Source organism: Alteribacter natronophilus, from assembly GCF_006007885.1.
GTDB lineage: Bacteria > Bacillota > Bacilli > Bacillales > Salisediminibacteriaceae > Alteribacter > Alteribacter natronophilus.
The window spans coordinates 172628-230298 of the sequence record NZ_VCRO01000005.1; the positions used below are offsets into that span (position 1 = coordinate 172628).

The following is a 57671-nucleotide window of genomic DNA, read 5'->3' on the forward strand; positions in this document are numbered from 1 at the left end:
AATCAGAAGCCTGTTCAGTATCAGGACCAGGGTAATTACGTTCTGACTCCTGGTTTCTGTTCCCCGTCTCCCCATTTCCTTCCTGAGAACCCGGAGAACCGTTTACGCCCTCACCAGTTGCATCAGTCCCGTCAGAACCGGGATTGCTTCCTTCCGCATCAGGGTTTCCTGTTCCAGGATCAGGATCGCCTCCCCCTGTCTCAGGATTTCCTCCACCGGAACCTGGATTGCCTCCTTCCGTATCAGGGTTTCCTGTCCCAGGGTCAGGGCTGCCTCCCCCTGTCTCAGGATTTCCTCCATCGGAACCGGGATTGCCTCCTTCCGCATCAGGGTTTCCTGTTCCAGGATCGGGGCTGCCTCCCCCTGTCTCAGGGTCTCCTCCATCAGAATTGGGATTGCTTCCTTCCGCATCAGGGTTTCCTGTTCCAGGATCAGGGTTTCCACCCTCTGTGTCAGGATCTCCTCCCTGGGGATTGGATCTGTTTCCTTCGGTATTGGGGCTGCCTCCTTCAGGATCGGCGCTGCCTCCATTCCCAAACTGCGGAAGTCCTGAACCATTGCCTCCGCTACCCGGATTTGTGCCACTGCCGCCGGAATTGCCGCTGCGGTCATCGGCACCGGAAACGCCTGGTCTCGGGCTGGAGCGTTCCTCATCCTCCTCTTCTGCCGCCAAAGTCTTAGCGGGCGGATCCACCAGGACCGATACACTCATGGCGAACGGCTGAAGCAGAAGAATCAGCACGAGCATTAAGGCAAATTTCCGTCTGTGTTTAAATCTCACTTGAATTATCCCTCCCTTCTCTCTAAAGTGATCTATCCTCTGATAAAGTCCAGTACGTTCATGGCGACCGGACCGAGGATGAAAATAGCAAGGGCCGGAAAGGCAAGGAGTACAAGGGGGAAAAAGAGTTTCAGAGATGCCTGTTCACCGAGCTGCTGTGCTTTCTTTTTCCTGGACTCCCATACTTCGGCGGCCTGGTGTCTCAGTACAGCGGTCAGTCCTGCGCTTCCCCGCTCAATCGTCTGGGTGACGGCGGAAACAAACCGGCTGACTTCATCGACCTGGCAGCGGAGGGACATATTCTCAAGCGCCTGGGCCTGAGAGACGCCCATCCCCACCTGTTTGATGACCCGTTCGAGCTCCTTTGGAAGCTCTCCGTCTTTTGTCTGGGCCACTTCCCGGATGGAGGCAAAAAGGTTCATACCTGCATCACATAAAATCGAAATGGAATTCAGTATATAGGGAAGCTCTCTGCGAATCCGGTCCTGTCTCGATTTCATCCGCTGTTTCAGCCAGAAATCAGGAAGTCCGAATGCCAGCAAAGGCGTAACCAGTGCAAGAAAAAACATCGCCGGGTTGTTCAGCCCGAGAATGGCGAAGTACCCGCCCCCTGCCAGGGCACAGAGGACTTTGAACGTATAGAAGTGATCCACGCTCATTTTTTCCTCGTAGCCGGCCCGCTGCAGCCGCCCTGCGATTTCTTCACGCCGTTCGTGACTGATGCGGACGTTTAACAGCGTCATGCCGGCTGTAACAGCAGGTGTGGCGGATTCGAGAATGCCTTTTCGTTTCACACGCTCTCCTTCTGCCGGGGCGAGGAGCCTTTTGCGCATCATCATGGCTCTCACTGCCCTGGAAGGAAAGAGCAGAGCCGAGATCAGAATAAATACCAGAAAGGCGATTAGGATTTCCACTGTTCTCACCTACAAATCTATATTTGTGACTTTCCTTCCGATTACGTAGTTGGCTACGAGCATGAGCCCTGCCAGGAAGAGAAAGAAGTTTCCGATAAACGATTCGTACATGGGCTGCATGTACGTTGGGTTTGTCAGCATCAGGAGAAGCGCCATAACAACCGGGAAAATGGTGAGCACCTTCGCTTCCGCCCGCTTCTGGGCTGTTCCGAGCTGAATTTCCTGCTGAATGGCGATCTTATCCGAAATCCGCTCTGCGGTGTTCCGGGTGACCTGGGTCAGGTTTCCCCCTTTTGCCCGCGTCACAAGGATTGCATCCACGAACTGATCCACGTCCTCAAGCTGCATTTTTTCCTTGAACTGCCGAAGCGCCTGGTCGATGGACATTCCGAATTCGATGTCGTGGTTGATGCCCGTAATTTCCTCGAGTACCGGCTTATCCTTCTGGGTGATGAGCTCTTTTGTAAGATCACTTTCACACCGTTTCAGGGCCACCTGAAGAGAGGCGCCTGCCCGCAGGGAGTTTGAAATCGAATTCATCGCGTCCCGGAACTGAGTAATAAAAATCTTTTTCCGCTTGTCGCTCAGTGCTTTCCTGCGAAAGCGGGGATAGAAGAGAGCCAGAAGCGAGAACAGTAGCGCAAAGAGTGCGCTTCGGAAAAAGACAAGTCCTCCAAGGAAAAGGGCGAATCCGAGAACGACTGTGCCGATCACTTCGACCGCTGTCCGTTTTTCCCTGGTTATTTTTCCCTCCGACGGAACTGCAGCCTCATTTGCCCCAACCCCTCGTTTCCGCCAGCGTTCTGCGATTCCCCGCTTTACAGGAAGGCGACGCTTTACTGTCAGGGAGAGAAGGTCCACAAACGCTGCGATCAGGATGAAAAAGGAGGCCCCGAGTCCGATCAGTGTCCACGTACCGGTCATGGGTATTCCTCCAAAATCGGCACACCACGGATTTCGGGAGACTTAAATCCCGCAGCTTCCCACTTCCCCGGCTGGCTCATCGTCCGGCCGGTCGCTTCAAGGCGTCCCACCAGCTGGTCGTTCGTACTTGCTTCTGCATCCATTTTCCATGTGAACAGATCAGCTGTTTCAATTTCACCATTCTGAAGTTCCCGAACCTCGGTGATCTGGAGCACCTTTCTCGACCCATCCCGCATCCGCCCGAGATGGACAATGAACTCCACCGCCGAAGCGATCTGGCGCCGTATTGCCGGAATCGGAAGCTCCAGTCCCGACATGAGCACCATCGTTTCCAGACGTGAAAGCATATCCGAAGCGGAGTTGGCGTGCCCCGTTGTCAGGGAGCCATCGTGACCGGTGTTCATCGCCTGAAGCATATCCAGCGCCTCTCCGCCACGGACCTCACCGACAACGATTCTGTCGGGACGCATCCTTAGTGCGGTTCTCACAAGTTCACGCATGGGGATTTCCCCTTTTCCTTCGATGTTGGCGGGCCTTGTTTCGAGGCGGACCAGGTTTGCGACCTGGGTAAGCTTGAGCTCCGCAGAGTCCTCGACCGTGATGATCCGCTCACTGCCGGGGATGTACATGCTGAGTGCATTGAGAAACGTTGTTTTACCGGAGCCTGTCCCCCCGCTGATGACGACGTTGTATTTCGCCTGGACAAGGTGGTAGAGAAAATCGGCAATTTCCTCGTCCAGCGCCCCGAACTCGATGAGCTTCTCCATCGGATAGGGGTTTTCGGGGAACTTCCGGATCGTGACGATCGGACCTTCCAGAGATACAGGGCGGATTACGACGTTAACCCGTGAACCGTCCGGAAGACGGGCATCCACGATTGGATCGCTTTCGTCGACTTTCCGGTTGATCGGGGCTACGATCTTTTCAATCAGGTTGAGCAGTTCGTCCTCGGATCCGAAACGGAGAGGATCCCCGTCCTCGTCATAGGCAAGCTGTATCTGCCCGTTTTTTTCAATGAACACCTGATCGGTGCCGTTGATCATGATTTCTGTAATGTCCGCCCGTTTTACGAGAGGGTCGATAATTCCGAAACCGACCATCTGCTGGCGGATTTCCTCCGCTATGTTGCGTTTTTCCTCATTCGTGAGAAGCAGTTCACGGAACTTTGTTTCCGACTCTTTTTCAAGGTAGTGCCAGATTGCCGAGTGAAGCGCCTGTTTCTGGAGCAGCAGCTGCTTGTTCCGGCTCGTCTCCTTCATGATGTGCTCACGGACGGTTTTCTTTAACTCTTCGACTCTCTCATCCTGGTGTACGGACCGGGCGTAGGGATTGTCTTCGTCTTCAGCGGTATAGAGTTTTCGTTTGATCGCTTCTTCGATACTCATTTACGCTTCTTCCCCTTCCCTGAAAAGAGTTTTTTCCGGATTCCAAGCTCCTTGTCGGTGAAAACCGGATCGATGAGGTTTGCTGCCCGCCGGTAAAACCGGTTCAGTCTTAGACCGGGCTTTTCGGCGAGAAGAACCCCTCTGTTTGTGTAACCCTGTATCTGTTCGTATTTATCCGGGATCACCACTGAGACTTCCATGGAAAGGATCGACTCGAGCTCTGAAATGGGAAAACCGAGTGAATCGTTGTAGTGGTTGATCACGAGATGCCGGTTCTGCAGGGGCCGGTTCAGCGTGTCCACCAGTTCGATGGTGGAGAGAAGCGACGAACTTGCCGCAATATCGGTTGTGCTGACAAACAGCAGATCGGTCGCCCCGCTCATAAGGGAAATGTTTTTCTCCGACAGGTCCGAAGATGTATCGACCACCACCGTGTCGTAATCGAGGCGCTGAATGGCTGCGAGCAGATCATCGGTTTTTTCCAGGTTCAGGCTTGTCATCCGCATGGCGGAGGCGGCCGCCAGCACGTCCAGCTTTTTCCCCTGAAATGACAGTGTATAGACTGCCTCCCCCAGGCGCCGCTCAAGCTCTTCGTTTTCCCGTCCCGGCTGATCGAGCAGTCCGACTGCTTCGGACATTCCCCGGACGCTGCGGGGTAGATTTAAGGAAACCGCCACATTGCCGAAAGTGGCAAAGTCAACGAGAAGCACCTTTTTATCCTTCTTCGCCAGCTGCAGCCCAAGGTTGATCGCCACTGTCGTTTTTCCCACGCCGCCTTTGGCCGAATAGACGAGCACCGTTTTCTTCTGGCCTTTTTTATGGGATTCGGGATGTACCTGGGTGTAGAGACGCAGGTTCTTCTTTGTTTCAAACGTAAGCATCCGCTCTGTTACGACCCTGACCGGCGTACGGTGATATACAAGCTCCGCAAAAGGCTCCAGCAGCTCCGGAGCTGCCCTGAACGGTTCCAGCTTGTCTGTCACAACCATCAGCTTGGCAAGAGCCGTCTCGGACAATGCCTGCTGCTCTTCCTCAAAGCTCGTAAACTCTGAAATGTGGACAAAGGCAATTTCCGCATGTTGCGTATTAAGATGAGCGGTCAGCTCTTTAAGAGAGGAGAAGTCCCGATCCATCCGGATGAAATCGAGGTTTTCCTCTGTATAGTCGCGCAGCTGGGATAAAAATGTCCCGTCCAGCCCGCATGTGACGACGCTGATCCGCTCCTGTATCTGTTCTTTCGATGCAAGCTCTGTACTCATGGCCATTCTCCTTCATGCGCAGTGTTTACCGGTTATTGTTCACCCGGTTCGTCTCTTCCTGTTCTCCGTTCCACGGGTTCAGTGTCAGATCGATGTTGCCGTTACGTTTGGCGTGGGTCAGTTCCACAGCCTGCTGGGGCGTAACGAGAAGGGTCACATGCTGCGAGATCCCTTCCTTGCCCATATCCGAATCCAGGCTGAGCCTTTCCACTTTGAACACCTCGATCTGCTGAAGAATCGTTTCCGTATGCACCATGGATGTTTCCGCCGGGTCGTTCCATGTGTAGATCACGTCCACCCAGTCGTTCGGTTTAAGAGAGTTGTCCACCACCGCTTCCGGCGGCAGGGCAACCGTCACAAGGCGCATATCCATAGGCACAAAAGCTGAAAGGTCCAAACCGCCCGAAGCCTGGAGATACATCTGACGTTCTTCCGGGAACACCATGTCCCGTTCATCGAGGCGGACGATCGTCCCCGCATCGATTTCCCTTAAAGCGATGGCGCCTGCCACCTGCGCAGGGGAGGAGATGTTTCCACCGGCGAGTGCTTCTGCCGCCTGCATCTGCACCTCCACTTCCTCAATGTGGTCCTCGGTAATTTCACCCCGGACCGGGATGTCCTGGGAGTATACGTATACGGTGGCTGTGTCCTGTAAACTGTTTAAATAGGAATATGTGAAAAAGGCAATCATGGCGGCACTTGCCAGAATGATGACAACCCGCCAGCTGATTTTTCCGATCATGTCCGTCTCCTCCTGATTTCCTGCAATTCGGTTACTTGTCTGTTCTGAACAGCCTTTTGGCCTCGTAGTTCAGGACAGCTGCATCAAACGCCTCATGGTCAGCTCTTGTGTCCATATAGAGCATTGTCATCACTGCCGCCTGAAACGGGACGATCAGCAGATGGACGGCGGCTCCTGCCAGGGCACTGATATAAAAATCGGTTAACGGCAGATACATGGCGATCATGACCGCCGCAATCGCCTGAGCAGCAAGGAAGATAAGATACAGCCCGGCTGCCTTGAAAAAAGAGCCTTTAATGAGAACTGCGCTCCGCTTCAGCGATGCAAACGGGGTTTTGCTTTCAATCGCGATCACCTGCGGGAACAGCAGGAAAAAGATAAACGCGATCAGTCCCGGGATGATAAAGAGCATCGTTCCTCCTGCAAAGAGGACAAAAAACAGGACCGCCGCCCCCAGGATCGGGGCGGTAAGTTTCAGCATCGGCCTGCGCACCATCCGCCGCCGGTCTTTATTTGCCGTATCTTCCGGGACAAGCACCAGGAGAGCAACATAGGCAAAAAGGATAAAAGAATAAAAAATATTGCCAAAACTCATAACAATCGTTGCGTAAAGCGTCCCGTCACCGAGCGCAGCCGCAGTGAAATGCAGCCCCATAAAGTAGAGAATGGTCAGAAGGTAAAACAGCGGGGAGTACCACCGGTAAGTAGCTGCCCCGAGCCTGACACCTTCCGAGAGGACGTCTCCAGCCGGTCTCGGCTGAAGGGCGTGCGAATGAATCATCATGCCGGCTTAACCTCCTCCCGTTTCTGCCTCAGTTTTTTGTAAAGAAAATAGAATAATAGCGCTTCAAACGGGAGAACGACTGCGCCTCCGATGACATCCCCGAATCTTTCACCGTATTCCGGAACAAGCATCGCAACAGTCACTGCCGCAAACAGGAAGGCCGCGTAGAACACGAGAATCCAGGCTGTGACCCTGAAAAAACCGTGTCTGACAAGCCGGGCACTTTCCTTTAGAGCTTCAAAGTTTCTTTTCTTCTGCTCCACTACTGTGTAGGGAAACAGGTAGAAGAAAATAACTGCCAGAATTCCCGGTATAAACAGAAAGGTCATTCCGATTACCGTGAGTAAAAGGAAAAGAACCGACGTGGACAGAAGGGCACCGAAATTGTCCTTTACTGCGGCAATGCCATCCTTCATTTTTCCCATGATTCCTTCCCTGCTCCGGTCAGCCCCGTACACGAAGGCAAACAGAAAGCCATTCAGTGCCAGAAATACGAAGGATGCAATCGTCAGAATCAGTGACTCCGCCACCTCTCCTATTCCGGGCGTGAGAAAGCTGCTGTACGCAAGAGTGTAAAGAGCGTAAATAACGAGCATGAGCGGCAGCGCAGCAGGGAGCACCGAGAATGCTCTTTTCCAGTAGGAACTCTCTGTCTTATTCGTTGGAACGTCTTTTGAATCAAGTGTCTGTGCGGTATCTGTCATATAGAGCCCTCCCTGTTAATTTTAGTTATATTTTGGAATTCCGTAACAGTAATCCGGTCACCTGGACTGACAATGTCATCGGAGAAAGATCCCGCCTCTGCCTCGATTACACTGGAGGCTCCCCTTATTTTCGGCGATACTCTCCATGGTTGAAGGCAGGATGTTTTTCCTACTACCGTCTGTTTCTGGTCCAGGAAAAGGACATCGATAGGAAAGCGCATGAAAAAGGTGTGAACCTGATTGCAGTTTTCAATGATCAGAGCTCTGCCGCTGAACGATCTCTGTCCAATCAGTCCTGCATGCCTGGATAAAAAGGAATCGGCCTTTTCCATTTTCTGTACAATAACTTTGTGAGTGTTACTGTTAACGAGCATCGTGCACATCCTCCCGCCGAATGATCTTCACTTCCCACAAACATTGTCATGCCAGTGGTTTTGCCTTATTTAATGTCTCACAGTGTAGTACCATTGGAAAGTTTGTTCAAATCCAAAAAAGGGGACTTATGTCACAGTTCCCTTACCCACTTTCTGTTCACAATATGTTCACATGTAATCTCCAAACGACAAACAGGAAATTAGTCCCATTCAGGTTTTAATAAGTTTCTTTCCGGGAAAATGACGGTACATTGCGCTTTTCTTCCAGTGACAGCAGTTCTTTCTAATGACATGAAAATTGATTTTCTCACTTTTTTCTTCATGTTTTAGGTCTCATGAAATGAATTGCAAACATCATTCGACATGAGCAGGGATTATTGACCTGGTCACATACTCACTAAAAATAACCATACTTAAAACTGTAGTCAGAAAGACACTAAAAAAATATTGAGTTTAGAAAACTCCGCCTCGTTGAAAAAACCTATACATATAAAGACGTTAATCAGTTGGTTTTATTGTAAAATTGTGTATACAAAAGGTTTATACACGCGATTCTCTCATGTACAAATACCTATATGAAAATGTCGAATAATATTGACCACTTCCGGGCATTGTTTTTTTCATATGAAACGCCTGTTTCCCCAAAACCATCCATTTACACCTCTCGCTTCAGATTTCCCTGAGATAGAAGTCCTGCATTTTTTGTTAAAAAAAAGCGAATTCAAGTCTGTTTACTGTGACTGAAACCGGACTTCTTCCAAATGGACTATAATAACTGCATACTCTATTTGCTGACGGAGCTGATATTCATGGTTACGGTACTTTTGGTGGTTTTCGCTTTATTCACTGGCATGTCTATTTATCTCGCATTCTCCGCTGCCGGAAAGAAAGACTGGAAGGAATTCAGGAAGGACTTTTTATACAGCAGCTATTTGCTTGCCTCCACCCTGGGGATTGCTGCCTGGCGATTCTATGACTTCGAATCAGGAGTACTTGTGCTCGGTTTTCTGATCTTTTTTATCTCCTGGGTCTGCTGGATTTATTTCAGTGTACGGCAGCATCCAAAGAAGAAAACGTACAGTCAGGGTATGCTGATGGGGGCTGCTGTTCTTTATTTTTCCATCTGGCTGTCCACACCAAATGCCTCCTATGTGGTGATTATCTTTACAGTTCTTGTATTTGCTTCCACTATGCCCTTCATCGCTATCGGCAGGCGTTTTGTTAAGCCTCTGGAATCAGACGGAGATGAAATAACAGCAGCAGAACCGGTTAATTTTGCAGAGATCCTGAATAAAACTGATTCCCAGGCTGCTGCAGCAGAAGCCGGGAAAGACGATCAGCCAGTGACAGCAGATGAATCGAAAGAAGAGGAGCAGACTGTGAACCGTGAACGAGAGACAAATCCTGCTGAACACTATCATTCTTCTGCTCAGGAAACGGACCGCGCTGGAGAGAATGCAGCCTCCCCCCGGGAACAGGACAGTGCCAAAAAAGAAGGTGTCTCGTCAGGCAATAAACCCGAACCTTCATCATCAGTCCTCGATTACACCGGAGATTCGTATTTTGACCGGAATGAGAACCGGTTGTCGTTCTTTGACAGACTGGATAATGACGAGAAAAAAGAGGAAGTCGAGCGGGACGAAGAAAGCGGGACCGGTACTCACCTGGCAGCTTCTCCTGCCACCGGGAAAGACAAGCGAGCTCCGGCCTTAGACAGGAAGGCTGATGAAGAAGAGGATAACAATTCAGCCGACGCTGCCGGCCTGCAGGAGGCTTTCAACGGGCTGTATAAAATCCTTTATCAGTTTCCGGATGAAAAAATGAAAAGCCGGTGGAAACGCTACAGAGCTCCCGAGTTTTCTCCAGTCGTTTCCATGCCGGTTGAGTGGAACGAAACCTGGTATTATGTGCTCGGTGACCGTGAGCCGGACAGTCACCTTGTGAGATTCAGCATTCTTGATTCCGAAAAAGAACCAGTAATAGAAGAAGCGCCTGCAAAGGAAATCTATCGGCGATTCACTTATCTTTCCATCGCCCGATCGCTTATGTACTCGCTGGAAGACGCTTCGGCCGTTAAGCCGGCCGGCACTGTAACCACTTACGATGCCGAGGATCCGGATAGCCGGGGCGAATGGAAGTGGGCGGAAGATCCGGAACGAATGTCCCGTCTCGTTTTGGAACTGAACAGGCTTGCCGGTAAAAACGACCGCTTTCACAGTCTTACCAAAGCCCTTAAAGGAACTATCTCCTCTGTAACTGAAAAGAAGAAGCTTGAAGAAACAGACTACGGTGCTTTCCTGACGGTCTTTCAGGACTGCCTGTCCCTGTACCAGGAACGCATTTCGTTTTTACTCGAACACGAGAAAACACTCAACCGGCTTCAGCGTGAACCGGTCCCCGATCCTGAAGTACGAACCCTGTTTGAGTCCGCTGCAAAGGAACTGACAGATTATCACAGGGCGATGAACCAGTACACCGAATACGGCCGAAAACTACATAACCGGCTTACTGTTAAGGATCTGCCTGATGTTCACTTTGAGAATCACTGGCTTGATCACCGGGAAATGGAGGCGCCCCGCTTTTCATCGAAGGATAAAAAACAGCGAAGCCTGTTTGGGTGGGGAGGAACATTATGCTGGATCGTTCTGATGCCTGCCCTGTTCTGGATCACGCTCATCCAGAATACCCAGCCCCTCCTGTTTTTTGCCGGATTTATTCTTACAGCAGAAGCCGCTTCCCTCTGTTTTGCCGCAAAAAAAAGGCAGATCAGCGGGAACAGGGACAGACTTTATCGCTCCATCAACAGGGGAGAATGGAAAGAAGACATTTACTTTGAAAAAGACCGGGTGTACAGATACAGCTCCGGGATCAGCTGTTTTTTTCTCGGCACCGGAGTTGCAGGCGTGATGCTTATAAGTTATTTGTTTACGGGCAGTCTCCCTGAATATGCCCTGACTCTTCTCACCGCTTCAATAGGCCTGTTTCTTTACCTGACTTTTATCCGTCCCTGGATTCATGCGTGGAAACTGCGCATTACCGCCAGTTCCATCTATTTTGGCGGCAGGGAAACGAAAGCTTCAGAGATTAAAAGCTTTGAGCTGAAGGGCAAAGGCAAGATCGAGATCGTCCACACTGCAGGCGCACATTACCTTAGACTCAGAGACGAAGAGTCGTATACAAAGGCCGGTGACGCTCTTAAAAAGCTTGCTGCCGATTACCGGATCCACCAGCGCCAGCAGGGGACAAACAGCCATGGGGCCCGGACACAAACAGGATAGCCGGCAGGCACACAAAGGTTAATGGGCGTTTGGAGAAACGAATGCGAGTAAGTTTAAGGAATATAAAAAAGCAGACCTCATCCATGACGGTCTGCTTTTTCCCTTCTGCCCCGGCTCGAAAGAATACGTTCAAAGTCTTCCAGAAAAGCCGCTTCATTCGCCTCAATAGCGACCAGGTGCTGGGGGGCGGGCGGGAGGTCCACAAGCTCTCTTAAATCGGGAAAAGTGGCCCCTGCTGTTTCTGTGTCTGCCGATTCCACATACACCCGGTATGTGAGGAAAGTAAAGAACTCCGGGTTCATAAGCACACTGAATGCAACCACATCATGAAGAGGGGTCCCAAGCAGCGGATCAATGGTGGCCGCTTCATAGAAATCATAATAGTAGTGAATGAGCGCGTGCAGCATTTCATACCCGTTTTCAAAGGTAATCCTTTCAATCATCTCCATCGGCACGAGGAGGCGATCCGTAACGTTAAGGGGGACTATGGTCAGCATCGGCGCATGTTCGATGACGAGCTTTGCTGCTATGGGGTCTTCGTACACATTTGCCTCTGCAAGAGCGGTTACATTTCCCGGGACGAAGAAAGCTCCGGCCATGGAGACAATTTCCTGAACTTTTTCACATAGGAGATCGTGGTAATAGAGACAGAGGACTGCCAGGGAGGTCAGGCGCCCTGTGGTCACAATCGTAAGTTTCCCCGTGTAGGCTCGGATAAGATCAATAACTTCAAAAAAGTTTTCCGGAATTTCCACATCAACTTTTTCTGGTGTATTGATTGTTCCCAGGCCATACTCTCCGTGTATTTCCGGGTGAAGCTCCACTTCCTTCCCCGTCATTGGCCCTTGGGCTCCGCGGAACAGGGGCACATGGATACCCAGTGTCTCCTGTAGATAAAGAGCGTTGCGAAAAGCATTTTCCGTACTGGTGTTTCCGTATTCCGCCACCATTCCCACAAGCTCAATTTCAGGATGAAAGTGTGCATAATATATGGCTACAGCATCATCAATACCGGGATCGCAGAAAAGCAGCACTTTTTTCCTCTGCCGTCGTCGTACGCCTTTTTTCCCGGACCCATTATGATTCATTTACATATCATCCTGGATTCTCGGCGCTGCAGGATCGCATTCGGGCATTTCAAGACCGCCTGATTCGGCTATTTTCATAAGATAGTAGCATTCCTCCCTGGCCATATGATCAGCCATCAGAGGGGAAAATGTGCTGAGAAGCTCATCTGTCAGTTCCATCTCCTCAATTTCATCGAGGAACGCTTTAAACAGCTCGATTTCGAGCTTCACGTCCTCATTCATCCTCCTGAGCGCCGGAAATGACTCCACATTTGCCCGGAGATAACCTGTAAGTTCAACTGCTTTAATGTAAAAATCCTCGAACGTGCCGGCAAAATCCTGTCCTTTTTCCTGCATCTTTTTCTCCACCATGTCAAGACTTCCGGCAATCGCTGATGCATGCCCTGCTGCGTCCAGAAGCCAGACAAGGTGATGGTGCAGTTCATGAAAGACAGGCGGTTCCTCTCCCCGTTCCAGATAATTCAGGACGCGCTGGTATTCTTCTAGCTCGTTTACCATATGATTAAGAAATGTAGGGGGGAGGTGTGTCCGGATTTCCCCCTCCAGATGACGCCTGATAATGGACAGTTTGAAATCACGGAACTGGTCTGTCAATCTGCCCGCTTCCCTTGAAAACCGCCTGAAGTCCGTTACATTCTCTGTTCTGTGAAGAAGCTGATCGTAGTTTTCCCGGTACTCTCTTGCAATTGCCGCATCCTCACTTTCAGAAGCCGGAAACGAATCTTCAATGAACCTCGCATGATCGCCCATCACCTGCAGCCAGAAGTCATGCTCGAAGCGCGCTGTCTTTTCGAACAACCCCATCCTCCCCCTTCTGCGTAAATGTCCCCGATTTACTTTATTCAGGAAGGAGAATGATTAGAAGGACCAATCAGTCGCCACTGCCCGTATACCGGGCGGCATACATCGCCGCCTCTTCTGCTGCACTTTCATTTCCGAAGGCTTCTGTCACTCCAAAATGCTGGCCTTCCGATTCGTTAACATGAATATCAAGGTCGTGGAGAACCCGGTGCAGAAGCAGAAGGGCCTGCTTGTCCTCCTCTGTTTCCACCAGTCGGATTAATGCTCCGGCCCGCTCAACATCCCTTTTCGCAGCTGACGGGGCAAAACCCTGTGATTCAAGAAAAAGCTGATCTTCTCTCAGCTTGTGCCACCCTGGCGTTGTGACAAGCTCTGACGGGATGACATTGTCGATCCTGCCCCACCCCGTGATTTTGTTCAGGTAGTCGTGGGCATTTTCAAGCACTGCTTTTGCCTGGATTTCCATTCCTTCCTGATAGGCGACTGCTTCTGCTTCTGTTACTGCTGCCTGGTCACCCGCGTCCTCATCACTCATATCACCCGAATGCCCGCTGTCCGTCTCTTCTGTCATACCGTCCTCTTTTCTGCCCGGATCCTCTTCCTCTTCCTGGGCCTCTTCCTCTTCAGTACCATCCCCTGCTTCCGCTTCTTCTTCGTCCTCGTTCACTGCTTCATCTTCAGTGTTTTCTTCTGTTGCTTCAGTGTCTTCCAAACCGTCTTCGGCTCCTGCCTCCCGATCGTTTGCCGACCCGAATGTCATCATCAGTACTACCGTTACGAATACCGTAAAACAGACCGCCCACAGACCATGTTTCCTTAGAATCTCTTTCATCTCCCCGGCTCCTCTCCTGCATTTGTAATGCAGTTTTTTTGTACGAAGGGACTTCTGCTCCGCACTGTTCATCCCCTCCATAAAAGAAACAGAGAGATTGTCGGATGCGCTTTTTCCGTTCTTCCTCATTCAACAGTTTCTCCATTCCTGAAAAAACCTGCCGGATTATAGGAAAAACTCCGCATGGATCTTTTGCACAAAAGTGCTGACGCGCACCTTAAAAAAAGGCTCCACTGCACGCCGTCCGTTCACTTTCCGCGCCGGTCCGGGGAGCCTCCGCGGGCAATTGCCCTGCGGGGTCTCCCCCCTGGCCCCGACTGCCGCAGGAGTCTCACTTCCGGCGTGAAGCTCCGCGCGGGCCAAAATAACAGCTTGTATTATTTGGACAGAAAAAAGAGCGCTGAATCGCGTTGATTCAGCGCTTCTGTTTCTTTTACCAGCCGCAGCCGTATCCGGCACCGCCGACCTGTCCGCCGTTATAGCACACACAGCCAATGATCACCAGAAGAATGAAGATGACAAGGATAAAAGATGCTCCGTAGTTGCCCCAGCTCATGTAGTTTCCTCCTTTATCTTTTCGTCTATGTAAACTATGCAGGCAGTATTCTCCCTGAGTAGGCTGGTGTACCGGATTGTCTGAAAATGGACTCCGGTGAGGGATTATGGAACGAGCACCGAACCCCGGATTCCATGATTCGGGGTTCTTAGTGGTAAACTGTGAAAAAGAAGTGTGGGGGGATCGGGTTTGTTTTTAACAGTATTGATGGGATTTGTATTGATCATCGTATGCCTGATTGCAGCACAGTGGTATATGGCCATCAGCCGAATGCCGCTTATTGTGCGTGAAAGTGCAGGGATGGATCAGACAGATCATCCTTCCATTTCGGTCATTATAGCTGCAAAAGAGGAAGCGGAAAGTATTGCCGATACGGTTGATTCCCTCTATGACCAGTATCTTGCACCGTGGGAAATTATCGTGGTGAATGACCGGTCCGAGGATGATACCGGTGCGGTACTGGAACGACTGAAAAAAACGAAATATCCGAATCTGCGCCTCATCCATATTAGAGAACTCCCGTCCGGCTGGCTCGGAAAAAATCACGCTCTTTACCAGGGGTGGAAGGCTTCTTCAGGTGACTGGCTGCTGTTTGCTGATGCTGATATTGTCTTTTTACCGGATGCACTTGAGAAATCCTTTCGTTTTACCATGCGGAAAGACCTCGATCACCTGGCCCTGCTGCCCCAGAACCGTGGTGGGACACTGCCTTACCGGTTTTTCTACACGTTCTGGAGCATTATCGGGGTATGGAACTTTGCCGCTGTCGGTCATGCCGGAGTCGGTGCGTTCAACCTGATGTCCCGTGAGTCGTATGAAACGGCAGGGACTCACAGAATCATTGCTATGCGCCCCGATGACGACATTAAGCTTGGCGGAAAGATAAAAGCTGCCGGCTATCGTCAGCAGCTTGGATTCGGAAACGGCCTGATCTTTATTCAGTGGTACGATTCGCTGCGGGAAATGGTCCGGGGACTGGAGAAAAACCTGTTTGCCTTCATGCAGTACCGGGTGTCAATGGTAATTGCGGCCTCTGCGGGGATACTCGCTCTGCACGTGATGCCGTTTGTGATGCTGTTTTCTGCTGAACCTGCCCGGCTCCTCGCGGCCGTTACAGTCGGACTGTATGGTCTGATGTTCTGGATTAACAGGAGCTATTTTTATCATCCATGGTGGTACGTGATTACTGTGCCGGCGAGTGCTTTCGTGTTTCTGTACTGCCTGTGGCGGTCGATGTGGAAAACACTGCGTGCAGGCGGTGTCCACTGGCGCGGGACGACGTACAGCCTGAAGGAGCTCCGGAGGCGCGGGCGGGAGTAGGGAGATTGGAGTTTTGCAGAGAGCTGGTCGGGGGTAGTGTCTGGGGCAGGAGCGCATCGTTGCCGGGGAATTTGGCGGCTGGATCTCATCATATTATCCTGGATTTCGAGTGTAAATCACAGATAAAGGCCCGCCGTCGGTCACATGCAGGCCTTTCACTAGTGATGATTTATTTAATTGATCTCACCTTTTATAAACGTCATCCGCTCACGGTGAATTGTAATCTTAACCGGCGTCTGTTCGTACACTTCCCCGTCCATATCCAGTTTCATTGGTTCTTCGGTGCTGATCTCAACTTCTTCCGCCTCAGCAAAATCGAAGGCGGGGTTTTCCCTGTCCCACTCGTTGAGATCTTTGCTTTGCAGAAAATTTCTGAGCAGTGACAAGCCGGCTTCTCTCAGCACGAAGAAGTTCATTTTACCATCGTCAAGCTTATCGTGAAGGGCCGGCAGCTGACTGGTGCCGATATAGTTTCCGTTTGCTGCCAGGATCATGACAGCCTGATCGGTTATGGACTTGTCCGGCAGTTTCAGCGAATAACGGAACGGTTTTGCTTCCCGGATCGTCTTAAAGGCGCTCAGGTAATAACTGAGGCGGCCGAAAGTCCCCTTCAGCTGAGCGTCGATATTCTCGGATGCAGTTGTAATCAGGCCCATACCGACGAAGTTACTTACCCACCGCCTGTTCGCCTTCAGGAGATCCACTTTCGCCGTACTGCCTTCTATAATTACTTCTGCTGCTTTTTTAATATTCTGGGGAATTCCAAGGGAGCGGGAAAAGTCGTTGCACGTTCCTCCCGGCAAAATTGCTGTTAATGGCGGTGTCTCAAGATCTGCCAGCCCGTTCACACATTCATGGACCGTCCCGTCGCCTCCAAGAATGCATACGAGATCCATTTCTTCACCGCGATCTCTGCAGATTTCCTCAGCATGACCTTTATACTCGGTCCTTTTCAGGATGAATTCATCTGTGTGACTGACCAGAATGCCTGTTATGACTTCAAGAACATCCTCAACCTCTTTCTGGCCTGCATTTCCGTTATATAGAAGCAATACCTTTCCATACATACTCAACGTCCTCTGCCTTGTGACTTTACTCTCCATTTTACCCTTTCCCCTGGTGAAAATAACCTGGAGACGATTCTCAAGGTTTAATCTCCCTGCAAAATGGAAAAAGAAAACTGAGACCTTATTGACATGTTCTTCTTCCATCTCAATCCTTCGTCCCCCAAAATATATTTTTATAATTTTACACACTTATAAAGACTCATTAAACTTTCGTAATTGAGCAAAAATTGTTATCATTTGATAATATCGTACTAGTATAAAGGAGATGAATTATATGAAAGTTATGTCTAAAACACTACTAGCGGGTGCTATGTCCCTATCTGTTGCACTGGCAGCCTGTGCAGCCGATGAAGAAGCAGATACAGAAAACGGGGCGACAGACCAGGAAGAAAACGGTATGGATGAAGATGCCGGTGATGAAGAAGACGGTGAAGAAGATGACCTCGAAGACGATGCGGACGAAAATGGCGTGGATGACGATGAAGCGGCTGAGGAAGACGATGATGCTGTGGATAACGGAGCCGGGGCTGAAAGCGGGATTACGATCGTCGAAGCAGATGACGATCAGATAGCCTATGATGCTAACGGTGCTGAGGGCTCAGTCGACGCAGAGATTCACGAGACATCGTTCGGCGGGGAAATCAAGCTGATGGAAGGGCTTGAACTTGAGGAGGGTGAAAACGGGACGGATATGGTCATTGTAGAGGACGAAGATCACCAGCTTTACGGTCTCAGAATGATCATTACCCAGTCCCTGAATGCCGCTCAGGGTGAAGAACATATCGTTACAGAAGTTAACGTTGAACGTGAAATCGAGCTTCGCGAGCCTCTCATCGAAAACAGAAGCTACGTGGACAGCTATGATGTCCATGAAATGCAGGAAGAAACCGAATTTGATGTGTACTTCCGTTATGAAGGGGAAGCATCTGGAGGCGGCTGGACAGACGCACTTCAGGGGCAGGCTCTAATCGGATATGAATTTTACAGCTTTTTCGAGTACGGGTCCCACGATGTAACAATCCAGTTCCCTGAAGAGGCCGCCGATGAAGAGTATGAAGCGATTGCCGTAGCCATGGCCAATACGTTTACGGCACCTGATGAAGATAACTACAACTTTGAAACAGCTGATCCTGAGGAAGAAGCGGAAGATGCTGAAGGTGCCGAAGACGAAGATGATGATGGTGAGGACGACGAGTAAACTAAATAGGCACGTTCAGACTCCCTGGCAGAAAGTCAGGGAGTCTTTCACTATTTCAATCGTTACGTTTTTCACAATACGGAAGGAAAAACAGGAATAAAGTCGAATATCCCTATGCAGAGGTTAAAATCCGGCATATACAGGCGATAATGAAAAGATATAATGAAGGAAATTTGAAAGTGTGGTGAATGTCTGGATGACAAAACAACAGGTATACGTTCTGCTCAGGCTGATCGGCTTTGCTGCTGTTCTCCTGGGTTCCCTTTGGCTTCTGGGACAGGTCGTCCGGCTCACCTACCCGTTTATTATTGCTGCAGTGCTTGTATGGCCTCTTCTCCCCCTCGTCAGGCTACTGAGAAACAAACTGCGTTTTCCAAACGGCCTGGCCGTACTCGTAGCCCTTCTTGTCGGGGTCACCACTGTTGCCGGACTGTTTACCGGCCTTACGTTCCTCGCCATTCTGGGAATTCAGCAGATAACAAAGTATGCACCGGGCTGGTTTGAAACAGCGGCTGTACATATGCAGGAATTTTTCAATGACACGGTTCTCCCGATGTGGAATGAGATCACGGGTGTAGTAAGTAACCTCACGCCGGAGCAGCAGCAGGCTCTGCATGAGAGCATCACCGGTCTTGGAACCCAGGCAGGTGAAGTGCTGGGACAGTTCGGCCAGAGACTGGCTGATGCCCTCCGGCAGCTCCTGATCGCCGTGCCTTCGTCTATTATTATTATTCTATTTATTCTGCTGAGCTTTTATTTTATCGGAAAAGACTGGGGTACGATCCGCCGCGGTGTGGTTGCCTTCTTCTCAGCCGGTATACTGAGAAAGATGCGGATGTTCGGTGCCGCCTTCCGTATCCGTGTGTTCGGTTTCCTCCGCGCCCAGCTCATCCTTATGGCTCTTACAAGTGTGATTGTGCTAATTGGTCTGACCATAATTGGAGTTGATCAGGCAGTGACACTGGCGATCGTGGTGGGAATTGCTGAGATCCTTCCGTACCTCGGATCCGGCACGATTCTGATTCCGTGGGCCATTTATCTGTTTATCGTCGGTGATCTGACACTGGCGATCGGTGTTTCGATCGTCTACGCTGTAACACTCATTGCCCGGCAGTCACTGGAGCCGAAGATTCTGAGTTCCAGCATGAACCTGCATCCCCTGGCTGTGCTCGTTTCCCTTTTTGCGGGATTTCAGCTGTTCGGTGCGTTCGGTTTATTTCTCGGCCCGCTCATCCTTGTAGTTCTTGTAATCCTGAAGGACATCGGGGCTCTGTCGGATCTGAAGCAGTTTATTGTACATGGGTTTAAAGAAGAGAATGGAGAAGATAAGCGGTGAAGCGCCAGGTAAGGGCAAGCTCCGGTAAATGCCGTTCATTCACTTTTCACGGCGGGCCGGGGGGCACCCTCGTCCTCACCCCCAAAAAAGCAGGAAGCCTTTTACAGACTTCCTGCTCTCTTTTTGTCATACATCTCATAGAGCCTTCGGTATTCCTGAGCCAGATCCGTTCTCACATTTTCAGGTTCCAGAACTTCCGCCCGTGGACCGTACGAACGGATCCAGCGGAGAAACTCCTCTTTACTTTTAACCGTGGCTTTTAATACGAGTGAACCGTCCTTTTGCGGTTCGCGAACCGTTTCCACATGAAAATCCTCTTCCATGACGTATCGGGCTGCCACGCTGTCGAACTTTACTTTAAAGTCGGTTTCCGTATCATCGGAAATAATCGACCAGCGCCGTGAAAGGTAATCATCGATGTTGAAAGACCTGGGGATGGTAAAGGTTTCACCTGTCTGCTCGACTTTCTCAAAACGGCTGAGCCTGAATACACGGACAACTTCACGCAGATGACAGTATGCAATTACATAAAGATGTCCTTCCCTTGGCACGAGGTAGTAAGGATCCAGTTCACGTTCTGTTTTTTCGTCCCTGTGGATGGAATAGTAAGTCACCCTGATCGTCCGGTTGTCCGAGATCGCCGGAATAATGGCGGGCATGACATTAATCTGGGAGGGATCCTTCGGGCGTGCGTGCAGCCGTATTCTCTCACCCAGTGCCCCGTCACTTTCCCCTCTCTGGACATAGTTCATTACTTTTTCCAGGCCGGATCGGTAGGACAGGTGAAACGGGTGCTCCCCGGATGTTATGCCTTCAGACAGCATCGGATAGAGTGTAAGCGCCATCCATTCCTCTCTTGTCAGCCGTCCGTTCTGCCGGATCGGTTTGTGGATCAGTTTGTATCCGAGTCTTCCTTCCCGGTGCCAGTCCACTCCGAGTTCCTCAAGCTTTCTCATATCCCTGTAAATTGTCCTTGTGGACGTACTGCAGTGGTCAGCCAGTTCCCCTGCTGTGGCATACTCATGGTTGGACAGGTGCTGGAGAATGTAGAACAGCCGCTCCACCGTCGAGTAACCAGTGCCTTTGACCATGTCTGTTCCCCCCAATCAGATTTATCCTAAACCGATTTGCACAATTCCTATCGTCTCTGTTTCCTATTTTACCTGATTACCATATTTCTGTAATCCGTTATCTGCTGGTAAAAAAAGAGGCCGTCACGATGAAGGCGGTTTGCCTTCAATTGACAGCCCCGTTCCTTTCAGAATCCTGAGTGCTTTAGTTCCAGTCACCTTCTTCAATCATCCAGATCGCCTGCCCGCTCATAAACGGATCTTCAAAGAGAAACTCATAAAAATCCGCCTCTTCCACATCAAAGGCAATTTCCCCTGCCATCGTACGGCCCGCACCGACTTCACCGTCCAGACTGCCGCGGGTGTCAGCAAAAATTCCGATATCCTGGGAGTAGCCGGACGGATCCAGGAGATTCATCTGAAGCAGCGTGGACACATTAGCAGATTCTTCCGTCGTGTTTTCGATACTAACATCAAGAATCAGGAAAAAGTCATTGTCAGGCACCATCCAGTCTCCGTCTCCATCATCACGGCGAACCTCTTTTACTGTTACGTGAAGGCCGTTAAAATCTACCGTGTCACCTGTACTAAGTCCTTCTTCCTCAATAACCTCTTCCTCCGCTGCCTCAGAGCCGTTTTCCGAGGCGTCAGTGTCAGATGCTGCTTCCTCTGTATCCTCCCCAGCTTCTTCCGTCTCGTCTGTTTCCGATGCCCCGTCAGCTGTGTTGCCGCTGTCCACGTTTTCAATGCTCGCCTCGCCGCATGCTGTCATAACCGCCGCGATCATCAGTCCCGCCATCATTCCTGTCACTTTTTTCATTGTGTATTTCCCCTTTCAAAGTAAGTTACAGTGACTACTATAACCGGCAGGGTGACAGATACTGTCACGGGAATAAAAGTTCGCATCACTTTTTTTGAGATTATTTTTGAGACGGAACCGTGGAGAGCGGACGGGGGCCGTTTTAGTTACAAAAGGCTGTGTTCGTATAGATTGTTGTTATTGACCAGATTTATTATGCAGCGACAGGCGGCGACTCCAGCGACGAGCGTTTACTCCGTGATTAATCTTCGAGTTGCTTCGACGTACCCGACTGCGGAGCTTAACTGGCAGAGGAAGAAGCAGGAATTTCTCCCGGCTGAAGTGATGCCCGCGGCATAGAAGACACCGTGAAGCATGAACGGATGTCGTACTTGTGCCTGTGGTGAAAGCGTCCGCCTGCAGCGGAATAAAACAACAATCTTTCCGAAAACAGCTTTACAAAAAAACACCCGCCCGTGATTGGAGCGGATGTTTTACCTACATTTGAAAGAAGAAAATGAGACCGAAGAGAATGATGACGTAGAGAGCGACAATGATCGCATCGTTTGCTTTCGGCTGGTCTTTTTTGCGGTCTTCCTTCTGGGCTGCGAGAATCCTCCTGTACAGGCGTTCAAGAAGCAGGGCGAAAACACCGAGCATGAGCCCGAGAAGACCGAGATAAGCGAGACCGTCACCGAATTCCCGGTCGCTTATATAAATCATCGCCACGTAAAAAACCGGTGAAACGTAAAGCGAAAGCAGCGCATACTTGCGGATCCGGTTAATTGTTTTACGAAGGTCATCTGTCAGTTCAGTCTGCCTGGATAACACTGTATAAACGCCAAGAGCAATGGCCGCCCCGCCGGCTGCCATCATGCCCATATAAGACCATGCTCCAGGGTAACCTGCAGGGATGATCATAAGAAGCAGACCAAGCTGAAAGACATAGTCAAATTTGTTTTTGTCGCCCAGTTCGTCCTTTTCGACTTCTTCCTGATCCGGGCCTGGTTTATTATTATCTGCCATAGCAATTCTCCTGCCTTTTACTCGTAGTAGAATGTTCCTTCATTAGGATAGCACGAGTAAAGAGGGAATGGAATCCGCAGGCAGCTGAAAGCCCCTGCTCGGTAAAGTCAGGGGCAGATCATTACTTATCAATATGGCGGTTTGAGGTCATGAATTTGAGATTTTCCTCACCTTCCTCCAGGTAGGCGTCCTGATCGTAAAGACCTTCCACCTGGCCTTTTGAAAGCTCCTCCTCACCTGTCTGTTTCAGCTGCAGAATATAGTCCTGAGCCTCATCAAGCTGGGACTGGCTCAAGTGATCCACCAGTCTGTACAGTTCCTCACGGCTTACTGCCATCGTATCGCCTCCATTACAATTTCTGCGACTATATTGTCTTTGTTTCCCCGTTCCCGTTCACCCGCATCGTCAATCATATATACAGGAATTCAGCGTACGACCGGAGAAGTGGTATACTGAACCCAAAACCCGATGCAGGAGGCATAACGATGGCAATGACAGAACAGCAGGCAATTGAACGCGACCGCCAGGATCCACTGGGACACTTTAAATCCGAATTTTATCTGAAGGAAAATACCGTTTACCTGAACGGGAATTCTCTCGGCCTGTTATCCAGGAGAGCGGAACAGACTCTCCTTACTTCTTTGAACGACTGGAAGGAGCAGGGGATAGACGGCTGGATGAATGGAGAGGAACCGTGGTTTTACCTGTCTGAAAAACTAGGAAAGAAGTCCGCTCCCCTCATTGGGGCCAAACCGGAGGAAGTAATCGTCACAGGTTCCATTACCGTCAACATTCACCAGCTCGTCTCGTCCTTTTACAAACCTGAGGGAAAAAGAACAAAGATTCTCGCTGATGCGGTGACGTTCCCATCGGACATTTATGCGCTCAAGAGCATGCTTACACTGAAAGGTTTCGATCCTGCCGAGCATCTGCTCCAGGCCGGTAACCCGGAGGATCATGTTCTTGATGAAGAGGAACTTATTGAAGCGATGACGGAAGATGTTGCACTGATCCTGCTTCCATCGGTTCTTTACCGGAGCGGGCAGGTGCTTGACATGAAGCGGCTGACTGAGGAGGCACACAGCCGGGGGATCGTCATCGGTTTTGATCTGGCACACTCCATCGGCGCGCTGCCGCACGAACTTCATGCCTGGGGCGTGGATTTTGCCATGTGGTGCAATTACAAGTATATGAATAACGGTCCGGGCGGTACAGGTGGCCTCTTTGTCCACGAGAAGCACTTCGGTACGTCGCCTGGTCTTGCAGGATGGTTTGGATCGGACAAGGATAAACAGTTCGATATGGAGCATGAATTCACACCTGCTGCGGACGCAGGCGCTTTTCAGATCGGCACGCCTCATGTGCTGAGCAGTGCCCCGCTGCTCGGATCTCTTGAGCTGTTTGAGGAGGCAGGAATTGACGCTGTCCGGAAGAAGTCCCTTGCCCTCACGGAATTCTTTATGGAGCTTGCGGATGAGAAGCTGGACGGCCTCGGTTTTACAGTTATTAACCCCCGTGAAGCGGACAAAAGGGGCGGACATATCTGCCTGCAGCATACCCACTCGGCAAGCATCTGCAAGGCACTGAAAGCGGGTGGAATTGTACCGGATTTCAGGGCTCCTGATATGATCCGCCTTGCTCCCGTTGCGCTTTATACAGGTTTTCATGACGTATGGCGCACCGTGGATACGCTCGCCCGGATCGTAAAAAATGAAGAATACAGAGCATATACAAACAAACGGAACGTAATTGCCTGACCAGCGCACAGAAACGCCCCGCCTGACAGATTATGCAGGCGGGGCTGTTTTATTCGGTTAACGCTCTGAATCGGATCCCCGATCACGCTGTGCCACATCGTCATGAATACTCACATCCGCGCTCTCCGTTTTGCTGTCCTGTTCATGGGGGCCGTCCTCGTGATCATCTTTCGTATGCTGCATCGGCTCTGTATCCACGAGCTTCTCCAGGTATTCGTGAACTGCTTCAACCTGTTCTTCTGATAGTTCATCAATCATATTGCGTACTTCCTCTTTTGTTGCAGCCATTGTAAAACCTCCTTCAATGAGCGTGGTTACAGAGGCTATTCCCTTTCGGAATCCCGATTAATCATTCTTTTACCTCTGGTAGATTTTCCGCGGCTGAAAAAAGAAAGTTACCGCATATACCGCCAGAATTGCAGCTGCAATCCACGCTGTTACTGCAATGGCAGGGTACTCCACCTGCCTTTCCACCCCGATCCCGAAGAACGCCCACACAAGTACAAGAGCATAGAACGGATCAGTGTTAAACCACGCAAACCAGATCCCGAGACCTAGTGCCACTATGATCAGCAGTATCGTCCATACTTCCCCCGGGAGAATCAGTCCTTCTTCAAATCCCAGGCTGTTGAACACGACACCCACATTGACGATCGTAGCCACCGAAACCCACCCCACATAGATGGAAAACGGAAGTCTCATGAAAAACGTTGTATGGGGTGTTTTCTTAATAATACGGTAGATAACAATCAGACTGAGGAGAAGTCCAATCATCGCCACCATCGTCAGCAGGAAAAACTCATAGTGAAACAGCAGAAGCCACGAAACATTGAAAAAGCAGCTGATCACGAACCAATATCCGACGCTGCTGTATGCTTCCTCATCAGCGGGACGGGCAACAAACTGCCTGATCACCCAGATAATAAGGAGCAGGTAAATAAGGCTCCAGATCGAAAATACAAAACCGGCCGGAGTAAAGAGGACATTCAGCCGGTCGGAGATTTCCCCTGCAGTCTGATTGTTGATCGGGAGCGTGTTCGAAAGGATATTTACTGTGATGACAATCGCAAGCGCAAAAATATTGGTCCATATTAACGTCTTCGGTATCTGATAGTTCATCTGACAGCACTCCTTTCGCCATATCTACAGTTTTTATACCCTTTTACCCCTCTATTCATTCTGCTCCTTTATTCTTACTCCTGAACCGAACCATCCGGCAAAAAAAGCACGCCCTCCCCTGTTCAGGGATTGCGTGCCGGCAGCATTTAATCCGTTTCCATGCGGGAGGACTGATTATCCATTGATTCATCGGCAGAGTGTCTGTTCTTCCGTCCTGAACCGTCCATTGACCGTTCCATCCGTCCGCTGCTCTTCATGTCCGTGATGTAGTTATACACTCTGCTGATCTCCTCATCGGAGAGATGATCGAGCATCATACGGATTTCCTCTTTTGTGTAATACAATGGTCTCCTCCTTCCGGGGCATGAGCCCGTCCCCTTTGGGGGTAAAAATAAAACGGCTTCTGCTGAGGCGGCTCTTATGCTTCAGCTGGCCCCGTTTAGTAGTCTATATCCTCCTTATTCCTCTCTACCCTTCAGAAAAGAAGGTTAATCCTGTAGAGGCACATACACAAACTGAATACTCGCTCGGGAACGCGGTATGAACCCATTCAGCTCCGAAAAACACAAAAAGACCCCGGTCACACACCGGGGTCCCAAAACAGTCAGCTTGCTTTTCTTTTTTCATGGAAGCGGCTTTGTTGTGCTTTCTGCTCCGCTTCAAGATCTTCATTGAACGCTTTTACCGTGCTGTAGCACATGGCAAGGATCACCAGGGTCAGCGGCAGGGCACTGACAATGATCGCCGCCTGCAGGCCTGCGAGTCCACCTGAGTACATAAGGACTCCGGTGGAAGCAGCAAGGATGAGTCCCCACACAATTTTCACACCTGTGGATGGATTCAGTTTACCACCGGTTGTCTGCATGCCGAGAACGAAAGTGGCAGAGTCGGCAGACGTGACAAAGAAGGTGGTGATCAGAGCCACTGTCACAATTGAAAGGAGCGCCGTGAGCGGCAGTTCCTGATAGACAAAGAACAGCGCGGTTTCAAGGCTCTGAGCGGACACTTCCAATCCCTGATTCATTTCAAGGGCAATACCTGTGCCACCAAAAACGGTGAACCAGAGACCGCAGACGAGCGTTGGAATGAGCAGCACAGCGACGCTGAATTCGCGGACCGTACGTCCTTTTGAGACGCGGGCAATAAACATGCCTACAAATGGTGTCCAGGAGATCCACCACGCCCAGTAAAAGATCGTCCATCCCTGGGTCCAGGCAGCTTCATCAGAATCAAACGGGGAAAGCTGAAGTCCCATCTGCGCCAGATTGGCTGTATAGTTTCCGAGATTTGTCGAGAACAGGTTCATAAGGAACAATGTTGGTCCTGCGAATAATACAAGGATGAACAGTAAGCCGGCAAGCGACATGTTCACGTTACTTAAGTATTTAATTCCTTTTGAGATGCCGGTACTGGCCGAGAGGATAAACAGGCCGGTAATGACGAGCATAATCACCATCTGTACGCCAAAGTTATTCGGCATGCCGACAAGATATTCAAGGCCTCCGTTAATCTGCTGGGCACCGAGCCCAAGTGATGCAGCAACCCCGAACAGAGTGGCGAAAACAGCGACGAGATCAATCGTCTGGCCCAAAGGCCCTTTCACTTTATCACCGAGAACCGGGTAAAGAGTGGCACTCATGAGACCGGGAGCCCCGCGCTTAAACTTGAAGTAGGCAAGGGCCAGGGCAACCATGGCGTAGATGGCCCAGGCGTGAAGACCCCAGTGAAGCCACGTGTACTGCATGCTCAGAGCAGCCGCACCTTCCGTGCTTCCTTCACCGGTCGGCGGCACAGCAAAGTGCGCGATCGGCTCGGACACGCCGTAAAACAGCAGCCCGATTCCCATACCTGCTGAAAACAGCATTGCAAACCACGTCGGACGGCTGTATTCCGGCTTGTCCCCTTCCTTTCCGAGTTTAATTTTTCCGTATCTGCTGAAAATCATAAATACAGCAAAGACCAGAAAAAAGGTGGCAACGATCTGATAGTACCAGCCGAACGATTCAAGTGTGAATCCCTGGGCCCCGTTCATCCACGAAGCCAGCTGATCCGGCATCAGGACACCGATTGCCACAAACACAAGTGCGATCACGACTGAGAGTTTAAAGATAGGCTTTCCTGCAGTTTTTGAAATAAACGACACTTCCTTTTTTCTATTCCGCGGCCTTCCGGTCATAGAATACCGGAGAGCACGGCTTAATTGGCACCTTCACAATTAAACCACGTGCCTTGAAAAAAGGAAAAAACGAAAAAGAACCGTCAGCCGCTGCATTTCCCTGTTTTTCGTTTTATAGGGAAAAGACCGTGGACAGGTGGCAGTTTTCATGGATATGAGACAAAATTCGACGAATCCCTCAGCTCCAGCGGTGGGGAACGACATTTCCGCTTACCCTGACAATCACCGCTTCCTCCTTACCCTGCTTTTCCCTTCTTACTTTTTGAACCCCGCCGCCGAAATTGTTTCCCAGATTCAATGTCCCGCTCAGATCTTTAATATCGAGGCTGTCGAGGCGGAACGTGAGGTCCTCAAGTCGGAAGTCTTCCAGGACCAGCTTATGAATTTCAATATGAATATCGGCCACGTCCTTCTTTTTATGAAGAAGGGTGGCAATCTGGGCCAGTTGACTTTCAAGCATCCGTTCTTCGTTTCTGCCCGCAGCCATCGTCTCACCTCTCTGCCGTTTAAGCACGTCCTCTTCTATATGTATACGGGCATGGCTGAAAAAATACGGTGATTTTGCCCCCCTTCTTCTACTGTACAGGCAGGCGGGAATACCAATAGTAAGAAGAAGGGAACGGATTCGGGCAATTACAGCTGCTTTTCAATACCTTGCAGGTTCATTAAACCCCACCAAGGAGGATCATCTGGATGGACGATCAGAAACCATTTAAGAAGCGGGTTATCAATCAGGGAAATCAGATGGACTGGGAAAACATGCACGAAAAGGTGGAAGGCGTTCTCGGTGAGGACTTCTGGAGCGATATAATGAAAGTTGTCCCCCGCCGGGGCCCGAACATTGATTTCTTTGAAACAGCTTCAGAAGGGGTCATTGTTGTGGAACTTCCAGGGCTTGAATCCCAGAATCATGTGAAGGTAAATGTGTCCGGAAACCAGGTAATCCTTGATGGCCGGATTCCCTATCCCTACCCCGTGGAAAAAGAACAGCTCACGCTGAATGAAAGATACTGTGGAAAATTCAAGCGGACGATCCCCATGTCGTTTTCATTTTCACCTGAGCAGATTTCGGCAAGTTACAAAAATGGACTTCTCGTACTCAAAGTACCAAAAGTCCACCGGGAGAAGCATGTTGATATCTCTTTTGATTCCGAGTAAAAGTTCAGACATCAGTCAAACCGGACACTGATGGGGATCACCGGTTCAGTTCTCAGTTTCCGCAGCCTGATTTCCAGCACATTGTCTTTACATGTTGCGCCAATTCTTTTCTCATTGGGGTGTTCAGGAAGCTGGATGGTGTATTCATCCTGCTCCGGCAGCCCTTTGAGGACAATCCGGCTGTGGGCAAGTGATACCCCCAGCTGATCCGGGTTGACTTCTTCCGGTATGAACACTCTGACAATGATATATTCATGCATCTGAAACACTTCATGACGTGGCAGATGTTCACCCTGTGGATCGAACGCTTTCGCTGATGAAGAAGGGCCGGCCTCTTCCCCGCTCTCTCCTGAACTATCGTTCTGCCCGGGGATCGTTTCTTTCAGGATATTCTGGACGTATTCGTTCACCCATGTACTGTCCTGCAGCATTTTCGGGTCGAAAGGGAGGCCATTCTGCCCGCCAAACATTTTTGAAGGATCCATTCCTTCCTGCCCGTTCTGCTGAAAGGGATTTAACCCGCCTCCCTGAAGCGGGTTAAAGCTCCCGTTCTGAAGAGGATTAAACATTTTCCAAAGATTAAACAGCATTCTGCTCCCCCGTCTCCTGTTTTTATTTTAGGCTATGTTAAAGCTTAATGTTGATTTGTTGGAGCGAACGCGCGAGACTCCTGCGGGAAAAGCACCAACGGAAGACCCCGCAGGGCGGTTTTCCCGAGGAGGCTGCAGTGGTGCCCGCGGAAAGGGAGCGCAGTGAGCGAAAAACAACAAACTTTAACAGAGCCTTATTTTAAAGGAGGTTCTGCATGGTCCATATTGAATTCGGCAGTCTGAATGTCAAACAGATTGCCAATACATCCGGCATTTTTACCGGGGACAATATTCAGATCAATTTCAATAGCAGCCGGAAAATCAATGAAGGGCTCGGTTCCACAAGCGGGGACAGGACCATTGTCATTGACGGCCGCCATGTGGTACTGGACAACGACATTTTTGACTTTTCCACATCCGAATCCGGTGATGAATAGAGGTGTTTTATATGTCATGGCTGTCTCCCAACTTCTTTATCGGCTCCATCCGTATCGGAGCGATCGAAGGGGCGTCGTGCATGAATATGGGCAACAACTATCCTGCCAATTTCAGAAGTCATAAAAAGCATAACCAGGGGTTCGGCTCCATAAGCGGTGACAACAACTCCCTGGATGGGCTGCGTTCTGTTTTATCCGATCCCGATGTGATCGACGTGCTCACCCAGGGGAGCGCGGATGGTGAACTCCCCGAGGTCGTACAGAAACTCCTTGCGGCTTATACAGACAACGACAGTGATGCAGAAAAACCGCATAGCACCGGCCCGGAAGGTACTCAGGGATACGGGCCGCAGATGACAAACGGGAACGGCTGTGATTACTAGCTGCTCCTTGGTTGTCAGCAGAAATACGCCGGAGCCTTCGGTGTTCCCTGTTTACCAGGAGGGCAGCCGTTTTCGCCGTTCCCTCCACCGTTTTCAAATTGGGACGAATCCATCCAGTCATTGTCGTAAACCACATTAAATACATGCACCATAATATTGCAGTCGCCGGTCATGCTGCCGGCGGCTGCATTTATTTTTCCTTCCATGGTCCAGTCATACTGGACATTTTCCCCGACAAAAATGCCGGAACAGGCGGAAATGGACTGCACGTTGATACAGTCGAACATGATATTTTTCGGTACCGGCGGTTTTCCGTACTTCATATGGCCCTCCTAGAATTGGAAGTTTGGAATCGGATTTGCAATTTCCGGCTGATACCAGGCCTGATCGATACCATCGCAGTCAATGGCGTTGTTAATAACGTTCGTATTGAATACAGCCCCAACCTGGATTCCCCCGGCAATTATGACTTTGCCCTCGAGCGCCCAGTCCACCTGGTTGTTCTGCCCGGTTGTAACAGAGGAGTTCGGCCCAATTGAGTTCACGTTAATCTGGTTAAATATAACGGATACAGGCATGCGCTCACAACCTTATTTCTAAATAGTCTTGTTATACAGGGTATGAACCCAGAGGCGGATTGTGATTGCCGTTTTTCTTCCAGATAAAACGGGAACGTGAGACAATAGTTGCATAACTTTGAGGAGGGATAAGCATGAACCGTGAGGAAACACAGGCACTAATAGAAAATGTTATGGATACGCTTTCAGATGAAAACGGCTTTCTTGGCCTCCGTACCGAAGAGGAGCGGCGTGAAGTTTGCGGCTCTGCCAAGGAAATTCTCAAGACCACCGACAAAGTCATTAAAAGCTACATACGGGTGTCCAGGGAAAACAACGGGATCAGCCGCATTCCTGCCTACCGTGTTCAGCACAACAATATCAGCGGGTTTTATAAGGGTGGAATCCGCTTTAATGAGTATGTGACCGAATCGGAAGTTGAGAATCTTGCTATTCTGATGACGATCAAGAACGCCCTGCACAAGCTTCCATTCGGAGGGGCAAAAGGTGGCGTTCACGTAAATCCCAAGGAGTTTACCGATCGGGAACTCAACCTTATCGCAAAAAAATACGTACAAGTATTCAAGCCGGACATTGGTCCGAATCATGACATTCCTGCCCCGGATCTCGGGACGAATGAACGGATCATCGACTGGATGGTCGGCGAATACAAGACGATTCACCCGGGCGAATCGTATCTCGGCTCTTTCACCGGCAAAAGCGTGGAAAACGGCGGCGCCAAGGGACGCAGGGAATCCACCGGTATCGGAACCTATCTCAGTTACCAGTGGATGATCAATGACTGGTTTACCGACATCGCCGAGCAGGACGAGGTTGAACGGACCGGCCAGTGGGAAACACTTGAGGCACTACATGACAAACATCGGGAAAACGGTTATCTGGAAGTAGCTGTCCAGGGATTTGGTAACGTGGGAAGCGTGGCGGCAAAAGAGGCCTTTCAGGATAAAAAACTAAAGCAGCGTGTAGTGGCTGTTTCCGATCGCGAAGTGACGCTGTATAACAGTGACGGGCTGGCGGTGGAATCACTCGACGCGTTCGGTTTTACACACCAGCGCCTTCCGAATACAGAGAAAGAGCTCGATGAACTGGATGTGAAAGCGGAAATTCTCGATGCAGGTGATGTGCTCACCGTGGAGTCGGATGTCCTTATTCTCGCTGCAGTGGAAGACCAGATTCACCGTGATAACATGAAGGACGTACCGGCAAAGGTATTTGTGGAAGGTGCAAATGCCCCCATTTCACAGGAAGCGGATCAGTACCTTGAAGAGACAGGGAAAATTGTAATTCCCGATATTCTCGTCAATGCGGGTGGTGTTATCGTATCCTACCTGGAGTGGAAGCAGAGCCGCATTACGGAGGAATATTCGGAAGATGAAATTATCGATGAGATGGCCGCGCAGATGACAAAAACCTTCAAGCGGGTCTATGACACGTATTTTTACTCGACTGAACAGTCCATGCGCTACGGCTGCTTTTATCTCGCTCTGGAACGTCTGACAAGCCTCCTTTATAAACACGGAAAGCTGTTTTAAGCTAACCATTGACATATTTGAAAATAAACGCTGTTTCCGGAAACTCCGGAAGACAAAGTAAAGGAGCCCGGGCTGGATGCCGGGCTCCTTTCGTGTATGCGATAAATTCCGTCAGACTATACCTGAAGCAGCTCCTGTATGTCCTCTTTTCCGAGAGAAGTGATTGAAGTTTCACCGGTCTGGATCACTTTGTCCATAAGCTCCCGTTTCTGCTCCTGAAGCTGATGGATCTTTTCCTCGATGGTGCCGGCTGTGACGAGTTTAAGCACCTGCACCACGTTTTTCTGGCCGAAGCGGTGAACACGGTCGGCGGCCTGTTCTTCCACTGCCGGGTTCCACCAGGAGTCAAACAGAATAACCGTGTCGCCGCCTGTCAGGTTGAGTCCGGTTCCCCCAGCTTTGAGACTCACAAGAAACAGGGGTTTCCCCCCGGCGTTGTACGCTTCGGCCATGGCTACCCGGTCTCTGGACGGTGTTTTTCCATCCAGGTAGTAATAATCCCAGCCGCTTTTTTCCAGTTCATCCCGGATCATGGCGAGCATGCTGGTGAACTGGGAAAAGATCACGATCCGTTTGCCGGAAGGTACTGCTTCCTTCAGATACTCCATAAGCCGGTCCAGCTTGCCGGAGCGCCCTTCGTATTCATCCATAAACAGAGACGGATGACAGCAGATCTGGCGCAGGCGTGTCAGGCCTGCAAGAATTTTCATCCGGTTTTCCTGAAAGGCGTCTTCACGGATCACGTTTTTCACTTCATTTCGAAGAAGCTGAAGCTGAGCAAGGTAGACAGCCTTCTGGTTTTCCGTAAGCTCGGTAAACTGGACATTTTCCAGTTTGTCCGGGAGGTCCTTCAGCACGTCCTCTTTTACCCGCCTTAGGACAAATGGACGGACTCGCCTTGCGATGCTCTTTTCCTTCATGTTTTTAAACGCCTGCTTGCTGGAAAAGAGACCGGGCAGGACGACTTCGAAAATGGAAAACAGCTCATCGAGGGAATTTTCGATCGGTGTTCCGCTGAGGGCAAATGCCCGCTCGGCACGGAGCGACTTCACCGCACGTGCAGTCTGGGTCCAGTCGTTTTTGACGAACTGGGCTTCGTCCAGAATGAGCGTTGTAAACACCTTTTCCTGGTACATGAGTGCGTCACGTCGCAGCAGCGGATAGCTTGTGATAATCACATCGGCTTCCCCGGCTCCTTCGAACGCTTCTTTCCGCTCAGCTCCGGGCCCGGAAATGACAGCGGACTTCAGTGTCGGGGCGAACCGCTGGATTTCCTTTTCCCAGTTATAAACGAGGCTCGACGGACAGACAATCATCGCCTGCCCTTTACGCCCTTCCTCTTTTTCCGACAGCAGGTAGGCAATGGTCTGAATCGTCTTCCCAAGCCCCATGTCGTCGGCAAGCACCCCGCCGAATCCGTAGGCGGAGAGTGTTTTCAGCCAGCGGAATCCTGTTTTCTGATATTCCCGCATGGTGTTGTCGAGAACTTCCGGTACCCGGGTGTCCACTTCCTCCGGGTGATAAATGCGCTCGAGCAACTCCCGAAAGCGCCTGCCTTTTCTTACAGCATCGTCTCCTGCCTCATCAATCTGAAAGGCTTTCATGAGGGGAACCTGCTGGGTCTGGGTGTAGCCCTCCGAAGAAGCCGGCATCTGCTCAAGTACCGCTTTCATGCCTGCAAAACGGTCGTCCTGCAGATTAATGAACGCACCTGAAGACATTCTGTAGTACTTCTTGTTTTCCGCGAGGGCTCTGAGCATCCGCTCGATTTCGCCCCCTTCAATTCCTTCAAACTGGAACGTGACATCGAGAAGGCTGAGCCTTTCGTCTGCTTCGATCTGTACACGCGGGTCTTCTGTGGGTGTATAGATGAGCTTTTTGGCTTCCGAGGTCATGTACACTTCCATCATCCCGGAAAGGTCCTCCACGTCGACGAGGAGAAACTCAAGCACATCGTCCCAGTCATCGAGATACAGCTCGGTTCCGTTGAATTTGAACGGAATTCGTTCAACCCTTGACAGCAGCTGCATCTCACGGTCCATATCGCGGACGATAATGTCCTCTCCTTCACTGCTGCCGCCAAACGGGGAAACTTCTACATCGCCGTAGTGGAATTCCATCCGGGCGGTAGCTGTGTCATCCACAAGATCGACGTACAGTTTTCCTCTCAGCGGCTCGGCTTTAATCAGACGCCGTACATCCGGTTCAATTTCGACTTCCCCTACCGTTTTCAGCTGCGGAAGTACGACCGAGGAAAGGTCCATCATTTTTTCTCTCGAAACGATGAGCTGGGAGAGATTTCGTGAAGAGAATTCCTTTTCAAGCATGAGTGCCGTCTGTTTTTCCTCTTCCTTAAGAAAGTAAAACGTGCCTCTGTGGAAGAGGGCGTTGTAATTTTTTCCGAGGACGATCGTATCCTCCCTGTTTTCCCATTCCAGGCGAAAGCGTGATTCGTCGTCGCCGTTGAACCGGACCCGGAATTTCAACGGGAGTTTTTCCGGTGAACGGATGACATCAAGACCGGTATCAGGTCCATAATAATAACGGTCATTTTCCACCGTTACCCGGCAGTGCTTCAGGGCACTCAGGACGTCGTGGAGGAATGGATTCGGAATCGTGATGCGCCGTCTGTCTTCTTTTCCCCGGTAGGATCTCAGGTAAAAGGAGGACAGTTCTTTTTCCACTTCGCTCACTTTCCGGAGCTGCTCAAAAACGCGGAGATCCTCTTCCCTGAAGGCGTAGTCGGACGGATGGTACGTAAACAGTTTGGAAAACCTGATTGCCTCCCCCTGTTCCATTGCCTCCAGAAATTCGCTGATATCCTTCACAATATAGCGGCGTGACGGGCCGACTTTCAGCTCAAGATCAACCGATCCATTCCCCGCATTGAATGGGGCTGTGATGATGAGAATAAACTCCGTTTCCAGCCACTCCCGCTCGGTGTAGGTTTCCTTTTTCCGCTCGTATACCTGCTGGAAAGAGGTAATGAGACCGTCGGCGTTGTCCTCCCCGGTCTGCGGAGGCGGGTTAACGGCTGTCGCAGACTGCGCAGGTGATGAAGATTTTTCTGTTTCTCCGGCTGCCGCCAGCGCTGCAGCAGCGATATGCTTGCAGATGCCCTCGTACGTTTCAAAAGCGAGGCAGGTGCAGTGTGCGCGATTCAGATCAGGTGTGCGTTCGCTGTCTGTATAGAGGGTGACGTGATAGTCATCCATTCCGTTCACAACAGCTACGTAGGCACGATCGGCCGGTTCGTAATACAAATCCTCCACTGCCTCATTGAGGTAATAGGACTTCCCTCTTGTAAACACAGTGGGTGAGCTGCAGTGAGCCTGGATTTCTTCTTCTGTTAATTTCCTGGTCATGTCGTAGTCCCCCCTGCCGGGCTGCTTTGCTTCGTCTATTTCCATTCTGGTCGTGTGCTGACAAAAACATTCGTGCATGGATTGCGCTCCGTTTCCCATACTAATGTTAACCAAACTGCAAGTTTACACGGCAGCGGCTCAAGGGAATAGGATTAGCAATCACACACACGGGGTGAAAATAACATGGGCTTACTTTTTAGAAGAATACTGCGTATCTTTTTATTCAGCTTCCTTATGAAAATGGCGTCCCGCCTCGTCGGGCGGCTCGTAGGCCGGGTAACCGGCACGGAGCGGCGCTGATCAGGCGGAGGAAACGACCCGGAAGGCAATTGCCTTCCGGTTTTTATTTTAGGCTGTTTTAGGTGTTGGTTTTCTGCGCTACAGGCCGACGCTTTCCGCGGGCAACACCTCAGCCTCCTCGGGAAAATCGCCCTGCGGGGTCTTCGGCTGTTGCTTTTCCCGCTGGAGTCGCGGCCTTTCGCTCCGAAATTAATAATACCAATAGCAACAATCTTTACGAAAAGAACTTTGTTTTAAGGGGCGGGCATGCTTTCCGTGGTCAAGGCTCCCGCTCCAAAAATCACCTTTAAATAAGGAGCAATCTACACAGAACTGAAGGCGAAGCTTCCCGCCGGCAGCGAGACTCCTGCGGCCATGGAGGCCAGGCGAGACCCCGGAGGCGCAGCCGAGGAGGCTTGCCGGCATCGCCGCGGAAAGCGAGCGGACGGCGTGAAGCGAAGCTGTTTCCGCCTTTCGATGCAACCTCAGTTTCCATCTCGGATCCCCTTAAGGAGCTTTCGGTTATTACTGGTTCTGCTTCCCTGCCTCAATTTCCTCCACGATCTCGCTCAGTTCGGTCCACCGTTCCATTGCCTGTTCGAGTTCATCTTCGGTGTTCTGCTGTTCCTTAAAGAGTTCCTGCACTTTTACGGAGTCGCTGCCGGCATCTGTAATTTCGGATGCGATTTCCTCAAGGCGCTCTTCCAGGGCACTGATCCGGTCCTCAATCGTGTTCCACTCCTGCTGCTCGCGGTAGGAGAGTTTTTTCGTTTTCTTTCGCTGATCCGGGTTTGCATCAGCTGCCGGTTCAGAAGCTGATGCGGATGATTTGTCCGGAGCAGATCTGACTTCGCGGGCCCGGTCGGATTCCATGTATTCCGAGTAGTTGCCGTAGTAAGGCTCCACGCGCCCGTTCCCTGTGAAAACAAGGAGGCGGCCCACTACGCGGTCAAGAAAATAGCGGTCGTGGGAAACGGTAATGACAACCCCGGGGAACTGATCGAGGTAATCCTCCAGGATGCTCAGCGTCTGGGTGTCCAGGTCGTTTGTAGGCTCATCGAGAAACAGGACGTTCGGCTCCCCCATCAGTACGCGCAGAAGATACAGCCGGCGCCGTTCCCCGCCCGAAAGACGGCGGATGACGTTCCACTGGACAGAGCGCGGGAACATGAAACGCTCGAGCATCTGCTCCGCTGTGATCAGAGTCCCGTCCGAAGTATATACCACTTCCGCTGCTTCCTTAATGTATTCGATGACGCGGAGGTCTTCTTCCATATCCTGATGGTCCTGGGTATAGTAGCCGATCCTGACCGTTTCACCGGTTTCCACCGTCCCGCGATCCGCTTCAAGGCGTCCTGCGATTACGTTCAGAAGCGTCGATTTGCCGGTCCCGTTTGGCCCGATAATGCCGATTCGGTCACCTGGGATCACCAGGCAGTCCACATCCTCAAACAGCCTGTTTCCGCCAAGGGACTTGGTGATGCCGTTCAGTTCAATCACTTTTTTGCCCAGACGGTGGGATCCGATGGAAAAATCGAGATCTTTTTTTTCCCGGGTAAAGGATTGTTCCTGAAGGTCCTCAGCCCGCTGGATCCGTGCTTTCTGCTTGGTGGTGCGGGCTTTGGCACCGCGTTTCAGCCACGCCAGCTCCCTGCGGAGAATGTTGCGGTGCTTAGCCTCCTGCTGCTCGGCCTGCTCTTCCCGCTCTGCACGCTTCTGAAGATACGTCTCGTAATTTCCTTCGTAGGCATAAAGCGACCCGTGGTCGAGTTCAAAGATATGACTGGTCACCCGGTTCAGGAAATACCTGTCGTGGGTCACGAGAATGATCGCCCCTTTGTACTGGGCGAGAAAACCCTCAAGCCACTCGATGGTCACGTTATCGAGATGGTTTGTAGGCTCGTCGAGAATAAGGATGTCCGCCGGCTGAATTAAAGCACGGGCAATGGCCACCCGTTTTTTCTGTCCGCCCGACAGTTCCCCGGTTCTCTTTGCGAAGTCTGTAATACCGAGTCTGGTAAGAACGGTCCTTGCGGTGGTGTTGGCGTCCCAGGCATCCTGTTCGTCCATGAACTGCTGGTGCTTCATAAGAGCCGCCTGCTTTTTTTCATCAGCCGGGTCCTTTTCAAGAGCTGCTGCAGCGTGTTCGTAAGCCCGCATTGTCCTCATAACATCCGCATCACCATCGTAAATCTGATCAAGGACAGTTTTGTCCGGATCGAGTTCCGGTTCCTGGGGCAGGTATTCGATGTGAAAGTCGTTGGCGTGATCGAGTCGGCCCGCTTCAGCTCCCTCAATGCCTGCCAGCACTTTCAGAAGCGTTGACTTGCCGGTGCCGTTTACACCGATCAGACCGATCCGCTCGCCTTTTGAAACTGAAAAAGAGACGCTGTCAAACAGGACTTTATCTCCATATGTCTTTGTGAGTCCGTCCACTGATAAAATGGTCATTGGTCTTTCCCCTTTACGGTTCCTGTATGTGCGTGCCTGACGGGGCGGTGCAGGGCGGGAAAGTATCCCGCTGCTGTCACTTGTGATGACGGGGCTGCGCGCCCCTGCAGGCTCGTATATGTGAAGTTCGAGAAACCATTTTCTTTTTTTACCCTATCCCTCTATTGTAGCTCAATTGGGGGAGGTTTTGAAAATGATCGTGTGTGGAGAATCTGAAAACATTCGGATCGGCCTATTTTCAAGCTTTACATTATTTAGTAAGATGGTGTATGGACGAGATTTGTGCGTGAAGATTACAAAGTTTTACATAGATAGTGAGCCTTTTAGGGGGATGACAATGAAGTATTTATTAGGGGTTGTACTGCTCGGGCTGATGTCGGCGGGTCTGTCCGGTTGTTCGGAACCGACGGAGAGCAAGGAGAAGGTTTTTGAGGATGGCAATCTGGAGTCGGCGGTGCGTGAGACGGTTGGAATTGAAGGGGATACGGAGCTGGATGAGGAACATCTGGCGATCGTGGAGACGCTTCATGCGTTTGAGCGGAATATTGAGAGTCTGGAAGGGATTGAGCAGCTGGAGAATCTTGAGGAGCTTGTGATTTTCGGCAACGAGATTGAGGATCTCTCTCCTCTTCTGTCTCTTGAAAATCTCGAGAGTGTAGATATTGAGAATAACCCTCTTGATCTTTCGGTCGGTTCGGATGCGTACAGGGTTGTCAGGACGCTGACGGAAAACGACGTATTCATCTATATCGATGAGGAGCGTTTCACCCTTGATATGGAACCTTCCCGGGGAGTGTTCTACGAGGTGGAACACGGGGAAAACACGGTGTATCTGCTCGGATCCATCCATGTCGGTTCGGAGGAGCTGTATCCGCTGCACGATGATATTGAGAGGGCTTATGAGTCGTCGGATGTGACGGCGTTTGAGATTGATTTTTCCAGTGTGGATGAAAATGAGATAGGCATTCTTGCGGCGCAGGCGGGGATGCTGGATCAGGATGAAAGTCTTGAGGATTATATCAGTGAGGATGAGTTTAAACGGCTGGCGTTCCTCCTTTCTCCCCTTGGCCTGAACGATCCTGACGTCCTGTCACAGATGAAGCCTTACTTTCTGCAGGAAGCGCTCGTGGCGCTCGCTTCCATGACGGCCGGCTATTCTCCTGAGCTGGGGATCGATATGCACTTTATCGACCGGGCGGAGGCGGACGAGAAGGAGATTATAGGTCTTGAAACGGTTGAGGATCAGCTTGCCCTTGCCGACCACCTGTCCCTTGAAACGCAGGGAATGATCCTGAGTGAAACCCTTGAGGAGTACGATGAGCTCGGGGATGAACTGCTTGAGCTTATGAGCATGTGGCGGATGGGTGATGCGGAAGGTATTACCGAGCTGCGTCAGCCTGATGCGGATGATTACCCTGAAGATTATCTTGCATATTACGAGGCCCTGTCCGACGAACGCGATGCGGCGATGGCCGAGAAGATTGAGGAGTTCCTGAATGCGGAGGAAGGGTATAATGAGGGCGACACGTACTTTGTCGTTGTCGGTGCCCTTCACCTTGTCGGGGAAAACAGCATTGTGGATCTTCTTGAAACGCGAGGATATGACGTACAGCAGCGGGCGAACCACCCGCCGCTGGAGACGGATGATATGGATGAGGATGAATAAGTCTGTATAACTGCAACGAGTAGATTTGCAGGCAGCATCAGCAATAAATCAGTTAGAATTAGTGCTGAATTTGTTTGAATAAATTCAAATTCAGTTAGAATGAATGTCAAAAACGTTAGAATTAATACAAAAAACGGTTGTGGAGTCTGCCATTGTGCAGGCTCCTTTTTTTGAAGGCAGGGTGTGGGTGGATTTTCAGAATGAAACGCGGAGTTTTCCGGATACTAACAGCGGAGGTGATTTTCATGGCAGAAGACCGTAAAAAGCAGCCGTATGCTGTAAACGAAGAGGAAACTCAGCCTCAGTACCCTGAGTCTGCAGCACAGGATGCCCACTTCCGCGGGGATTCAGTGGATGAACTGAGCGTGCAGGAGGAAGCGAATCACGATCTGGCAAAGAAAGAGCTGGGTCAGCAGAAGGAAAACAACGGCCGGGACTGAGAGATCCGTGGGTACTGACAGATCCGCGGGTGTGGCGGGATCTGTCAGGCATTCGTTTTCCATGATCACCTGTTATTTGAAGGCTCTGTTAAATCTTGATGTTGATTTTAAAATATTGATTGGAGCGAACGCGTGACACTTCTGCGGGCATATAAGGCCCGCGGACAGAGAGCGCAGTGAGCGAAAATCAACAACAGACTTTAACAAACCTCTTATATGAAAAAAGCCCGCGGCTCCTCTTTCGGGAAAGCTGCGGGCTTGAACTGTATTCAGACATAAAAAAAGCGTTGTGACCATCACAACGGTGTGCTACACTATGAAGACGTCTGCAACAATAATTTACTTTAGTACATGAATTATCCAATTACTATTTTACTATGTATTTTTTTATTTGTCAACAAGGTGAAGGAGTGGTTCCGTGAGCGAGGAAAAACAGTGGCAGGAAGAACAGCAGCGTGTGGACGAGGTTGTGGAAACGATCGAACAGAGACAGGAAGCGCTGAAGGAAAGCTCCGGCGAGGTCAAATCGGAAATTCTTCAGGTTCGTAAGGATTTCTGGGAGGACGTTACGGTGAACCTTGATGATCCGGACGATGTCATTGAAACGCAGGCGAGTCTCAAGCAGCAGGCAGAGTTCCTAAGTGAACGGGAACGGAGCCACGGGCAGAAAAGCGAACAGCTGAAGACGCTCCGGGATCTTCATGACTCCCCCTACTTTGGGCGGATCGACTTTCAGGAAGAAGGCGAACAGGCATCGGACCGGGTATATATCGGAATTGCGTCACTTATGGATGAAGACGATGAGGAGTTTCTCATCTATGACTGGCGGGCACCGATCTCAAGTATGTACTACAATTACGCTCCAGGTCCGGCCGAGTACGAAACGCCGGAAGGGGAAATTACAGGCGAGATTGAGCTTAAGCGCCAGTTTATTATCCGAGGCGGGCAAATAAAGGGGCTTTTTAATACAGGTGTAACAATCGGGGACAAGCTGCTCCAGAATCTCCTTGGCAGCCAGTCCTCTCCACAGATGAAATCGATTGTGTCCACAATCCAGCGGGAGCAGAACCAGATTATCCGTAACGAACGGAGCCGCTACCTGATCGTCCAGGGCGTGGCCGGCAGCGGAAAAACGTCTGCGGCGATGCAGCGTGTCGCCTACCTACTGTACGCCCACCGGGAGTCACTTACTTCTGAGAACATGGTACTGTTTTCCCCAAACCCTCTGTTTAACAGCTACGTGGCGACGGTTCTCCCTGAACTCGGTGAGGAAAACCTGTGGCAGACAACCTTTAATGAGTATGTCCAGAAAGAACTCTCGGGTACTTTTAACGTGGAGGATCCGTTCGATCAGATGGAGTGGTTTCTCGGATCCGGCAGGGATGAGGAGCGTGCTGGTGATCCCGATCAGCGTAATGATGAGGGTGACGGCAGGCAGGTGCGTGCAGAAGCGGTACAGCTGAAATCGTCGCTGTATTTTAAGGACATGATTGACGGGTACATGGGTGAGCTTTCAGATGATGGTCTTCATTTTCTCCCTGTTAAGTTCCGCGGTGAGGAGCTTATTTCAAAGGAGGAAATCGGTGCGTACTTTTACAGCCTTGACTCATCAATTTCCCTCGTGAACCGGATGGATCTCACTGGTGACTGGATCATGCAGAAGGTCAAGACCTTCCAGCGGGATGAGTGGGAAAAGCAGTGGGTCGAGGACGAGATCCAGCTTATGGACAAATCCGAATACCTGGAGGCGTTCAGGAAGCTGGAGAGCTCTAAAAAGTTTACCGATGAGACGTTTGATGATTACGACCGTGAGCGGGAATGGCTCAGTAAGCGGGTCGTGAAAAAGAAGCTCGTACCACTGAAACGCAAGATCAAGCAGCTCGCGTTTGTTAACGTGGTGAAAACGTACCGTGATTTTTACGTGTACACGGCGGATCGTTTTCCTGAACTGAAGGCCGTGTGCGACGCGGCAATTGATAGTATTTACCGTAAGCAGCTTAACTGGGAGGACGCTACGCCGTATCTCTATTTTCAGGATCAGCTCAAAGGGCGCCGCCCCCTCACCCACATCCGCCACGTGTTCGTGGACGAGGCACAGGATTATTCGCCGTTTCAGTTTGCCTATCTGAAGCAGCTGTTTCCGCAGGCGCGGATGACGCTGCTCGGTGACGTGAACCAGTCCATCTACCTTCATGCTGTCGAGAACCCTACGCCGATTGATGAGGACGCGGATAAGGCAGGTACGGGGACTGAGCGCACGGAGCGAATCACCCTCATGCGAAGCTACCGCTCCACCGAACCGATCGTCCGTTTTACCTCCCAGCTGATCGAGGGCGGCGAAAACATCATTCCGTTTACCCGTGACGGGGATCTGCCGGTGCTTGTGGAGACGGCCGGACGCCAGGCGATGCAGAAACGGGCCGTGTCACTTGTAAAGGAACTTCGCGGCCGCGGGACGGAAACGATGGCTGTGATCTGTAAAACGGTTCGGGAGTGTGAAGCAGTCAGCGCGTTTCTGGCTGAGTATTTTACCGTCCAGCTGGTTGATAAGGATACGCATACGTACCAGAAAGGACTCGTGGTTATTCCGGCGTATCTTGCTAAAGGTATCGAGTTCGATGCGGTGATTCTTTACGATGTGTCCGCGGAAAATTACGCGGACGAAGCGGAGCGCAATCTGTTTTACACAGCCTGTACGCGGGCGATGCACGAGCTTTACCTTCTGAGTCCGGGCGAGCGGTCGCCGCTTCTGGATCGTGCCGATCCGCAGACGTATGTAGTGGAGTGATGCAGCAGGGGGCGAATGTTTCAGTTGAAGTTTTAGAGATTTACTTTGTGCTTTGGCGGACTTAGCCCCATTTCCCGGGTGTGCCCCCGCATTCGGCCAGTTCCCTCCCCCTGCCCCCATCTCCCCCGGAACAGGAAAAAGACCCCGCCTCTTTCAAAAAGAGACGGGGTCATATAACAGCATTTTATTTCTTCTTTTTCCCGCCGCGGCCGATGCGCACGCCTGCAGGCTGCTTTTTCTTCGGCCCCGGCCCGCGTTTTTTTCCCTTCATTTCAGATCCGTTTTTTGAAACGGACTGGATGTCTTCCAGTTTTCCGCGGTATACCTTCTGCTGGCGGAGTTTGACTCCTGCATCGCGGGCGGAGCGTTTCAGGTCGCGCTCCTCCCCAGGTGTTACAAGCGAAATAACAGTGCCTTCTGCACCCTGACGGCCGGTGCGTCCGGCCCGGTGGGTGTACTGTTTTGCGTCACGGGGCGCGTCCATCTGAATAACGTGGGTGAGGCCGGTTACATCGAGTCCACGGGCCGCCACGTCTGTTGCCACAAGCAGCGGCGTGCTGCCGTCACGGAACCGGCTGATCGCCTGCTTCCGCTCCTGTTTGCCCGTGTCACTGTGCAGGACACTCACATCTGCTTTTTTAAACGCAAGCTTCTCCCCGATTACATTCGCTTCTCCGATCTCGTTTATAAAGGCGAGAGCTTTCATCTTTTCATTCTTCACGAGCGTGTTCAGAATATCCACTTTCTCCCTGGCTTCACAAACCACATAAAGATGGTCCACTTTCCCGGCAGCAGATGCGTCCCGCTCTTTGCGGATCACCTCGGCTTCGTTCATGAGGGCGTCTGCTTTTTTCTCCGTCTCCTCAGGTACGGTGGCGGAAAACAGAATCAGCTGACGGTCACGGAGCGTGGCGTCGATGATGCTTCTGATGGTCCCCTCATGCTCGGACGTGAGGAGCTGATCCCCTTCATCAAGTACAATAGTGCGGACTTCGTGCATCTTCAGCTTTTTCTGTTTCACAAGTTCGGCTACCCGGCCGGGGGTGCCTGCAACGATATGAGGCTTCTTTTTCAGCTTTTCCAGCTGGCGCTTGGTGTTTGCGCCGCCGATCAGGGAGGCTGAGCGGATGCCGCTTCCCTGCCCCCACTGCTGGATCTGTTCCAGAATCTGCATCACCAGTTCCTGTGAAGAAGCTAAAATAACCGCCTGTACGTCCTTCTTTTCCGGGTCAATTTCGTGTAAAATCGGCAGAAGGTATGCCAATGTTTTTCCCGTGCCTGTGGGCGACTCGGCGATTACATCGCGGCGGGCCAGGATGTGCGGCACTGCTGACTCCTGAATCGCTGTGGGCTCTGTAAATCCCGCCTTTTCCCAGGCAGTCTGAATAAATGGCTGAAACTGATTTGCAAAATTGGTCATGATGATCTCCCTTTACGGTCCGCCGGTTTGGCTTTATCTATTTCACAGTCTACCCCAGCCGGGGCCCGTGAGTAAAGATACACAAATGAAGGAAGTGAACGAGTTGAGTATATTGACGGTGAAAAACCTGAGTCACGGATTCGGTGACCGGGCGATTTTTAATGATGTAAGCTTCCGCCTGTTAAAAGGCGAGCATATTGGTCTGATTGGTGCGAACGGGGAAGGAAAATCCACGTTCATGAATATTATTACCCGCTCCCTGGAGCCGGATGAGGGGAAAATCGAGTGGGCAAAAAACGTCCGCGTCGGCTTTCTCGATCAGCATACAAAACTAAAGAAAGGCATGACGGTGCGCGATGTACTGAAAACAGCGTTTCAGTATCTGTACGATATCGAGCAGGAGATGAACGCTCTTTACGAGAAGATGGGCGAGTCAACGCCGGAGGAGCTTGAAGCGCTTCTTGAAGAGGTCGGCTCCCATCAGGACATGCTCACGAACAACGATTTTTACACGATTGATGCAAAAGTGGAGGAAATTGCCCGCGGCCTCGGCCTCGATGAAATCGGCCTCGAGCGCGATGTCAACGACCTGAGCGGCGGGCAGCGGACGAAGATCCTGCTTGGAAAACTGCTGCTGGAAAAGCCGGACATCCTCCTTCTGGACGAGCCGACGAACTACCTCGACGAGCAGCACATCGAGTGGCTGAAGCGTTACCTGCAGGAATACGAAAACGCGTTTATTCTTATTTCGCACGACATTCCGTTTCTAAACAGCGTCATCAACCTCGTCTACCATATGGAAAATCAGGAGCTGAGCCGCTACGCCGGTGACTACGATCAGTTCATGAAAGTGTACGAAGTGAAGAAACAGCAACTCGAGGCAGCGTACAAAAAGCAGCAGCAGGAAATTGCCGGCCTGAAGGACTTTGTTGCCCGGAACAAGGCGCGGATTTCGACGAGGAACATGGCTATGTCCCGTCAGAAAAAGCTCGACAAGATGGACGTGATCGAGCTGGCACAGGAAAAGCCGAAGCCCGAGTTTCATTTCAAGGCTGCGCGCACGCCGGGGAAACTGATTTTTGAGACGAGCGATCTTGTCATCGGCTACGATGAGCCTCTCTCCCGTCCTCTCAATCTGCGGATGGAGCGCGGCCAGAAGCTTGCTCTGACCGGTGCAAACGGAATCGGAAAAACGACGCTCCTGAGATCGATCCTCGGGGAAATCAAGCCTGTAAGCGGATCGGTGGAGCGCGGTGACAACCTGCACATCGGGTACTTCGAGCAGGAGATTAAAACCGAAAACAATAACACGTGCATTGACGAAGTATGGGACACGTTCCCTTCATTAAACCAGGCGGAAGTGCGCGCAGCCCTTGCCAAGTGCGGGCTTATGACGAAGCACATTGAGAGCAAGGTGTCGGTACTGAGCGGCGGGGAAAAAGCGAAGGTGCGCCTCTGCAAGCTCATTAACAGTGAAACGAACGTCCTCGTTCTGGACGAGCCGACAAACCACCTTGACGTGGATGCAAAAGCGGAACTCCAGCGTGCATTGAAGGCTTACAAAGGAAGTATTCTCCTGATCAGCCACGAACCGGAATTTTACGAGGACATCGTGACGGATACGTGGAACTGCGAGGACTGGACCACGAAGGTGTTTTAAAGAGGGGACGGGACTACCGCCTATGACTTGAAAGAAACGAAACGAAGTGGAACGGCGGCAGCGTAACTCCGCAGGGTGAATTTCCCGAGGAGGCTGAGGCGTTGCCCGCGGAAAGCGTCCCCCTGCAGTGTAATTACTGGAAGCTTAAAATAAAGTTATTAAAAGGAGCGTGACGGTATGATTGCACAGGCTGAACAGCTGCTTCATCAGCACTTTGGATACGAGAAGTTCCGCCCCGGCCAGGAACAGATCATCAGCCGGGTTTTTGAAGGCCGTCCTGTTATGGGCATCATGCCGACCGGGGGAGGTAAATCGATCTGCTATCAGATCCCCTCCCTTCTTTTTCCCGGGCTAACCCTTGTCATCTCTCCCCTCATTTCCCTCATGAAGGATCAGGTCGATGAGCTGAAGGAAGCGCAGGTCGGCGCGGCTTTTATTAACAGTTCTTTGAGCTACGAGGAGACGGATGCGGTAATCGCTTCCGTGCGCGAAGGTGAAGTGAAGGTCCTTTACGTGGCGCCGGAGCGTTTTGAGATGCCCGGGTTTATCCAGCTGCTCCGTACGCTGGACGTGGCGCTTATCGCTGTTGACGAGGCACACTGTGTCTCCCAGTGGGGGCACGACTTCCGCCCGAGCTACATGCGGATTCCGGAAGTGATTGGAAATCTCGGGCAGACCCCCTCCCTTCTTGCTCTGACGGCAACGGCAACGCCTGAAGTGCGGGATGACATCTGCCGGGCGTTCGGCATCAATGCTGACAACGTTGTTCAGACCGGATTCGCACGGGACAACCTGTCGTTTCACGTTTTGAAAGGCCAGGCCCGTGACCGGTACATAACCGAATATGTCGGGAAAAATGCAGGTGAGCCGGGGATTATATATACTTCCACCCGTAAGGAAGCCGAGCGTATTCACGGGATGCTCGAGAATAAAGGGCTCGCGGCCGGCAAGTACCACGGCGGCATGTCCGGTGCAGCCCGCCAGTCGAGCCAGGAGGACTTTGTGTACGACCGGATCGACGTGATGGTGGCGACCAACGCCTTCGGTATGGGGATCAACAAATCGAACGTGCGGTACGTCATTCATTTTCAGATTCCCGGCAATATCGAGAGCTACTACCAGGAAGCCGGCCGGGCCGGGCGTGACGGTGAGCCGTCGGAGTGTGTCCTTCTTTACTCCGCCCAGGACGTGCGGGTGCAGCAGTTTCTCATCGACCAGGGTGACGGCAGCGACGCGCGTAAGCAGAATGAAATGCAGAAGCTGAGGCAGATGGTGAACTACTGCCACACAGAAGGCTGCCTCCAGAGTTATATCCTCGAGTATTTCGGCGACAGCGGCGCAGAGCCGTGCGGCCGCTGCAGCAGCTGCACCGACACCCGGGAAACGGAAGACGTGACCCGGGACGCCCAGATGGTATTTTCCTGCATTAAGCGGATGAACGAACGGTTCGGAAAAACGATGGTTGCCCAGGTGCTTACCGGTTCATCGAATCAGAAAGTGCGGGAGATGGGCTTTGAGCAGCTCTCAACATACGGGCTTATGAAAAGCCGGACCGCCAAAGACGTAGGTCAGTTCATTGATTATCTCGTTGCTGAAGAGTACCTGCGCATGACCGGGAGTGCCTATCCGGTGCTTGCCCTCGGTGAAAAAGCGGTACCTGTTTTAAAAGGTCATGAAAAAGTAGTGAAAAAAGCCGAACAGAAAGTCGAGCGTGTGGCGGAAACCGATCCTCTTTTTGCAGAGCTTCGGGAACTGCGCCGGGAACTGGCCCGGGAGCACAGCATCGCCCCTTATATGGTGTTTTCCGACCGGACGCTAAAAGAACTGTGCCGGGTGATGCCGCGGGATGAACAGGCAATGCTCACCGTGAAAGGTGTCGGGGAGCAGAAAATTGAAAAGTACGGCACCGCCTTTCTCGAGCGGATCGCAGCGTATGCGGAGAAGAATGGTGATAGTGACAGCACCGGTTCAGTTGATGCAGCCGGTTCTGAAGCTGCCGGCACCGCAGGATACCCGGCGGAAACCGTGGACGATGCGCCCGGCGGGAGCAAACAGGCGGACAAAGTGCCGAGTCATTTTATTACGTTCCGTATGTACGAAGACGGCGCGTCACTCGAAGTGATTGCCGAGGAGAGGGGCATAAAACGTTCCACTGCCGGCGAGCACCTGCTCCGCTGCGCGGATGAAGGAGAAAAAGTGGACTTTTCCCGGCTCGTCGGAGTGGAAGTCCAGGATCAGGTGAGAAACGTCGTGAAGGAAGTCGATCCTTCCGAGGGCCTCAAGCCGGTTAAGGAAGCGCTGCCTGACGGTGTGGAGTATTTTCAGATTAAAGCGGTGCTTCAGGGGTTTGTGTAGTTGAGTGTTTTTTTGCCCGCTGGTTATTTTCCTGGACAGGGAGTGAATCTTCCGGAATTCTTCGGGAGATTCCGTCATAAGCCCTTCATTGAAAATCATTTTTTAAATGCGGGTCTATACCTCCCTGGTCTTTAATAGGATAGTCAGTAGTGGACTGATTCCTGAAAACGGGAGGCCAGATTATGTATCCGAATCTACCGGCGCACCGAAACGATGAGACGAGGAACATGATTAAAGTGAAAGGCGAGGGATCGGTTACCTCTGCACCTGACCGGGCGGATGTAGCGCTCGGGGTGGTGAACGAAGAAATGGATGTGGGTACCGCCCAGCAGGAAAATGCCGAAGCGATCAGAAATGTTATCGACGCGGTCACCTCTCTTGGTGTACCTGAGGAAAACATTCAGACGGTCGAGTACCGTATCGATACGCAGTATGACTTCATAGACGGTGAACAGCAGTTTAGGGGTTACCGTGTCACTCATATGCTTCAGATCACCCTGGACGATCTCGATCTCACCGGTCAGGTGGTGGATGACGCGGTTGAGGCCGGCGCCAACACGATTTCATCGATCACCTTCTCCATTTCGGACCCCGCTTCTCTTTATAACGAGGCGCTGGAACTGGCTCTTCGGGATGCAAAAGGAAAAGCGGAGACGATCGCAGATGAGCTTGGCGTGTTCGTAGATGAACCCCCTGTTACAGTACGTGAAATATCCCCATCGACATCACCTGTGCCGTATCAGACGGCGCTTTACGCCAAAGCGGAGGGCACCCCGATTCAGCCGGGAACTCTGACGATTCTGGCATTGGTGGAAACGGATTACAGGTATAACTGATAATAATGCCGGCCTGCCCGTTATTGGGCAGGCGGTTTTTTTGCTTTGAACCCCTTTCAATCCGTTTAAAAAGCGGCTCATCCCTTATTTACGGGTGAGCCGCTTTGGCTTTTACTGCGCGCCACGGACGATAAATACGCTGCCGGATTCGGGGTATTCGATCAGGTCCGGTTCCGTGAGTCCCACCGATGCGGTGGTGATGAACAGGTCCTGTGCGTCAGGGCCGCCGAATGCGGGACAGGTGACTTTCTTTGCCGGAACCTCGACTGAATCCACCCATGTCCCTTCGTCCGGGTCGATAACCGCCGTTTTGTATCCGCCGAAAAGAGCGACCCAAAGGCGCCCTTCCCGATCGATTGTCATGCCATCCGGAACGCCGTCCTCCTCCTGAAATGTGTAGACGATTTCCTTATTGGCAATTGCACCGGTTGTTTCGTCGTAATGAAACTTCAGTACGCACCGGGTGCCGGTATCGATGTAGTACATCGTAACGGCTTTTTTATTCCATGCAAGTCCGTTGGATGTAGTCACATTTTTAAGAACGGTTGTACGGGTGCCGTTCTTGTCCCAGCAGTAAAGAGCCCCCGCTTCCTTCTGGCCGTTTTCTCCCATTGTGCCGGCCCAGAATCGTCCCCATGGGTCAAGCTTTCCGTCATTGAAACGAACCCCTTCAGGCAGGTCGAGTACATCCACCGGTTCTGCTTTATTTGTAATTTTGTCCCACAGGTACAGGCCGTCCTCAAACACGACGTAGCGGCATGTACCCTTTTTTCCACCGAGTGCGCATGGCCGTTTTTCGGTGGGGTATTTTTTTATTTCAGCTTCATTGTACCCGAATTCATAAATGGCATGTCCCTCGATATCGACCCAGTACAACCGCTCGTCCTCGCTGCACCAGAGCGGACCCTCTCCAAGTTTATTTTCGCAGTGTACCAGTTTCTCTGCTTTCACACCGATCAGTCCCTCCGTCAGTTTATGATGATAGTAACTTTTTACCACTTACAGTTGCGCGGGAAACCTGAAAAAAAGACACCTGTATTATACAGATGCCTTCGTCTGGCTTTCTTCATGCACAGACAGCGCTTTTTCAAGCATGTCCAGTCCTTCGTCGATCTGCTCTTTTGTAACGGTAAGCGGCGGGATCATCCGGATCACTTCGCTTGCGTTGCCGCAGAAATAGAACAGGACACCGTTTTCCAGGGCTGTGTCGAGAATGCTGAACATGGCGTCACCATCAGGAAGACCGGTTTCAGGATCGACAATTTCGATGCCGATCATCAGACCCTCCCCGCGGATTTTACCGATGCACGAGTGGGATTCCTTTATCTCTTCGAGTCGTTTTTTTGCGTAGGACCCGAGGGTTCTGCTGTTTTCAAGAAGGTGTTCCTCTTCGATTACGTCGAGGACGGCAAGGGCGGCTTCGCAGGCGATAGGATTACCGCCGAAGGTTGTCCCGTGACTGCCCATCGGCCATTTTTCCATCAGTGCCTTCGGTGCTGCGGTTGCACTCAGGGGCATGCCGTTTGCAATGCCCTTGGCAATGGCCATAATGTCCGGCTCGACGCCGAACGTCTGGGCTGCGAACATTTCACCGGTTCGGCCGAATCCGGTCTGCACTTCGTCAAAAATAAGGAGAAATCCGTAGCGGTCGCAGATTTCCCGGACTTTTTTCAGCCACGAAGCCGGCGGAATAATGTAGCCCCCTTCCCCGAGCACCGGTTCAAGAATGACGGCTGCCACTTCATCGGCAGTGACCTGGTGTTTCAGAAGCTGGTCGAAATCGTGCTCGAGTTTATCGATGACATACGCTTCCGGGTCGGCACCTTCAGGGCAGGAGGAAGAATCCGCAAACGGCACCTGAAACGTGCCGGTGTGAGGCTGAAACTTCCGGTATTTTGCCTTGGAGGTACTCACGCTCATGGCTCCCTGGGAACGGCCGTGGAAGCATCCCGTAAACGAGACAATGTAGGGGCGCTCGGTCACGTGACGGGCAAGCTTCATAGCTCCTTCGATCGCTTCCGTCCCGCTGTTGGAGAAAAAGAAGCAGTCGATCTCTCCCGGCATAACGTCGGCGAGGCGATCGGCCAGCGTCAGAATCGAGTCGTACATGATAACACCGGATGGCCCGTGGGCAAGGTGGTCGGCGCCACGCTTGATGGCGTCCACCACTTTCGGATGCCGATGGCCCACGTTTGTCGTGGCAATGCCGGACGTGAAATCAAGATACGTCTTCCCATCGGCGCCGTAGTAATAGCAGCCTTCTTCCTTTACCACCGGCAGATTCGGATGGTCCTTTGCCATGCTCGGTGCGAGGCGGTCACCCATGTTGTCGTATTTGTGTTTCCAGCTGAATGTCATGGTGTGTCTACTCCTTTTTTGGATTTTGGTTTCTAGTATTTATGATGATGGTTTCTTGTCCTTATTTCAATCTACTTGTACTTAATTTAATTTTCTTGTCCTTATTTCAATTTACTTGTACTTAACCCACTTCGCGCGGTTTAGAAGAACAGCCAGTGCGCCATGAGGGCGGCGATTGGCAGCGTTACGAGTGTACGCTGGATAAAGATAACCGCGAGTTCCCACAGCTTGAGGGGAATCTTGGAGCGGATGAGCAGGATGCCGATTTCGGACATGTAAATGAGCTGGGTCAGAGACAGAACGCCGATTACAAAACGTGTAAGTTCCGACTCAATGCCGCTTCCGATGACGGCCGGCAGGAACATATCGGCAAATCCGACGATGACGGCCGGTGCAGCTGCTTCTGCTTCCGGAATCCGGAGCAGTTCAAGAAAAGGCACGACCGGCGTTGAGAGAATGTCAAATACCGGTGTGAACTCGGCGATAATGAGTGCCGCGGTTCCGAGCACCATCACGAGCGGCAGAAGTCCTGCCCAGATATCGATTACGTTACGGACGCCTTTCATGGCAACGGCTTTCGGGCTGGTCACCTGTTCAGCTTTATCGACACCCTGTTTGACTGCCCACTTAAAAGTGGACGTATTTTCAGGTACCGATTCGTTGATCTGCTGTCCTGCAGGCTCGTAGTACGTGTCTTTTTTAAGAGAGAGCGGCGGAATACGCGGGCAGATGATCGCTGCGGCGATTCCGGCCACAACTACGGTGAAGTAGAATTCGAGAAACATATGTTCAATACCGATGACGTTAGCAATGACGAGACTGAACGCGATCGAAGCAATGGAAAAGTTCGTCGCCACCACTGCAGCCTCTCTTCTGGAATAGTAGCCGCCTTCGTACTGCTTCGTTGTAAGGAGTACCCCTACCGTACCGCTTCCCATCCAGGATGCCATGGCGTCAACAGACGATCGTCCCGGCAGTTTAAAGAGCGGATGCATTACCTTTCTTACAAGTGTACCGATAAAATCCATCAGGCCGTATTCGAGCAGAAGCGGCATGAACAGGCTCGCAAACAGGAACCATACGGCCAGTACAGGGAGAAGGTCGTAGAGCACGACTCCGCCGGTAAATTCGTGACCGACAACGGCAGGTCCCCACTGCATGAGAGTCATGACGCCGGCGATGGCACCGAGAGCTCTCAGTGCGGCCCACAGCGCAGGCACTTTAAAAATGGCAGAGACAGCGGGATAGCGTTCCGTGGCTGTCTGCGGCAGCGCTGACCAGATGATCGTAAATACTGCCGATAGAACAAGTACAGCTGTCAGTCCGGGTACGAGATACGGACCGGCTGCCTGCTGAAGGGCGTCAGCCATGAGGCCGAGGCCAATGGTGATCGTCCCGTCTATGCTGATCGGAATCAGGAAAAGAAGGATCCCGATCATGGAAGGAATGATAAATTTTGCATAATGTTTAGCTGTGTACTCTTTTTCATTCAAATCCGTGTACGTCTGCTGGTTATATTCGTAGGTCGTCTTCACCGTTCTCTCTCCTCGTGTATATTTAGTCTTAAAAATTAATAATTATGATTGCGTCTGATAGTTTATAATACTAGCACGTCTGTGTATTAAAATACAACATGATATTTCGGTTTTTCTCGAAAAACCGCGAAAAAACATGATTGCGAACCTCGCAATATACACGAAAAGGTTTATTTATTCATAAAAAAAGAGAGGTCCCCTCTCGGAACCTCTCTATCTCTGAATTTCCAGTATTCTCTTATACGATCCCTTACAACATGCCTTCCCTGACCATTTCCAGAATGTCACTGTCGGCTTTTTTTAGATCGTCTGCGGCGCGCACGCTTAAGTCATCTGCTGCTTTCTGTGCTTTTTGCACAGCTTCTTTTGCGTCCACGGTCTGAATCTGACGGTCTTCCATGACGATTGTGCCATCGATGATGGACATTTCCACCTCGTGTCCCCGCGCGGAATATACGAGATTGGGAACGATATTTCGGATCGGGTCTGTGAGAACCGGGAACAGGGACGGCTGTTCCCCGTCAATGACAATCACGTCTGCTTTTTTCCCCGGAGAAAGGCTGCCGATCTCGTTTTCCAGGCCGAGCACCCGCGCACCTTCAATCGTTGCTGAGCGTAGGGCGAGCGTGGCATTGAACACAGTCGGGCTTTTCCGCTTTACTTTGTTCAGAAGAGCGGCCATCTTCATTTCATTGAACATCTGGTTGCAGTTGTTACCCGGTGCCTGATCGGATCCGAGACAGGCGCGGCCGCCGTTTTCAAGGAATGTGAGCATCGGCGGTACCAGGCCGTCAATGATGCCGATGCTGCCGGCACAGTAAATAAGTCCTGCTCCGCTTTTTGCAACGGTTGCCGTTTCCTCGTCCTTAGCTTCAGTCAGGTGAACAGCGAGGAGCCGGTCGTTCAGAAAGCCGTGTTCCTCCAGAAAAGGAATGCTGCGTTTTCCGTACCTTTTTTCCATCTGCCCGATTTCACGGTCGCCCTGGGCTACATGCATATGAAGTTTGGTCCCGTGTTCTTCGGCCAGATTCTGCATGTCTTTCAGGAGCTCCAGGCTCATCATGTCCGGCCCCTGTGGACCTGACAGGGCAACAATTCTGCCTTTTTCACGAAACGGGTACTTTTCGAGAAGTTCCACGTTCCGCTGCCTTTTTTCCTCGCCGACTGCCGTATCGAACGGATAAAGATCCCCCACTTCAAGCTCGGCAATGGTCTCCGGCATTTCATTCACCATTTCGGTAACGACGGCACGGGCACCGATCCGCTCGTAATTTTCCGCCAGAGTGGGCATATGATCGTTGTAATCCCCAAACGTCGTGGTGCCGGCCTGAAGACCTTCAATTATATTGACCATGGAACCGAGCTTTTTATCCTCTGTTGTAAGGTGGCGGGCAAATGGCCAGATCCCTTTCTGCATCCAGTCGTTCATATCCTGGGCTACACCCCGGATAAGCGTGAGGCCGGTATGCATGTGGGCATCTATGAAGCCGGGCATGACAATTTTTCCGGTGCCGTCAATCGTCCGGTGTGCGGTAAAATGGCGGGTTATCTCGCTCGTGGGACCGGCCGCTGCGATGGTACTGCCGGTGATGGCAATGGCCCCATCAGGTATGTAGCCGACACCTTTTCCTTCCATTGTGAGCAGGTGTGCTCCGGTAATCATGAGGTCTGCTGTTTTCATCTGGTATCACTCCTTGAATTGTTCTGCTGTGTTGACAGCATGGGCTGCACTTTTTAAAATAGATAAAGAGATACTGAACTAAAACCTCCCGCGGACCGGGAGGACGTGGATTTTTCTAAGAGCAGATGACTCTTACTTTTCGCCACACATCCGTAGGCTGGGTGTGTGGTTTTTATATGCCTTTTTATGGAGGGAAATCATAGTGCGAAACTGGCTGTATGCCCTGCTCGTGTTTACGGGCGGGTGCTTTCTTGGTGCATTATCAACAAGTGTGAAACTGGCTTACGGGGCAGGCTTTTCGATTCCCCAGATTACAGTGAGCCAGTTCTTTTACGGCACAGCCCTCATCTGGCTCGTGTGGCTGTTCAGCCGGAAGAAGCGGCTGACGCTGAAACAGACCGGGGTACTCCTCGTTTCAGGGATTCCGATGGCTTTGACGGGGACATTTTACTACTTCTCCCTTCAGACCCTAGATGCCTCCCTTGCGATCATATTTCTGTTCCAGTTTGTCTGGGTAGGTGCGCTGTTTGACTATGTGTTTTTCCGCAGGCGGCCGACGGGGCAGCAGTGGGGAGCAATTGCGGTGCTTCTGGCCGGATCCGTGCTTGCGGTTGGTCTTTTGACTGATGGGGTACAAAACCTTTCTGTTCAGGGAACTGTTTTCGGTCTTTTGTCGGCGTTTACGTTTACATCGTTTGTTTTTGTGAGCGGTAATGTCGGGAAAGACGTGCCTGCGGTTCAGAAAAGTGCTGTGTTTGCCCTTGGCGGGCTCATTTTTGTATGTATTGTTTTCCCGCCGTTTATCGTGTTTGAAGGTGCCGGGGCGTTTGGGGCGATCACATGGTACGGTCTGTTTCTCGGGCTGTTCGGTGTGACGCTGCCGCCGCTTCTGTTTGCCATCGGCATGCCGCGGATCAGTACCGGGATGGGGACAGTGCTGAGTGCTTCCGAGCTTCCGGTAGCGGTCGTCCTGTCGGCTGTTGTGCTGAGAGAGACAGTGGGCCCGGTGCAGTGGCTCGGCGTGGCGGTCATTCTCATTGGGATTGTGGCGGGAAATGTACGGCTTCGCAGGCGGTGTGAAGTGCGGACGGAGTAACACTTTTGCGAAGACAAGTCAGAACGGATTTTCTGAACAAAAGAGCGGAGCCGCCCTTTAATAAAGCTCCGCTGCACGCCGTCCGTTCGCTTTCCGCGGCGGTGGCGCTGGCTGCCGGCAAGCGTCCGACTGCAGCTCCTTTCAACTAAAGTACCGTGCGTCCACAATATCCAAAGAAAAGCACAAAAACCGCCGGGTCCCGTCAGACAGGGGAACCCGGCGGTTTTTGTTATTTCGGACGGTCGATGGAAAAGATTTCGCCAAGGGGGGCGTAGTCTTTTCCGCCGAGGCGTGCAACCGGCTTAAGCAGATCAGCCTGGACGCTGCCCTTGCCATCAAGCAGGCTTTCGTCCACGTGATAATGAACGATTCTGCCGAACACGACGTCCGTCTCTCCTTCTTTTCCAGTGAAGGTTAAGTGTTTTTCCAGCCTGCATTCAAAGCGGACCCTGGCTTCTGCGAGGCCCGGGACGTTTACCGCTGTACTTTCCACAGGCGTGAGGCCTACTTTTTCCACTTCGCTTTCATCAGGAGGCAGGTTTGCTGCAGTGGCGTTCATTTCCCGTACGTTTTTCTCGTCGGTTACGTGAACGACGAACTCGCCTTTTTCAACGATGTTCCGCGACGTATCCTTTTTCGAATCGCCCCGCTTGCCGATGGACACCATGAGAAGCGGCGGATCGGCGGAGACGACGTTAAAGTAGCTGAACGGGGCGGCGTTAAGGACCCCTTCATCCGACACGGTTGTTACAAAAGCAATCGGACGCGGCACGACTGTTTCCGTAAGAAACCGGTAGTTTTCCTTTTTTGATAACGATGCTGGGTCGATTCGTTTCAAAACAGTTACTCCCCTTTCGTGACATGGCTGTACCATGAAGCGGCGTGATCAATTTCGTCACGTGTAAGCTGGTGGCCCTGATCGGCCCAGAAAACCTTCACCTCTGCGCCGGCTTTCTTGAGCGAAGCCTCCAGCTCCTCCGTTTCTTCAGGGGCACAGATTGGATCATTCTTGCCGGCGCCGATAAAGACCGGTGTGCCGTTCATTTCCGGCAGATCAATGCCGCGTCGGGGCACCATTGGATGAAGAAGAACAGCCCCGTGCAGCACATTTTCGTAGTGATAAAGGAGGCTTCCTGCGATATTGGCGCCGTTGGAGTAGCCGACTGCGATCACTTTATCCCGGTCAAAGCCGTGTTCTTCTGCAGCATCATCAAGAAAGTTTTTCAGTTCCTCAGTACGGAAAATGAGGTCCTCTTCGTCAAAAACACCTTCACGAAGACGGCGGAAAAAGCGGGGCATGCCGTTTTCCAGGACGTTTCCCCGGACGCTCAGCACGGACGCTCCCTCGTCAATCATCCCTGCGATTGGCAGCAGGTCCCGCTCATCTCCTCCCGTACCGTGAAGAAGCAGCAGCGTATACGGATTGTTTTCGTCTCTTTTTTCAAAAATACTCTTCATTACTGATCACCTCTGTGTGCAGGATTGGTTACTGGAATCACAATGTTTTCGATTTTTTCCCTGGACGGCTCAAGCCATGGCGGAAGCTTCAGCCCGGTGCCGAGGCGGTCTTCCTCTTCGTCCCACAAAAACCCCGGCGGATCGGTGGCAATTTCAAAGAGCACGCCGCCTTTTTCCCGGAAGTAAACAGCCTTAAAATACTGGCGGTCCATTACTTCGGTGACCCGAAAGCCCGCTTCCTGAATGTGTGAGCGCCATTCGAGCTGGTTCTCATCATCTTCAGCGCGCCAGGCGATATGGTGAACCGTGCCGAC

General features: G+C 51.4%; 52 protein-coding genes (2 of these 52 running past the window's edge). 16 read left to right on the forward strand and 36 right to left on the reverse strand.

Annotated elements, in window-relative coordinates; genetic code table 11:
- The 9 genes in view from FGB90_RS15965 to FGB90_RS16005 are tightly spaced (at most 32 nt apart) and all read right to left on the reverse strand, a layout consistent with a single transcriptional unit that may run on beyond the window.
- Window positions 1-781, reverse strand: the start of a protein-coding gene (locus FGB90_RS15965; protein ID WP_138811855.1) for an ICP22 family protein. 1325 nt of this gene lie to the left of the window's left edge; 781 of the gene's 2106 nt are visible here — the first part of the coding sequence; its start codon is at window positions 779-781; its stop codon lies off the left edge, out of view.
- Between the two features lie 32 nt (window positions 782-813).
- Window positions 814-1695, reverse strand: a complete 882-nt coding sequence (locus FGB90_RS15970; protein ID WP_138811856.1) for a type II secretion system F family protein — start codon at window positions 1693-1695, stop codon at window positions 814-816.
- A 9-nt stretch (window positions 1696-1704) separates the two neighbouring features.
- Complete coding sequence (locus tag FGB90_RS15975; protein WP_138811857.1) at window positions 1705-2619, reverse strand: type II secretion system F family protein; 915 nt, start codon at window positions 2617-2619, stop codon at window positions 1705-1707.
- Window positions 2616-4004 carry a TadA family conjugal transfer-associated ATPase gene (locus FGB90_RS15980; protein ID WP_138811858.1) on the reverse strand — a complete coding sequence of 463 codons (1389 nt, stop codon included), beginning with the start codon at window positions 4002-4004 and terminating at the stop codon, window positions 2616-2618. Before FGB90_RS15980 ends, FGB90_RS15975 begins: the two co-directional genes overlap by 4 nt.
- Entirely contained in the window at window positions 4001-5263 is a 1263-nt protein-coding gene (locus tag FGB90_RS15985) for a CpaE/TadZ family protein (RefSeq protein WP_171051876.1), read from the reverse strand. Before FGB90_RS15985 ends, FGB90_RS15980 begins: the two co-directional genes overlap by 4 nt.
- A 25-nt stretch (window positions 5264-5288) precedes the next feature.
- Window positions 5289-6005 carry a Flp pilus assembly protein CpaB gene (gene cpaB, locus FGB90_RS15990; protein WP_138811860.1) on the reverse strand — a complete coding sequence of 239 codons (717 nt, stop codon included), beginning with the start codon at window positions 6003-6005 and terminating at the stop codon, window positions 5289-5291.
- 31 nt (window positions 6006-6036) lie between these two features.
- Window positions 6037-6789, reverse strand: a complete 753-nt coding sequence (locus tag FGB90_RS15995; RefSeq protein ID WP_138811861.1) for a hypothetical protein — start codon at window positions 6787-6789, stop codon at window positions 6037-6039.
- Window positions 6786-7493 (reverse strand): hypothetical protein, encoded by a 708-nt coding sequence (locus FGB90_RS16000; RefSeq protein ID WP_138811862.1) that lies wholly within the window; start codon window positions 7491-7493, stop codon window positions 6786-6788. Before FGB90_RS16000 ends, FGB90_RS15995 begins: the two co-directional genes overlap by 4 nt.
- On the reverse strand, window positions 7490-7867 hold the full coding sequence (locus FGB90_RS16005) for a DUF192 domain-containing protein (protein ID WP_171051877.1): 378 nt from the start codon (window positions 7865-7867) through the stop codon (window positions 7490-7492). Before FGB90_RS16005 ends, FGB90_RS16000 begins: the two co-directional genes overlap by 4 nt.
- Window positions 7868-8676: 809 nt before the next feature.
- On the opposite strand from FGB90_RS16005, the gene FGB90_RS16010 reads away from it, so the two are divergent.
- Window positions 8677-11145, forward strand: coding sequence for a cation:proton antiporter (locus FGB90_RS16010; RefSeq protein WP_138811864.1), 2469 nt, complete (start codon window positions 8677-8679; stop codon window positions 11143-11145).
- 77 nt (window positions 11146-11222) lie between these two features.
- Here FGB90_RS16010 and FGB90_RS16015 read toward each other — a convergent pair whose 3' ends face one another.
- The 4 genes from FGB90_RS16015 to yjcZ all read right to left on the reverse strand — a co-directional run bounded on the left by FGB90_RS16015 (window position 11223) and on the right by yjcZ (window position 14422).
- Window positions 11223-12233 (reverse strand): nucleoside hydrolase, encoded by a 1011-nt coding sequence (locus tag FGB90_RS16015; protein WP_138811865.1) that lies wholly within the window; start codon window positions 12231-12233, stop codon window positions 11223-11225.
- Window positions 12234-13037 (reverse strand): DUF2935 domain-containing protein, encoded by an 804-nt coding sequence (locus tag FGB90_RS16020; protein ID WP_138811866.1) that lies wholly within the window; start codon window positions 13035-13037, stop codon window positions 12234-12236.
- Between the two features lie 67 nt (window positions 13038-13104).
- Entirely contained in the window at window positions 13105-13995 is an 891-nt protein-coding gene (locus FGB90_RS16025) for a hypothetical protein (RefSeq protein WP_138811867.1), read from the reverse strand.
- A gap of 304 nt (window positions 13996-14299) precedes the next feature.
- A complete protein-coding gene (gene yjcZ / locus FGB90_RS16030; RefSeq protein WP_138811868.1) occupies window positions 14300-14422 on the reverse strand; it encodes a sporulation protein YjcZ in 123 nt (40 codons plus the stop codon).
- A 189-nt stretch (window positions 14423-14611) separates the two neighbouring features.
- Here yjcZ and FGB90_RS16035 point away from each other — a divergent pair, with 189 nt between their 5' ends.
- On the forward strand, window positions 14612-15742 hold the full coding sequence (locus tag FGB90_RS16035) for a glycosyltransferase family 2 protein (protein ID WP_138811869.1): 1131 nt from the start codon (window positions 14612-14614) through the stop codon (window positions 15740-15742).
- A 173-nt stretch (window positions 15743-15915) separates the two neighbouring features.
- Here the strand turns inward: FGB90_RS16035 and FGB90_RS16040 are convergent, their stop codons facing one another.
- Window positions 15916-16845, reverse strand: coding sequence for a diacylglycerol/lipid kinase family protein (locus FGB90_RS16040; RefSeq protein ID WP_171051878.1), 930 nt, complete (start codon window positions 16843-16845; stop codon window positions 15916-15918).
- A 238-nt stretch (window positions 16846-17083) separates the two neighbouring features.
- Here FGB90_RS16040 and FGB90_RS16045 point away from each other — a divergent pair, with 238 nt between their 5' ends.
- Both FGB90_RS16045 and ytvI read left to right on the forward strand, forming a co-directional pair.
- Window positions 17084-18007: a hypothetical protein gene (locus FGB90_RS16045; RefSeq protein ID WP_138811871.1), complete on the forward strand. Its 924-nt coding sequence runs from the start codon at window positions 17084-17086 to the stop codon at window positions 18005-18007.
- A 196-nt stretch (window positions 18008-18203) separates the two neighbouring features.
- The gene (gene ytvI / locus FGB90_RS16050) at window positions 18204-19343 is read left to right on the forward strand and encodes a sporulation integral membrane protein YtvI (RefSeq protein WP_138811872.1); all 1140 of its coding nucleotides are present in this window, start codon (window positions 18204-18206) and stop codon (window positions 19341-19343) included.
- 101 nt (window positions 19344-19444) lie between these two features.
- Here ytvI and FGB90_RS16055 read toward each other — a convergent pair whose 3' ends face one another.
- From FGB90_RS16055 to FGB90_RS16070, 4 genes are all read right to left on the reverse strand, one after another.
- Complete coding sequence (locus FGB90_RS16055) at window positions 19445-20434, reverse strand: helix-turn-helix transcriptional regulator (RefSeq protein ID WP_138811873.1); 990 nt, start codon at window positions 20432-20434, stop codon at window positions 19445-19447.
- A 184-nt stretch (window positions 20435-20618) separates the two neighbouring features.
- On the reverse strand, window positions 20619-21233 hold the full coding sequence (locus FGB90_RS16060; RefSeq protein ID WP_138811874.1) for a DUF4352 domain-containing protein: 615 nt from the start codon (window positions 21231-21233) through the stop codon (window positions 20619-20621).
- A gap of 477 nt (window positions 21234-21710) precedes the next feature.
- Entirely contained in the window at window positions 21711-22238 is a 528-nt protein-coding gene (locus tag FGB90_RS16065; protein WP_138811875.1) for a hypothetical protein, read from the reverse strand.
- Window positions 22239-22359: 121 nt separating this feature from the next.
- Window positions 22360-22575, reverse strand: coding sequence for a hypothetical protein (locus tag FGB90_RS16070; protein WP_138811876.1), 216 nt, complete (start codon window positions 22573-22575; stop codon window positions 22360-22362).
- Between the two features lie 149 nt (window positions 22576-22724).
- Here FGB90_RS16070 and kynU point away from each other — a divergent pair, with 149 nt between their 5' ends.
- On the forward strand, window positions 22725-23996 hold the full coding sequence (gene kynU, locus FGB90_RS16075) for a kynureninase (RefSeq protein ID WP_138811877.1): 1272 nt from the start codon (window positions 22725-22727) through the stop codon (window positions 23994-23996).
- 57 nt (window positions 23997-24053) lie between these two features.
- Here kynU and FGB90_RS16080 read toward each other — a convergent pair whose 3' ends face one another.
- The 5 genes from FGB90_RS16080 to FGB90_RS16100 all read right to left on the reverse strand — a co-directional run bounded on the left by FGB90_RS16080 (window position 24054) and on the right by FGB90_RS16100 (window position 27778).
- The gene (locus FGB90_RS16080; protein WP_138811878.1) at window positions 24054-24284 is read right to left on the reverse strand and encodes a hypothetical protein; all 231 of its coding nucleotides are present in this window, start codon (window positions 24282-24284) and stop codon (window positions 24054-24056) included.
- A 69-nt stretch (window positions 24285-24353) separates the two neighbouring features.
- Window positions 24354-25115, reverse strand: coding sequence for a TspO/MBR family protein (locus FGB90_RS16085; protein ID WP_246056217.1), 762 nt, complete (start codon window positions 25113-25115; stop codon window positions 24354-24356).
- A 146-nt stretch (window positions 25116-25261) separates the two neighbouring features.
- On the reverse strand, window positions 25262-25459 hold the full coding sequence (locus FGB90_RS16090; RefSeq protein ID WP_138811879.1) for a hypothetical protein: 198 nt from the start codon (window positions 25457-25459) through the stop codon (window positions 25262-25264).
- Window positions 25460-25719: 260 nt separating this feature from the next.
- On the reverse strand, window positions 25720-27258 hold the full coding sequence (locus FGB90_RS16095; protein ID WP_281280066.1) for a glycine betaine uptake BCCT transporter: 1539 nt from the start codon (window positions 27256-27258) through the stop codon (window positions 25720-25722).
- 211 nt (window positions 27259-27469) lie between these two features.
- Entirely contained in the window at window positions 27470-27778 is a 309-nt protein-coding gene (locus tag FGB90_RS16100) for a hypothetical protein (protein WP_171051879.1), read from the reverse strand.
- 206 nt (window positions 27779-27984) lie between these two features.
- On the opposite strand from FGB90_RS16100, the gene FGB90_RS16105 reads away from it, so the two are divergent.
- Window positions 27985-28449, forward strand: a complete 465-nt coding sequence (locus tag FGB90_RS16105) for an Hsp20/alpha crystallin family protein (RefSeq protein ID WP_138811882.1) — start codon at window positions 27985-27987, stop codon at window positions 28447-28449.
- 11 nt (window positions 28450-28460) lie between these two features.
- Here FGB90_RS16105 and FGB90_RS16110 read toward each other — a convergent pair whose 3' ends face one another.
- Window positions 28461-29039 (reverse strand): Hsp20/alpha crystallin family protein, encoded by a 579-nt coding sequence (locus FGB90_RS16110; protein WP_138811883.1) that lies wholly within the window; start codon window positions 29037-29039, stop codon window positions 28461-28463.
- A 215-nt stretch (window positions 29040-29254) separates the two neighbouring features.
- Here FGB90_RS16110 and FGB90_RS16115 point away from each other — a divergent pair, with 215 nt between their 5' ends.
- Both FGB90_RS16115 and FGB90_RS16120 read left to right on the forward strand, forming a co-directional pair.
- Entirely contained in the window at window positions 29255-29476 is a 222-nt protein-coding gene (locus FGB90_RS16115) for a hypothetical protein (RefSeq protein WP_138811884.1), read from the forward strand.
- Between the two features lie 11 nt (window positions 29477-29487).
- Window positions 29488-29859 (forward strand): hypothetical protein, encoded by a 372-nt coding sequence (locus tag FGB90_RS16120; protein WP_210237251.1) that lies wholly within the window; start codon window positions 29488-29490, stop codon window positions 29857-29859.
- A gap of 14 nt (window positions 29860-29873) precedes the next feature.
- Here FGB90_RS16120 and FGB90_RS16125 read toward each other — a convergent pair whose 3' ends face one another.
- The gene (locus FGB90_RS16125; RefSeq protein WP_138811885.1) at window positions 29874-30182 is read right to left on the reverse strand and encodes a spore germination protein; all 309 of its coding nucleotides are present in this window, start codon (window positions 30180-30182) and stop codon (window positions 29874-29876) included.
- Between the two features lie 9 nt (window positions 30183-30191).
- Window positions 30192-30437 (reverse strand): hypothetical protein, encoded by a 246-nt coding sequence (locus tag FGB90_RS16130; RefSeq protein WP_138811886.1) that lies wholly within the window; start codon window positions 30435-30437, stop codon window positions 30192-30194.
- 134 nt (window positions 30438-30571) lie between these two features.
- Here FGB90_RS16130 and FGB90_RS16135 point away from each other — a divergent pair, with 134 nt between their 5' ends.
- Window positions 30572-31969, forward strand: a complete 1398-nt coding sequence (locus FGB90_RS16135) for a Glu/Leu/Phe/Val family dehydrogenase (protein ID WP_138811887.1) — start codon at window positions 30572-30574, stop codon at window positions 31967-31969.
- 116 nt (window positions 31970-32085) lie between these two features.
- Here FGB90_RS16135 and FGB90_RS16140 read toward each other — a convergent pair whose 3' ends face one another.
- The gene (locus tag FGB90_RS16140; protein WP_171051880.1) at window positions 32086-35334 is read right to left on the reverse strand and encodes a DEAD/DEAH box helicase; all 3249 of its coding nucleotides are present in this window, start codon (window positions 35332-35334) and stop codon (window positions 32086-32088) included.
- 804 nt (window positions 35335-36138) lie between these two features.
- The gene (locus FGB90_RS16145) at window positions 36139-38064 is read right to left on the reverse strand and encodes an ABC-F family ATP-binding cassette domain-containing protein (RefSeq protein ID WP_138811889.1); all 1926 of its coding nucleotides are present in this window, start codon (window positions 38062-38064) and stop codon (window positions 36139-36141) included.
- Window positions 38065-38401: 337 nt separating this feature from the next.
- Here FGB90_RS16145 and FGB90_RS16150 point away from each other — a divergent pair, with 337 nt between their 5' ends.
- The 3 genes from FGB90_RS16150 (at window position 38402) to helD (ending at window position 42958) form a co-directional block, all read left to right on the forward strand.
- Window positions 38402-39730, forward strand: coding sequence for a TraB/GumN family protein (locus FGB90_RS16150; protein WP_171051881.1), 1329 nt, complete (start codon window positions 38402-38404; stop codon window positions 39728-39730).
- 245 nt (window positions 39731-39975) lie between these two features.
- Entirely contained in the window at window positions 39976-40170 is a 195-nt protein-coding gene (locus FGB90_RS16155) for a hypothetical protein (protein WP_138811891.1), read from the forward strand.
- A 418-nt stretch (window positions 40171-40588) separates the two neighbouring features.
- Window positions 40589-42958 (forward strand): RNA polymerase recycling motor HelD, encoded by a 2370-nt coding sequence (helD, locus tag FGB90_RS16160; RefSeq protein ID WP_138811892.1) that lies wholly within the window; start codon window positions 40589-40591, stop codon window positions 42956-42958.
- Between the two features lie 184 nt (window positions 42959-43142).
- Here helD and FGB90_RS16165 read toward each other — a convergent pair whose 3' ends face one another.
- Entirely contained in the window at window positions 43143-44378 is a 1236-nt protein-coding gene (locus FGB90_RS16165; RefSeq protein ID WP_138811893.1) for a DEAD/DEAH box helicase, read from the reverse strand.
- Between the two features lie 103 nt (window positions 44379-44481).
- Here FGB90_RS16165 and FGB90_RS16170 point away from each other — a divergent pair, with 103 nt between their 5' ends.
- The 3 genes from FGB90_RS16170 to FGB90_RS16180 all read left to right on the forward strand — a co-directional run bounded on the left by FGB90_RS16170 (window position 44482) and on the right by FGB90_RS16180 (window position 49229).
- Window positions 44482-46038 (forward strand): ABC-F family ATP-binding cassette domain-containing protein, encoded by a 1557-nt coding sequence (locus tag FGB90_RS16170; RefSeq protein WP_138811894.1) that lies wholly within the window; start codon window positions 44482-44484, stop codon window positions 46036-46038.
- A 177-nt stretch (window positions 46039-46215) separates the two neighbouring features.
- Window positions 46216-48393: a DNA helicase RecQ gene (gene recQ, locus FGB90_RS16175; protein ID WP_138811895.1), complete on the forward strand. Its 2178-nt coding sequence runs from the start codon at window positions 46216-46218 to the stop codon at window positions 48391-48393.
- A 182-nt stretch (window positions 48394-48575) separates the two neighbouring features.
- The gene (locus tag FGB90_RS16180; RefSeq protein ID WP_138811896.1) at window positions 48576-49229 is read left to right on the forward strand and encodes an SIMPL domain-containing protein; all 654 of its coding nucleotides are present in this window, start codon (window positions 48576-48578) and stop codon (window positions 49227-49229) included.
- Window positions 49230-49340: 111 nt separating this feature from the next.
- Here FGB90_RS16180 and FGB90_RS16185 read toward each other — a convergent pair whose 3' ends face one another.
- The 4 genes from FGB90_RS16185 to FGB90_RS16200 form a co-directional block, all read right to left on the reverse strand.
- Window positions 49341-50180, reverse strand: coding sequence for an SMP-30/gluconolactonase/LRE family protein (locus FGB90_RS16185; protein ID WP_171051882.1), 840 nt, complete (start codon window positions 50178-50180; stop codon window positions 49341-49343).
- Between the two features lie 87 nt (window positions 50181-50267).
- Window positions 50268-51587 (reverse strand): aspartate aminotransferase family protein, encoded by a 1320-nt coding sequence (locus tag FGB90_RS16190; protein WP_138811898.1) that lies wholly within the window; start codon window positions 51585-51587, stop codon window positions 50268-50270.
- 140 nt (window positions 51588-51727) lie between these two features.
- A complete protein-coding gene (locus FGB90_RS16195) occupies window positions 51728-53122 on the reverse strand; it encodes a YjiH family protein (RefSeq protein WP_438502708.1) in 1395 nt (464 codons plus the stop codon).
- 250 nt (window positions 53123-53372) lie between these two features.
- Window positions 53373-54803: an amidohydrolase family protein gene (locus FGB90_RS16200; protein WP_138811899.1), complete on the reverse strand. Its 1431-nt coding sequence runs from the start codon at window positions 54801-54803 to the stop codon at window positions 53373-53375.
- 202 nt (window positions 54804-55005) lie between these two features.
- Here FGB90_RS16200 and FGB90_RS16205 point away from each other — a divergent pair, with 202 nt between their 5' ends.
- Window positions 55006-55899 carry an EamA family transporter gene (locus FGB90_RS16205; protein WP_138811900.1) on the forward strand — a complete coding sequence of 298 codons (894 nt, stop codon included), beginning with the start codon at window positions 55006-55008 and terminating at the stop codon, window positions 55897-55899.
- A gap of 229 nt (window positions 55900-56128) precedes the next feature.
- Here FGB90_RS16205 and FGB90_RS16210 read toward each other — a convergent pair whose 3' ends face one another.
- The 3 genes in view from FGB90_RS16210 to FGB90_RS16220 are tightly spaced (at most 5 nt apart) and all read right to left on the reverse strand, a layout consistent with a single transcriptional unit that may run on beyond the window.
- A complete protein-coding gene (locus FGB90_RS16210; RefSeq protein WP_246056218.1) occupies window positions 56129-56737 on the reverse strand; it encodes a flavin reductase family protein in 609 nt (202 codons plus the stop codon).
- A 5-nt stretch (window positions 56738-56742) separates the two neighbouring features.
- Window positions 56743-57357 carry an alpha/beta hydrolase gene (locus FGB90_RS16215; protein WP_138811902.1) on the reverse strand — a complete coding sequence of 205 codons (615 nt, stop codon included), beginning with the start codon at window positions 57355-57357 and terminating at the stop codon, window positions 56743-56745.
- A protein-coding gene (locus FGB90_RS16220; RefSeq protein ID WP_138811903.1) for a ring-cleaving dioxygenase crosses the window boundary here: on the reverse strand, window positions 57357-57671 show its 3' portion. The gene runs 633 nt beyond the window's last position; only the last 315 of its 948 coding nucleotides appear in the window; the start codon falls outside the window, past its right edge; the stop codon is at window positions 57357-57359. Before FGB90_RS16220 ends, FGB90_RS16215 begins: the two co-directional genes overlap by 1 nt.

Excerpts from the sequence above, each read along its gene's own strand:
- FGB90_RS16200 (WP_138811899.1), bottom strand. The coding sequence starts at position 54,803 with ATGAAAACAGCAGACCTCATGATTACCGGAGCACACCTGCTCACAATG.
- yjcZ (WP_138811868.1), bottom strand. The coding sequence starts at position 14,422 with ATGAGCTGGGGCAACTACGGAGCATCTTTTATCCTTGTCATCTTCATT.
- FGB90_RS16015 (WP_138811865.1), bottom strand. The coding sequence starts at position 12,233 with ATGAATCATAATGGGTCCGGGAAAAAAGGCGTACGACGACGGCAGAGG.
- FGB90_RS16105 (WP_138811882.1), top strand. The coding sequence starts at position 27,985 with ATGGACGATCAGAAACCATTTAAGAAGCGGGTTATCAATCAGGGAAAT.
- FGB90_RS15985 (WP_171051876.1), bottom strand. The coding sequence starts at position 5,263 with ATGAGTACAGAGCTTGCATCGAAAGAACAGATACAGGAGCGGATCAGC.
- FGB90_RS16145 (WP_138811889.1), bottom strand. The coding sequence starts at position 38,064 with ATGACCATTTTATCAGTGGACGGACTCACAAAGACATATGGAGATAAA.
- FGB90_RS16065 (WP_138811875.1), bottom strand. The coding sequence starts at position 22,238 with ATGGCAGATAATAATAAACCAGGCCCGGATCAGGAAGAAGTCGAAAAG.
- FGB90_RS16180 (WP_138811896.1), top strand. The coding sequence starts at position 48,576 with ATGTATCCGAATCTACCGGCGCACCGAAACGATGAGACGAGGAACATG.
- FGB90_RS15980 (WP_138811858.1), bottom strand. The coding sequence starts at position 4,004 with ATGAGTATCGAAGAAGCGATCAAACGAAAACTCTATACCGCTGAAGAC.
- FGB90_RS16080 (WP_138811878.1), bottom strand. The coding sequence starts at position 24,284 with ATGGCTGCAACAAAAGAGGAAGTACGCAATATGATTGATGAACTATCA.
- FGB90_RS16025 (WP_138811867.1), bottom strand. The coding sequence starts at position 13,995 with ATGAGGAAGAACGGAAAAAGCGCATCCGACAATCTCTCTGTTTCTTTT.
- FGB90_RS16020 (WP_138811866.1), bottom strand. The coding sequence starts at position 13,037 with ATGGGGTTGTTCGAAAAGACAGCGCGCTTCGAGCATGACTTCTGGCTG.
- FGB90_RS16085 (WP_246056217.1), bottom strand. The coding sequence starts at position 25,115 with ATGAACTATCAGATACCGAAGACGTTAATATGGACCAATATTTTTGCG.
- FGB90_RS16165 (WP_138811893.1), bottom strand. The coding sequence starts at position 44,378 with ATGACCAATTTTGCAAATCAGTTTCAGCCATTTATTCAGACTGCCTGG.
- FGB90_RS16100 (WP_171051879.1), bottom strand. The coding sequence starts at position 27,778 with ATGGCTGCGGGCAGAAACGAAGAACGGATGCTTGAAAGTCAACTGGCC.
- FGB90_RS16060 (WP_138811874.1), bottom strand. The coding sequence starts at position 21,233 with ATGAAAAAAGTGACAGGAATGATGGCGGGACTGATGATCGCGGCGGTT.
- FGB90_RS16190 (WP_138811898.1), bottom strand. The coding sequence starts at position 51,587 with ATGACATTCAGCTGGAAACACAAATACGACAACATGGGTGACCGCCTC.
- FGB90_RS15995 (WP_138811861.1), bottom strand. The coding sequence starts at position 6,789 with ATGATGATTCATTCGCACGCCCTTCAGCCGAGACCGGCTGGAGACGTC.
- cpaB (WP_138811860.1), bottom strand. The coding sequence starts at position 6,005 with ATGATCGGAAAAATCAGCTGGCGGGTTGTCATCATTCTGGCAAGTGCC.
- FGB90_RS16140 (WP_171051880.1), bottom strand. The coding sequence starts at position 35,334 with ATGACCAGGAAATTAACAGAAGAAGAAATCCAGGCTCACTGCAGCTCA.
- kynU (WP_138811877.1), top strand. The coding sequence starts at position 22,725 with ATGGCAATGACAGAACAGCAGGCAATTGAACGCGACCGCCAGGATCCA.
- FGB90_RS16135 (WP_138811887.1), top strand. The coding sequence starts at position 30,572 with ATGAACCGTGAGGAAACACAGGCACTAATAGAAAATGTTATGGATACG.
- FGB90_RS16005 (WP_171051877.1), bottom strand. The coding sequence starts at position 7,867 with ATGCTCGTTAACAGTAACACTCACAAAGTTATTGTACAGAAAATGGAA.
- FGB90_RS16155 (WP_138811891.1), top strand. The coding sequence starts at position 39,976 with ATGGCAGAAGACCGTAAAAAGCAGCCGTATGCTGTAAACGAAGAGGAA.
- FGB90_RS16120 (WP_210237251.1), top strand. The coding sequence starts at position 29,488 with ATGTCATGGCTGTCTCCCAACTTCTTTATCGGCTCCATCCGTATCGGA.
- FGB90_RS16010 (WP_138811864.1), top strand. The coding sequence starts at position 8,677 with ATGGTTACGGTACTTTTGGTGGTTTTCGCTTTATTCACTGGCATGTCT.
- FGB90_RS16070 (WP_138811876.1), bottom strand. The coding sequence starts at position 22,575 with ATGGCAGTAAGCCGTGAGGAACTGTACAGACTGGTGGATCACTTGAGC.
- FGB90_RS16150 (WP_171051881.1), top strand. The coding sequence starts at position 38,402 with ATGAAGTATTTATTAGGGGTTGTACTGCTCGGGCTGATGTCGGCGGGT.
- FGB90_RS16045 (WP_138811871.1), top strand. The coding sequence starts at position 17,084 with ATGAAAGTTATGTCTAAAACACTACTAGCGGGTGCTATGTCCCTATCT.
- FGB90_RS16125 (WP_138811885.1), bottom strand. The coding sequence starts at position 30,182 with ATGAAGTACGGAAAACCGCCGGTACCGAAAAATATCATGTTCGACTGT.
- ytvI (WP_138811872.1), top strand. The coding sequence starts at position 18,204 with ATGACAAAACAACAGGTATACGTTCTGCTCAGGCTGATCGGCTTTGCT.
- FGB90_RS16115 (WP_138811884.1), top strand. The coding sequence starts at position 29,255 with ATGGTCCATATTGAATTCGGCAGTCTGAATGTCAAACAGATTGCCAAT.
- FGB90_RS16110 (WP_138811883.1), bottom strand. The coding sequence starts at position 29,039 with ATGCTGTTTAATCTTTGGAAAATGTTTAATCCTCTTCAGAACGGGAGC.
- FGB90_RS16130 (WP_138811886.1), bottom strand. The coding sequence starts at position 30,437 with ATGCCTGTATCCGTTATATTTAACCAGATTAACGTGAACTCAATTGGG.
- recQ (WP_138811895.1), top strand. The coding sequence starts at position 46,216 with ATGATTGCACAGGCTGAACAGCTGCTTCATCAGCACTTTGGATACGAG.
- FGB90_RS15975 (WP_138811857.1), bottom strand. The coding sequence starts at position 2,619 with ATGACCGGTACGTGGACACTGATCGGACTCGGGGCCTCCTTTTTCATC.
- FGB90_RS16055 (WP_138811873.1), bottom strand. The coding sequence starts at position 20,434 with ATGGTCAAAGGCACTGGTTACTCGACGGTGGAGCGGCTGTTCTACATT.
- FGB90_RS16215 (WP_138811902.1), bottom strand. The coding sequence starts at position 57,357 with ATGAAGAGTATTTTTGAAAAAAGAGACGAAAACAATCCGTATACGCTG.
- FGB90_RS16040 (WP_171051878.1), bottom strand. The coding sequence starts at position 16,845 with ATGGAGAGTAAAGTCACAAGGCAGAGGACGTTGAGTATGTATGGAAAG.
- FGB90_RS16000 (WP_138811862.1), bottom strand. The coding sequence starts at position 7,493 with ATGACAGATACCGCACAGACACTTGATTCAAAAGACGTTCCAACGAAT.